Source organism: Streptomyces azureus, assembly GCF_001270025.1.
GTDB lineage: Bacteria > Actinomycetota > Actinomycetes > Streptomycetales > Streptomycetaceae > Streptomyces > Streptomyces azureus.
Map to the genome: position 1 here is coordinate 1 of NZ_DF968383.1, position 48,655 is coordinate 48,655.

General features: G+C 70.2%; 45 protein-coding genes and 8 pseudogenes. 37 read left to right on the forward strand and 16 right to left on the reverse strand.

All coding sequences use genetic code 11. The features are described from left to right. Window positions 1–110 precede the first annotated feature (110 nt). From AOQ53_RS48425 to AOQ53_RS31560, 5 genes and pseudogenes are all read left to right on the forward strand, one after another. A complete protein-coding gene (locus tag AOQ53_RS48425) occupies window positions 111–569 on the forward strand; it encodes a hypothetical protein (protein WP_423587682.1) in 459 nt (152 codons plus the stop codon). Further along, window positions 476–682, forward strand: a pseudogene (locus tag AOQ53_RS47815) (NADAR family protein); the annotation flags it as partial. The gene AOQ53_RS48425 and the pseudogene AOQ53_RS47815, both read left to right, overlap by 94 nt. 73 nt (window positions 683–755) lie before the next feature. Beyond that, window positions 756–983, forward strand: coding sequence for a HEAT repeat domain-containing protein (locus AOQ53_RS31550; RefSeq protein ID WP_059422458.1), 228 nt, complete (start codon window positions 756–758; stop codon window positions 981–983). A gap of 149 nt (window positions 984–1,132) precedes the next feature. Next, window positions 1,133–2,338: a glycoside hydrolase family 64 protein gene (locus AOQ53_RS31555; protein ID WP_059422460.1), complete on the forward strand. Its 1,206-nt coding sequence runs from the start codon at window positions 1,133–1,135 to the stop codon at window positions 2,336–2,338. Window positions 2,339–2,580: 242 nt separating this feature from the next. Continuing rightward, a complete protein-coding gene (locus AOQ53_RS31560) occupies window positions 2,581–3,246 on the forward strand; it encodes a hypothetical protein (protein ID WP_236711877.1) in 666 nt (221 codons plus the stop codon). Window positions 3,247–3,454: 208 nt separating this feature from the next. Here the strand turns inward: AOQ53_RS31560 and AOQ53_RS31565 are convergent, their stop codons facing one another. Further along, the gene (locus AOQ53_RS31565; protein WP_059422462.1) at window positions 3,455–4,132 is read right to left on the reverse strand and encodes a hypothetical protein; all 678 of its coding nucleotides are present in this window, start codon (window positions 4,130–4,132) and stop codon (window positions 3,455–3,457) included. Between the two features lie 367 nt (window positions 4,133–4,499). Between AOQ53_RS31565 and AOQ53_RS31570 the strand changes: the two genes are divergently transcribed. From AOQ53_RS31570 to AOQ53_RS31585, 5 genes and pseudogenes are all read left to right on the forward strand, one after another. After that, entirely contained in the window at window positions 4,500–5,375 is an 876-nt protein-coding gene (locus AOQ53_RS31570; protein WP_063889021.1) for an endonuclease/exonuclease/phosphatase family protein, read from the forward strand. A 208-nt stretch (window positions 5,376–5,583) separates the two neighbouring features. After that, entirely contained in the window at window positions 5,584–6,513 is a 930-nt protein-coding gene (bdeA, locus tag AOQ53_RS31575) for a bis(hydroxyethyl) terephthalate hydrolase (RefSeq protein WP_059422463.1), read from the forward strand. Window positions 6,514–6,875: 362 nt separating this feature from the next. After that, complete coding sequence (locus AOQ53_RS31580; RefSeq protein WP_059422464.1) at window positions 6,876–8,438, forward strand: helix-turn-helix domain-containing protein; 1,563 nt, start codon at window positions 6,876–6,878, stop codon at window positions 8,436–8,438. Window positions 8,439–9,147: 709 nt separating this feature from the next. Beyond that, window positions 9,148–9,322, forward strand: a pseudogene (locus AOQ53_RS46770) (snapalysin family zinc-dependent metalloprotease); the annotation flags it as partial. Window positions 9,323–9,444: 122 nt separating this feature from the next. Then, window positions 9,445–10,368: a hypothetical protein gene (locus AOQ53_RS31585; RefSeq protein WP_059422510.1), complete on the forward strand. Its 924-nt coding sequence runs from the start codon at window positions 9,445–9,447 to the stop codon at window positions 10,366–10,368. Between the two features lie 25 nt (window positions 10,369–10,393). On the opposite strand, the gene AOQ53_RS31590 is transcribed toward AOQ53_RS31585, so the two are convergent. Beyond that, window positions 10,394–11,875 carry an extracellular catalytic domain type 1 short-chain-length polyhydroxyalkanoate depolymerase gene (locus AOQ53_RS31590; RefSeq protein WP_059422466.1) on the reverse strand — a complete coding sequence of 494 codons (1,482 nt, stop codon included), beginning with the start codon at window positions 11,873–11,875 and terminating at the stop codon, window positions 10,394–10,396. A 342-nt stretch (window positions 11,876–12,217) separates the two neighbouring features. Here AOQ53_RS31590 and AOQ53_RS31595 point away from each other — a divergent pair, with 342 nt between their 5' ends. Further along, window positions 12,218–13,630 carry a tannase/feruloyl esterase family alpha/beta hydrolase gene (locus AOQ53_RS31595; RefSeq protein WP_059422467.1) on the forward strand — a complete coding sequence of 471 codons (1,413 nt, stop codon included), beginning with the start codon at window positions 12,218–12,220 and terminating at the stop codon, window positions 13,628–13,630. A 25-nt stretch (window positions 13,631–13,655) separates the two neighbouring features. Here AOQ53_RS31595 and AOQ53_RS31600 read toward each other — a convergent pair. The 3 genes and pseudogenes from AOQ53_RS31600 to AOQ53_RS31610 all read right to left on the reverse strand — a co-directional run. Next, a pseudogene (locus AOQ53_RS31600) lies at window positions 13,656–13,915 on the reverse strand (oxygenase MpaB family protein); the annotation flags it as partial. Between the two features lie 124 nt (window positions 13,916–14,039). Continuing rightward, a complete protein-coding gene (locus AOQ53_RS31605) occupies window positions 14,040–14,558 on the reverse strand; it encodes a GNAT family N-acetyltransferase (protein WP_059422470.1) in 519 nt (172 codons plus the stop codon). Window positions 14,559–14,584: 26 nt separating this feature from the next. Further along, window positions 14,585–14,815, reverse strand: a pseudogene (locus AOQ53_RS31610) (IS256 family transposase); the annotation flags it as partial. Window positions 14,816–15,329: 514 nt separating this feature from the next. On the opposite strand from AOQ53_RS31610, the gene AOQ53_RS46775 reads away from it, so the two are divergent. The 10 genes from AOQ53_RS46775 (at window position 15,330) to AOQ53_RS31645 (ending at window position 23,591) form a co-directional block, all read left to right on the forward strand. Continuing rightward, window positions 15,330–15,629 carry a hypothetical protein gene (locus tag AOQ53_RS46775; RefSeq protein WP_236711878.1) on the forward strand — a complete coding sequence of 100 codons (300 nt, stop codon included), beginning with the start codon at window positions 15,330–15,332 and terminating at the stop codon, window positions 15,627–15,629. Beyond that, window positions 15,611–15,838, forward strand: coding sequence for a hypothetical protein (locus AOQ53_RS46780; protein WP_236711879.1), 228 nt, complete (start codon window positions 15,611–15,613; stop codon window positions 15,836–15,838). The genes AOQ53_RS46775 and AOQ53_RS46780 overlap by 19 nt, the downstream gene beginning before the upstream one ends. 235 nt (window positions 15,839–16,073) lie before the next feature. Then, a complete protein-coding gene (locus AOQ53_RS31620; protein ID WP_059422473.1) occupies window positions 16,074–16,916 on the forward strand; it encodes a phosphotransferase enzyme family protein in 843 nt (280 codons plus the stop codon). A gap of 530 nt (window positions 16,917–17,446) precedes the next feature. Then, window positions 17,447–17,578, forward strand: a complete 132-nt coding sequence (locus tag AOQ53_RS47505) for a hypothetical protein (protein WP_269085485.1) — start codon at window positions 17,447–17,449, stop codon at window positions 17,576–17,578. Window positions 17,579–17,607: 29 nt separating this feature from the next. Beyond that, window positions 17,608–17,775: a hypothetical protein gene (locus tag AOQ53_RS44965; protein WP_167745785.1), complete on the forward strand. Its 168-nt coding sequence runs from the start codon at window positions 17,608–17,610 to the stop codon at window positions 17,773–17,775. Next, complete coding sequence (locus AOQ53_RS31625; RefSeq protein ID WP_059422474.1) at window positions 17,766–18,605, forward strand: UbiA family prenyltransferase; 840 nt, start codon at window positions 17,766–17,768, stop codon at window positions 18,603–18,605. Before AOQ53_RS44965 ends, AOQ53_RS31625 begins: the two co-directional genes overlap by 10 nt. Window positions 18,606–18,765: 160 nt before the next feature. After that, a complete protein-coding gene (locus AOQ53_RS31630) occupies window positions 18,766–19,854 on the forward strand; it encodes a type III polyketide synthase (protein ID WP_059422476.1) in 1,089 nt (362 codons plus the stop codon). Beyond that, window positions 19,851–20,369, forward strand: a complete 519-nt coding sequence (locus AOQ53_RS31635; RefSeq protein WP_059422478.1) for an isoprenylcysteine carboxyl methyltransferase family protein — start codon at window positions 19,851–19,853, stop codon at window positions 20,367–20,369. Before AOQ53_RS31630 ends, AOQ53_RS31635 begins: the two co-directional genes overlap by 4 nt. 10 nt (window positions 20,370–20,379) lie before the next feature. After that, entirely contained in the window at window positions 20,380–21,435 is a 1,056-nt protein-coding gene (locus AOQ53_RS31640; protein WP_059422479.1) for an NAD(P)/FAD-dependent oxidoreductase, read from the forward strand. Between the two features lie 200 nt (window positions 21,436–21,635). Then, the gene (locus AOQ53_RS31645) at window positions 21,636–23,591 is read left to right on the forward strand and encodes a spermidine synthase (RefSeq protein WP_236711880.1); all 1,956 of its coding nucleotides are present in this window, start codon (window positions 21,636–21,638) and stop codon (window positions 23,589–23,591) included. Between the two features lie 28 nt (window positions 23,592–23,619). On the opposite strand, the gene AOQ53_RS31650 is transcribed toward AOQ53_RS31645, so the two are convergent. Beyond that, entirely contained in the window at window positions 23,620–24,525 is a 906-nt protein-coding gene (locus AOQ53_RS31650; protein WP_059422482.1) for an NAD-dependent protein deacetylase, read from the reverse strand. A gap of 379 nt (window positions 24,526–24,904) precedes the next feature. Between AOQ53_RS31650 and AOQ53_RS31655 the strand changes: the two genes are divergently transcribed. From AOQ53_RS31655 to AOQ53_RS31665, 3 genes are all read left to right on the forward strand, one after another. After that, entirely contained in the window at window positions 24,905–25,951 is a 1,047-nt protein-coding gene (locus AOQ53_RS31655; protein WP_059422483.1) for a glucose 1-dehydrogenase, read from the forward strand. Window positions 25,952–26,011: 60 nt separating this feature from the next. Next, the gene (locus AOQ53_RS31660; protein ID WP_236711881.1) at window positions 26,012–26,488 is read left to right on the forward strand and encodes a gluconokinase; all 477 of its coding nucleotides are present in this window, start codon (window positions 26,012–26,014) and stop codon (window positions 26,486–26,488) included. Window positions 26,489–27,360: 872 nt separating this feature from the next. After that, on the forward strand, window positions 27,361–28,677 hold the full coding sequence (locus AOQ53_RS31665; protein ID WP_059422486.1) for a phytase: 1,317 nt from the start codon (window positions 27,361–27,363) through the stop codon (window positions 28,675–28,677). A 143-nt stretch (window positions 28,678–28,820) separates the two neighbouring features. Here the strand turns inward: AOQ53_RS31665 and AOQ53_RS31670 are convergent, their stop codons facing one another. After that, window positions 28,821–29,684 carry an NAD(P)-dependent oxidoreductase gene (locus tag AOQ53_RS31670; protein ID WP_059422487.1) on the reverse strand — a complete coding sequence of 288 codons (864 nt, stop codon included), beginning with the start codon at window positions 29,682–29,684 and terminating at the stop codon, window positions 28,821–28,823. Window positions 29,685–29,757: 73 nt separating this feature from the next. On the opposite strand from AOQ53_RS31670, the gene AOQ53_RS31675 reads away from it, so the two are divergent. Both AOQ53_RS31675 and AOQ53_RS31680 read left to right on the forward strand, forming a co-directional pair. After that, window positions 29,758–30,120 carry a MerR family transcriptional regulator gene (locus tag AOQ53_RS31675; RefSeq protein WP_059422511.1) on the forward strand — a complete coding sequence of 121 codons (363 nt, stop codon included), beginning with the start codon at window positions 29,758–29,760 and terminating at the stop codon, window positions 30,118–30,120. A 248-nt stretch (window positions 30,121–30,368) separates the two neighbouring features. Then, a complete protein-coding gene (locus tag AOQ53_RS31680; RefSeq protein ID WP_059422488.1) occupies window positions 30,369–32,015 on the forward strand; it encodes an alpha/beta hydrolase in 1,647 nt (548 codons plus the stop codon). Between the two features lie 276 nt (window positions 32,016–32,291). On the opposite strand, the pseudogene AOQ53_RS43830 reads toward AOQ53_RS31680, so the two are convergent. From AOQ53_RS43830 to AOQ53_RS45310, 3 genes and pseudogenes are all read right to left on the reverse strand, one after another. Next, window positions 32,292–32,451, reverse strand: a pseudogene (locus AOQ53_RS43830) (transposase); the annotation flags it as partial. 333 nt (window positions 32,452–32,784) lie between these two features. After that, complete coding sequence (locus AOQ53_RS31685; protein WP_059422490.1) at window positions 32,785–33,147, reverse strand: DUF1330 domain-containing protein; 363 nt, start codon at window positions 33,145–33,147, stop codon at window positions 32,785–32,787. Window positions 33,148–33,466: 319 nt separating this feature from the next. Further along, window positions 33,467–33,741: pseudogene (locus tag AOQ53_RS45310) on the reverse strand (transposase); the annotation flags it as partial. A 168-nt stretch (window positions 33,742–33,909) separates the two neighbouring features. On the opposite strand from AOQ53_RS45310, the gene AOQ53_RS31690 reads away from it, so the two are divergent. Further along, on the forward strand, window positions 33,910–35,103 hold the full coding sequence (locus tag AOQ53_RS31690; protein WP_059422491.1) for a serine hydrolase domain-containing protein: 1,194 nt from the start codon (window positions 33,910–33,912) through the stop codon (window positions 35,101–35,103). 20 nt (window positions 35,104–35,123) lie between these two features. Here AOQ53_RS31690 and AOQ53_RS48430 read toward each other — a convergent pair. From AOQ53_RS48430 to AOQ53_RS31700, 3 genes and pseudogenes are all read right to left on the reverse strand, one after another. After that, window positions 35,124–35,548 (reverse strand): annotated as a pseudogene (locus tag AOQ53_RS48430) (transposase); the annotation flags it as partial. Next, a complete protein-coding gene (locus tag AOQ53_RS31695) occupies window positions 35,472–35,834 on the reverse strand; it encodes a family 1 glycosylhydrolase (RefSeq protein ID WP_059422492.1) in 363 nt (120 codons plus the stop codon). The pseudogene AOQ53_RS48430 and the gene AOQ53_RS31695, both read right to left, overlap by 77 nt. A 57-nt stretch (window positions 35,835–35,891) precedes the next feature. Next, a complete protein-coding gene (locus AOQ53_RS31700; RefSeq protein WP_059422493.1) occupies window positions 35,892–37,241 on the reverse strand; it encodes a glycoside hydrolase family protein in 1,350 nt (449 codons plus the stop codon). 180 nt (window positions 37,242–37,421) lie between these two features. Between AOQ53_RS31700 and AOQ53_RS31705 the strand changes: the two genes are divergently transcribed. The 6 genes from AOQ53_RS31705 to AOQ53_RS31730 all read left to right on the forward strand — a co-directional run bounded on the left by AOQ53_RS31705 (window position 37,422) and on the right by AOQ53_RS31730 (window position 42,913). Then, a complete protein-coding gene (locus tag AOQ53_RS31705) occupies window positions 37,422–38,444 on the forward strand; it encodes a LacI family DNA-binding transcriptional regulator (RefSeq protein WP_059422495.1) in 1,023 nt (340 codons plus the stop codon). A gap of 77 nt (window positions 38,445–38,521) precedes the next feature. After that, on the forward strand, window positions 38,522–39,862 hold the full coding sequence (locus tag AOQ53_RS31710) for an ABC transporter substrate-binding protein (protein ID WP_059422496.1): 1,341 nt from the start codon (window positions 38,522–38,524) through the stop codon (window positions 39,860–39,862). Between the two features lie 63 nt (window positions 39,863–39,925). After that, entirely contained in the window at window positions 39,926–40,933 is a 1,008-nt protein-coding gene (locus AOQ53_RS31715; RefSeq protein WP_059422497.1) for a carbohydrate ABC transporter permease, read from the forward strand. A gap of 3 nt (window positions 40,934–40,936) precedes the next feature. Beyond that, a complete protein-coding gene (locus AOQ53_RS31720; RefSeq protein WP_059422498.1) occupies window positions 40,937–41,779 on the forward strand; it encodes a carbohydrate ABC transporter permease in 843 nt (280 codons plus the stop codon). A 206-nt stretch (window positions 41,780–41,985) separates the two neighbouring features. Next, window positions 41,986–42,273 (forward strand): hypothetical protein, encoded by a 288-nt coding sequence (locus AOQ53_RS46795; protein WP_408055207.1) that lies wholly within the window; start codon window positions 41,986–41,988, stop codon window positions 42,271–42,273. 295 nt (window positions 42,274–42,568) lie between these two features. Beyond that, window positions 42,569–42,913, forward strand: a complete 345-nt coding sequence (locus AOQ53_RS31730) for a hypothetical protein (RefSeq protein ID WP_059422501.1) — start codon at window positions 42,569–42,571, stop codon at window positions 42,911–42,913. Here AOQ53_RS31730 and AOQ53_RS41915 read toward each other — a convergent pair. Beyond that, window positions 42,814–43,578, reverse strand: coding sequence for an ATP-dependent DNA ligase (locus AOQ53_RS41915; protein ID WP_330219376.1), 765 nt, complete (start codon window positions 43,576–43,578; stop codon window positions 42,814–42,816). The genes AOQ53_RS31730 and AOQ53_RS41915 overlap by 100 nt on opposite strands. A 262-nt stretch (window positions 43,579–43,840) precedes the next feature. Between AOQ53_RS41915 and AOQ53_RS31740 the strand changes: the two genes are divergently transcribed. Next, the gene (locus AOQ53_RS31740) at window positions 43,841–45,217 is read left to right on the forward strand and encodes a S41 family peptidase (RefSeq protein ID WP_059422503.1); all 1,377 of its coding nucleotides are present in this window, start codon (window positions 43,841–43,843) and stop codon (window positions 45,215–45,217) included. Window positions 45,218–45,339: 122 nt separating this feature from the next. Here AOQ53_RS31740 and AOQ53_RS31745 read toward each other — a convergent pair whose 3' ends face one another. Together AOQ53_RS31745 and AOQ53_RS31750 are read right to left on the reverse strand one after the other, a co-directional pair. Beyond that, window positions 45,340–45,741 (reverse strand): MarR family transcriptional regulator, encoded by a 402-nt coding sequence (locus AOQ53_RS31745; RefSeq protein WP_236711883.1) that lies wholly within the window; start codon window positions 45,739–45,741, stop codon window positions 45,340–45,342. A 143-nt stretch (window positions 45,742–45,884) separates the two neighbouring features. Continuing rightward, window positions 45,885–46,490 carry a maleylpyruvate isomerase family mycothiol-dependent enzyme gene (locus AOQ53_RS31750; RefSeq protein ID WP_059422512.1) on the reverse strand — a complete coding sequence of 202 codons (606 nt, stop codon included), beginning with the start codon at window positions 46,488–46,490 and terminating at the stop codon, window positions 45,885–45,887. 71 nt (window positions 46,491–46,561) lie between these two features. Here AOQ53_RS31750 and AOQ53_RS31755 point away from each other — a divergent pair, with 71 nt between their 5' ends. The 3 genes and pseudogenes from AOQ53_RS31755 to AOQ53_RS41920 all read left to right on the forward strand — a co-directional run. Further along, window positions 46,562–47,479, forward strand: a complete 918-nt coding sequence (locus tag AOQ53_RS31755) for a LysR family transcriptional regulator (protein ID WP_059422505.1) — start codon at window positions 46,562–46,564, stop codon at window positions 47,477–47,479. 433 nt (window positions 47,480–47,912) lie between these two features. Then, window positions 47,913–48,299 carry a MerR family transcriptional regulator gene (locus tag AOQ53_RS31760; RefSeq protein ID WP_059422506.1) on the forward strand — a complete coding sequence of 129 codons (387 nt, stop codon included), beginning with the start codon at window positions 47,913–47,915 and terminating at the stop codon, window positions 48,297–48,299. A gap of 24 nt (window positions 48,300–48,323) precedes the next feature. Next, window positions 48,324–48,655, forward strand: a pseudogene (locus tag AOQ53_RS41920) (IS5/IS1182 family transposase); the annotation flags it as partial.

Here is a 48,655-nt window from a genome sequence, read left to right on the forward strand (position 1 = left end):
GTCAGATCCCCACGTCCCACAGCACGTCATCATCAACGAACAAGATCCACTTTCGCAACAGACCCTAGCTCGCCATCCCCGAGATCCAACGCCACTGCACGCTCGGCGACATGGACCGCGAGGACTGGCCGCTCCAGGTCCTGGTGACCGGACCCGGCGAGCACCTGGACGGCGCCGGGTCGGCGAACCGGTCACGCAGGAGGAGTACGACGACGCGATCGCCTCCTTCGAGGAGCGGGCGAAGCGGATCGCGGAACGGCCCGCACGAGTTCCGGCACATGGGCCCGCGACACCGATCGCCCCCCCCCGCGATCCACCTGCACGAGAGCCATTCCCGGGAGCCCTCGGACGACCCGGGCACGAAGGCCCTCCGCGACGACTTCCCCGCCCCCGTCCCGGCCGCCGGCGTCACCTACCCCTCCGTCGCCCACGCGTACTGGGCCCTGTCCACCACGGACCCCGACGCCCGGCCGCCATCAGGGACGCGAACACCGTTTACGCCGCCCGGGACACGGCAGCCGGTGCTCCCCGTCGCGACGGGTGGGAACGGGCCCGGACCGCCGTCATGACCGCACTGTTGAGGGCCAAGTACACCCGGCACCCGGCCCTCGCCCGGATCCTCCTGGACACACACCACGCGACACTCGTCTACGACGACTGCGACTCCCGCTTCCGGGGCGGCAACGGCGGCCGCGGCCGGAACTGGACGGGCCGCCTCCTGGAACTCGTCCGTTGCGAACTTCCTGGCGGCGGCCATGGGGGCGGACCATCAGATCGCTTTCCTCCTGCGCGAGTCGGAGGCGCCGGCCCTGGAGCGGCGCGCGGCGGCGGTGAAGGGGCTCGGGAGGACGGGCGGGGCCAGGTACGTCCGCGTCCGCACCGAGGCGGCCGGCGATCCCGCGCCCACCGTGCGCGCGGCCGCCGCCCTGGCCCTCGGCCGGCTCGGGGACCCCGAGGCGGGCGGCGAGTGCTGCTCCCGCTGATGGTGGACGCGGACCCTCGCGTACGGCACCCCGGGACCGCACAACTCGGCATCCGTCCCGGCACATTGACAGGTCCGGACCAACGCGGCACGCTCTGAGAGCGCTCTCACCCCTTCCCGGATCGGCCACTTGTCGAACGGAGACAGAGCATGTTACGCACTCTCAGACGCAGCCTCACAGCTGTCGGGCTGTCCCTCGCGACGGCCCTGACCAGTTCACTTCTCGCGGCCGGAGCGAGTACGCCGGCCCACGCCGCCGTCCCGGCGACGATCCCCCTGAAGATCACCAACAACTCGGCCCGCGGCGAGCAGGTGTACATCTACAACCTCGGCACCGAACTGTCGACCGGACGGCAGGGCTGGGCCGACGCGAACGGCACGTTCCACCCCTGGCCGACGGGTGGCAACCCGCCGGCTCCCGCCCCCGACGCATCGATCCCGGGCCCGGCCGCAGGCCAGTCGACAACGATCCGCATGCCGAAGTTCTCCGGCCGCGTGTACTTCTCCTACGGCCAGAAACTGGTGTTCAAACTCACCACCGGCGGCTTGGTCCAGCCCGCCGTGCAGAACCCGGCCGACCCAAACCGGAACATCCTGTTCAACTGGTCGGAGTACACCCTCAACGACGCGGGTCTGTGGATCAACAGCACACAGGTCGACATGTTCTCCGCACCGTACGCGGTAGGAGTGCAGCGAGCCGACGGAACCACGGCATCCACCGGCCGCCTCAAGCCCGGCGGCTACCACGGCTTCTTCAACGCCCTCAGAGGACAGCCCGGAGGCTGGGCCAACCTGATCCAGACCCGCCCCGACGGCACCGTACTGCGCGCCCTGTCCCCCCTGTACGGCCTGGAGACCGGCGCACTGCCGGCCACCGTCATGGACGACTACATCAACCGCGTCTGGCAGAAGTACTCCAGCTCGACCCTGACGGTCAGCCCGTTCGCCGACCGGCCGGGCACCAGGTACTACGGCCGGGTCTCCGGCAACGTCATGCGCTTCACCGACAGTGCCGGCACCACCGTCACCACCTTCGAAAAGCCGGACGCCTCCTCGGTCTTCGGCTGCCACAGAAAGCTCGACGCGCCGAACGACCAGGTCCGCGGCCCGGTCTCACGCACCCTGTGCGCCGGCTTCAACCGCTCCACGCTGCTGACCAACCCCAACCAGCCCGACTCCAGCGCCGACGCCTTCTACAAGGACAACGTGACCAACCACTACGCCCGCAAGATCCACGCCCAGATGGCCGACGGCAAGGCGTACGCCTTCGCCTTCGACGACGTGGGTCACCACGAGTCCCTCGTGCACGACGGCAACCCGCGCCAGGCCTACCTCACCCTCGACCCCTTCAACTGACAACGCTCCTCCCGCAGCCGCCGGCACCGCCGTCCACTCGCGGTGCCGGCGACTGCGCCCGGACCGCATCGCTGACTGCTCATCATTTCTGGAAACCAATTACAACTTGGCTGTTCCTTGGTGTAGATGGGCTGCGGTTTACGTGAGCCTCAGGGGCACCAGGCGATGACTGCACACCCTCCAGCAACAGGGGGTGTGGTCACTGTCCCCCCATGCAATGGTGAGAGGCACCAACGATGACGATGAACCGCACACTGCGGTACGGCAGCCGCACGCTGGCACTGACTGCGACCGCGCTCGGGGTGATCGCGACCACCGTGCCCGCCGCGGCCGAGGAACAGCCCACCGCGGAGCAGATCATGGCCGACTGCGCGTCCGGGGAAGCCAAGTGCACCTTCAACTCCCCACGCCTCAGCCGGGCTTACCTCGGGGAGCCCCGCCAGGTCTCCGGACTGCTCTACAACTGCACCGACTCGCCCGCCTCCCAGTCGATGTCCTGGGCCGACACCGTGGGCTCCTCCCACTCGGTGGGCGGCTCGGTCACGGTGGGCGGAGGCATCGAAGGCATCATCACGGCCAGCGTGACCGCGACGTACGACTACACGTGGCAGAGCACGCACACGGAGACGAGTTCCTTCACCGTGAACGTGCGGCCCGGAGAAGTCGGCTGGATCTCCCGCGCCCAGGTGATGCAGCGGATAACCGGCACGTGGCAGACCCACTACGACGATCCCAAGTGGGGCCACTACTACTGGTTCGTCCCCGACGTGGTCACCGGCCCGGCCCCGAACGGCACGGACGGCAAGCACAGCGCGGTCGTGGTCAAGTCCCGCAAGATGACGACCGAGGAAAAGAAGCTGTGCACCACCGGCTCCACCCAGGACAAGCTCTTCACCCGCAGCAGCTGATCCCGGCGCCTCCGCGAGGGGCGACGAGCCCGGCAGCGAGCGAGAGCGAGTTGTGCAACGCCGTCGGCACCCATGGGCGCCGACGGCCGTCCACCCGTCCTGCGTCGGCAAGCAGGCCACGTCGGCCTGACTTGACCGCCGGCCTGCACTGCCTCCCCGGCATCGCCGCGATGTCATCCAGCGTGCCGTCCACGCTGATGACGCGCCGTCAGTTGTGGGCGTTTTTCGGCTGTGCCTCGGCGTCGGGCGCAGCCGTCGGCTCCGACGCGGGGGCGGTGTAGAAGACGGACCGACCCTGCTTGGTGCGTTCGGCCTGGCTCTTGGCGACCAGTGCCTCGAGCGTGACGCGCACGACCTTGGTCGCGATGTCGCGATCGGGGTGAGCCTGGTTGAGGGCTGCGGAGACCTCCGCAGCGGAGCGCGGTTCCTTCTGCTCGGCGAGGTGGTGGCGAATGAGCTCGACCAGGGTGGGCTGGGCCGCCTTCGTGGCAGCCGCGGCCTTGGCTTCGGGCTTTCCGGCTGCCTTCGTGGCAGCCGCGGCCTTGGCTTCGGGCTTTCCGGCTGCCTTCTTCCGCGGGCGGGTGGTGGACTTGCGTGCCTTCTGCTTCCCGTCGGGCGTGGCGCCGGCCTTCCTCCGCCGTGGCGAGGGCACCGTGGCGCTCTGATTCTCGGCAGCAGGCTCGGCCGGGGCCGCTTCGATGCCGAGTGCCTCCCGCATGTTCACCAGCACGCTGTGGTCACGCTGCAGGGCGGCGAGCTGCTCCTGCAGTGAGGCGATTTCCGCACCGATCCTTTCCTGCTCCTTGAGGTTCGCCTCCAGGTCGCCGGTCACCTGGGCGATGTACTGCGATGCCAGTTCGGTGGCGGGAGTTGTTGTCTCGGGCATGGTGCTGACCTTTCCTCGGCGTGTGGCCGTCCTGCGGGCGAAGCTTCTCTGAGGGCGAGGTCTCGGCCGGCCTGGCAGGACATCGCGCGTGCCGCAGGGTGCCTTCGTGTAGAGATAGTACGGACAGGCGGAGCCGGTTGCTCGCACGGAGTTGTGTCAGGCGCCCGCCGTGGGCCTCGAGGTGGTGGTGGCAGGGTGCCAACGCGGCAGTAAGCGGACATGAGTTCGTGCCTGCGGCCTGAGGCAGTTTCCGGTAGCCGCGCAGGCCGGCAGGGCCGGGATGCGGCGCTGTCGTCTTCCGGCATCGTGCTGGAGGGGGCGAAGCATGTACTGCTGTCGCTCCCGTCCCATAACCTCTTGCCCGGGGATGGCAGATGCCATGTGCAGGGACACTGGGGAGGCGATGGTGTTCGGAAGGGCCACGCGGTTGTTCGCGGGCGCCATGACCGTGGTCTGCATGGTGCTCGTCGGCCCCAGCGCACCTGGCGGTGCCGTCTTCGGCAGGTCACTGCCCATCGCGGCCGTCAGGGATGCCGTGCCGAACCGGGTCATGACGTGGAACATCTGTAATCCCTGCGAGGTGAGCAACGTCGACCGGGCGGCGGAGATCGCCGCGTACGCGCCGCAGGTCATCGGTCTTCAGGAAGCGTGCGTGCGTGACGTCGAGAGGATCCGGGACTATCTGGAGAGCCTTCACGGGCTGGTTTACCACGTCGAGTACGGGATGGTTCTTCAGGACTGGGGCCGCTGCGGGGGACTGCCGTGGAGTCCGGGGGCCTTCGGCCAGGCGGTTCTCTCGGCGGCACCGATGACGGACCGCGTCCACGTGGAATACCCTGACGGCGGATCCGAGGACCGTGGGTACATGGCAGTCACGACCACGGTGGGCGGCCAGCAGGTCCGCGTCTTCAACACACACCTCGCCCAACGACGTCAGGAAGAAGTCCGGGCAGACCAGACGGCGGTACTGGCAACAGAAGTCGCCCGGCACGACCGCGCAATCGTTCTCGGCGATTTCAACGCCGTGCCGGATGCTCCCGAACTCGCCCGGATGTGGGTACTGGCCACGGATACAGACCCTCAGTGCCGTCCCTCGCCCGTCGGCACCTGTGAGGTGACCACCGACTGGCACAGCAAGTTCGACTACGTCTTCCTGCGAGGCATCGCCCCACTCAGGCACCGCGTGCAACCCAGCGCGTACTCAGACCACCATCTGCTCCACACCGACGTGGCCTTGGGTTAGAGCGTTTCCGGATCCCCTCGCGATCACGCGGGGCGACTTCCCGCAGTTCGAGGTGACCGGTGACATTGCCGGTCCGCGCGCGGGTGCCGGTCCCCGACAGTGGCACGGCCAGCCCGATGGCGGTGCCCTCCGCGGGCACGCGGCGGACTCCCCAGGTCCAGCGTGCCCGTCGCATGAGTCGCCGCCATGACAGAGAGGACGACTCGTCGTGCGACTCCACCCCCACACCGACTCACCCACCCGTGCCTCCGGCTCCCTCCGGCGCCGGACCGGGCGACTGGCCGGCACCGCCGCGGCGCTCGCCGTCCTCGTGGGCCTCGGGCCCCTGGCCGGCCCGGGGGCCCACGCTGCCGACAACCCCTACGAGCGCGGCCCGGCCCCCACCACATCCAGCATCGAGGCGCCGCGCGGCACGTACGCCGTGTCGCAGACGTCCGTCTCCTCGCTGTCCGTCACGGGATTCGGCGGCGGCACCATCTACTACCCGACGAGCACCAGCGACGGCACCTTCGGCGCGGTGGCCATCTCGCCCGGCTACACCGCCTACGAGTCCTCCATCGCCTGGCTGGGACCGCGCCTGGCCTCGCAGGGCTTCGTGGTGTTCACCATCGACACGCTCACCACGGTCGACCAGCCCGACTCCCGCGGACGTCAGCTCCTGGCCGCTCTGGACCACCTCACCGAGCGCAGCTCGGTGCGCGGCCGCGTCGACGCCTCCCGCCTCGGCGTGATGGGTCACTCGATGGGCGGCGGCGGCAGCCTGGAGGCCGCCAAGACGCGTCCCGGCCTCCAGGCGGCGATACCGCTGACCCCGTGGAACCTCGACAAGACCTGGCCCGAGGTCACCACACCGACCCTGATCATCGGAGCCGACGGAGACACCATCGCCCCCGTCGCGTCCCACGCCGAGCCCTTCTACTCGAGCCTCTCCTCCTCGCTCGACCGGGGCTACCTGGAGCTGAACTCGGCGACGCACTTCACGCCCAACTCGTCGAACACGACGATCGCGAAGTACAGCATTTCCTGGCTCAAGCGGTTCATCGACAACGACACCCGCTACGAGCAGTTCCTGTGCCCGCTGCCCCGGCCGAGCCTGACCATCGAGGAGTACCGGGGCAACTGCCCGCACGGTTCCTGACACCCCGCGCCCCTGATTGCGCAACCGCCGCAGCCAGGGGGGACGGCGGCGGACGCGTGCGACGCGTCCGCCGCCGGTGTCGTGCCGGGGCACGGCCGAGACGACCGGCCGTTGGGCGCCGGCACAATCCGTCCACCGGCCGTGCCCGGCCAACGGGCAGGTGAAGCCGCAGATGTGCGCGCGAGGATGCGCGGACGTCAGCCTTCCGGTCTTCACTACGCGCAAGTAACCTCACGGGAATGGACGGAGACGGAAGCCGTGCGCGGACGGCTCTCCCCGTAGGGGGCCGGAACGGACGAGCCAGCGCCGAGCCGGCCGCCGCGGACCGCGGTCGTGCCGCACTCGCGCGCGGGAGGCGGCAGTTGTTCGACGGGCCGGTGGGTGACGCCCGCGCGTCCCTGCTGCTGGCCGCTTCCCTGCTGGCCGCCGACGCCCCGGACAGTGCCGAGGCCGCCCGCCTCTGCGCCGCGGACGCCGCCTGGGCGACGGGCGACGTCACGCTCTGTCTGAGCACCCTCGACGGCACGGACACCTCGGGGCGGGCAGGGGGCGGGTACGCCGGACAGGGCACCGTCACCGCCCAAGCCTCCGCGGACCAGGACGGCGCCTCGACGACCGGACGAGACACCGACCGCCCGCCACCGCTCGACACCACGGACGTCGCTGTTCCTCCGGCTGAGAGCGGCCCGCCCGAGCCGTCCGGCGGGCCGGGGCCGGGGTGGGCCCGCGACGCGTTCGTGCGGGACTACCGCGACGGCATGCGAGCCCTGCTCGCCCGGACCCCTGACCGCGCCGCCGGACCACTGCGGCGTGTACTGGACCAGGCGCGCACCGAAGGCCGGCCGGACCGCCTGCTGCGCGGCGCGGCAGCGGCCCTGCTGCTCGGGGACGTCCGAGCGGCCCGCGCCGCCGGGGCCCGCGCCCTCGCGGCCGCCCGAGACGCGGACTGCCCCGCGGCCGAGGCCCGGGCCCTCGAGTACCTGGCCTACGGCGAACTGCGCGCCGGCTGCCACGCGCTGGCACGCACCCATGCCGAGGAGGGCGTCCGGGCCGCGCTGGCGGCCGGGTACCGCAACACGGCCGCCGGCCATCACGCGATGCTCGCCCTGGCGGCCTCGATCGAGGGGGACACCGCCACGGTCGCGCGCCACGCCTCGGTGGCCCTGACCACCGCCCGCCGTCACGGCCTGGCCCAGACGGCGACCCTCGCGGAGTGGGCCACCGCCCGCGCCGACCTGGCCCGCGGCCGTCCCCTGGACGCCTACGACCGGCTCGGCCCGCTCGTCGGGCCCGGCCCCCGGCGCGGCCACTTCGCCGTGTGGATGCTGGCCCTTCCCTGCTACGTGGAGGCCGCGGTGCTGACCGGCCACCCCCAGGACGCGAGTACGGTCCTCGCCGACCTCGCCCAGTGGGCGGCCTTCGGCGTCGACCCGCACGCGCCGGCCCAGCTCGCCCGCTGCCGTGCCCTGCTCGCCCCCGGTGACCGCCCCGACGGCCTCTACATGCGGGCGCTGGCCCTGCACGACGAGAGGGGAGGCGACTTCGAACGTGCCCGCACCGAGCTCCTCTACGGCCGGTGGCTGCGGCGGCGCCGCCGCTTGCGCGAGGCCCGGAGCCGGCTCGGAGCCGCCCTGGTGGGCTTCGAGCGCTGCGGCGCCGGCGCCTGGGCCGGCCAGACGCGTGGCGAGCTGCGCGCCAACGGAGCCGCGTCCGTGAAGGAAGCGGCGGGAGGGTTGTCGCGGCTGACGCCCCAGCAACTGCGGATCGCACGGTACGTGGCCGAGGGCGCCACCAACCGGGAGGTGGCCCAGCGGCTGGCCGTCAGCACCCGTACGGTCGACTACCACCTGCGCAATGTCTTCGCCGCGCTCGGCGTGCGCTCCCGCATCGAACTGGCCCGCATGGTCGACCAGGACAGCCGCTGAGCCCTCACCGGGGAGGGAGGCCCAGCGGCCCCCACTGAGGAGGTCCGGGCGGCCCGCCCGGGGGAGGGAATCCCGGTGGTCCGCCCAGCGGAAATCTTGGCGGACCACCGGGGCACACTCCAGGCAGACCGCCGGCCACCGGGCGGACCACCGAGGTCCCCTCCGGGCAAGGACGCCAAGGCGGTCGGCGCCGCGGTGAACGTGGAGGACGCGCACACCGCGCCGGGCGTCAAGGAGTACCTCGCCTCTCGGACCTCGTGACCTCGGGGTCCGGGGGGCCGCGCCGACCGGGGCGTGCCCGGGGCTGATGGAGTGTGCGTATCGGGGTACCTGCGTCGGCATGGCACCGGAAAACGATCACGCTGAGTCCGTACGAGCCCTGCGGCAACTGCGCAGGATGCGCAGGTTTTACGCCGGGGGGTCGGTCTTGTGGGGCGTTGCGACCGCATCGGCGGGATGGGATGAACCTGGAAGCCGGCCGATGTGGGTATCGGTCGTCTTCCTGGTGGTCTTCGTCGCTCTGCTGTCCATGACATCCCTGTGGCTGTGGCGTCAGCAGGCTGCCCGTTCGGGTGAGCCTGTGCGCCACGCCGCTCCGCGCAGGGCCGCCTGGCGTCACCACGCCAGCGCTTGACCGGACACCGGGCGCCGCGGCTGCCGCCCCACAAACGGCCGCCGCCCCCCCCCGGCCGCCCGTGTCCTCACCTACGGTCTGCCCGATCGCAAGCCCGGACCGTGCTCGAGCCTGATGTCCGATTCCAGCGGGGCACCGCGTGCACGGACCCGTATCCGAACGCGGCGGAAAAGGCGGAGGCCTAGGGAACTTCGGCGACGTACTGGTCGGGCGGGCCCCGGCGGCGCGTGCCGAGGTGATCGTGGACTGACGCGTGCGGCACCACCTGGGTGCCCTTGGGATCGTCCTGCGGCGAGCGGTCGGGGCCGCTCGGTCCGGTGCTGAGTACGAGTACTCATGTTCGCCGGGGCCCTGGCTGACAAGATCCCCGGCATGACGAGTGGCAGACGGGCGCTGACGGCCCTGCACCTCCTCCTGGTCTGGGCGACGATGGCGGCCGCCGTGCCGGTGCTCGGCTTCGGGCTGGTGATGGCGGCCTGGGGCGGTGGGAGAGGGGCGACGGCGCCGGTGCTCCTGCTGGGCGTGCCGCTGACGGTGGGTCTGCTGGCCACGACGGCCGCACCGGCACGGACCGTGGTGCCGCTGTGCGGCTCCGTGCCGCAGCGGCTCGGCTGGGCGGTGTCGGTCTTCGTCCTCGGCACGCTGGGCGTCCTGGCGGGTCTGGCCGCCTACTACGGAGGCGTCGACCTGGGCGGCGCCAGAACCCGGATCGCGCTGGCAGGGGCGCCGTACGCCGTGGCCGCGGCGTTCTTCGTGCCGAACCGCCGGGTGCGGCTGGGGGCGGTGACCGTGCTGGCGGCCGGGGTGGTCTACGGGGGTTTCGTCGGGCCGGCGCAGGCGGAGCAGCGTCGGCAGGAGGCGGAGGCCGCGCGGTACCGGGAGCATGCGGAACTGCTGTACCTGGGCGCTGCGCCGCCCGGGATGCAACTGTCTCGTGCCGAGGCCGGCCCCGCCTCCTTCAGCGTCGACTACCGCGGTGTCCGGGAGGACGTGTTCTCCTACGTGGCGCTCACGGTGCGCTCGCCGCTCACACCGACGCCCCGGTGCCCCGACCTCCGGGAGAAGGGCGTGACCTGCACGGTGGACGCGCACGGTGAGATGCGCATGGTCCGCGACCTCCCCAGTGGCGAGCACGCCGTCACCCTCGTCCGCCGTTACCGGAAGGCGGAGGTCGAGGTGACCAGCCAGACCCTCGGCGAACCCGGGCTGCGTCGTCTCCTGAACACGCTTCACCCGCTCTCGGACGAGGAGCTGGAGAAACTGATGCGGGAAAAGAAGATCAACCGCAGTTTCTGACCCGACGAGTCCGAGGCAGGCAAGCTCAGGCCGGGCAACTGGAGTCGGCGATCACGTAGTGGGCGGGCGCGGCCTGCTTGAGGGTGCGGGTGGTGAATGTGTTCCACAGCCCCATCGCCTGACCGGAGCCCTTGGCGTAGGCGTGACCGCCGCTCTGGTAGGCGCGTCCGGCGACCGCGTGGTCGTAGGTGCTGTCCGTATGGCACGTGGGCGTGAACCCGGTGGTGGTCGCGGTCGCAGGTGAGGAGACGACGCCTGCCGCGCCCGCTGTGTCCGAGGCCGCCGCGGTGCAGGTGTACGTCGTGCCCGTCGCCAGGCCGGTGTCGGTGTACGAGGTCGACGTCGTCGTGCCCACCTTCGTACCGCCGCGGTTGACGACGTACGAGGCCGCGCCGTCGACCGCCTTCCTGCTGAGAGAGACGGTGGTGTCGGTGGTCCCGGTGACCGTCAGCCCCGGTGCGGGCAGGGAGCCGGTGCTCCCGTCGTCGTCGAGCCCCCAGAAGCGGGCGGTGTGGTAGCTGGAGCAGACGGTGTCGAGGTAGTAGGCGCCCGTACTGCCGCACTGTTCGGGGCCGTTGCCCGGGTCGACCGCCAGCCCGTGCCCCATCCCGGAGACGGAGTAGACCTCGACGGAGGGGCGGCCGGAGGCGTCGTCGTAGACGCTCCGTGTGGTGCCCCCGCCGAGGCTCTCGGTCCGGGAGGGCGTCTGGCCGAGGCCGAGGACGTTCGTCCACTGGTCGCGCAACTCGGTGGCGTTGGCGGGCTTGACGGTGGTGTCGGCGGTGCCCTGCCAGATCGCGACGCGCGGCCAGGAGGTCGTACCGGCCGGAGCGGCGGAGCGCACCAGGTCCCCCCATTGGGCGGGGCTCCTGTCCGGCGGGCTGTACATACAGGTGTACGCTGCGGCCACGCTGTTCGCGCAACGCGCGGGCGGTCCGGAGGCGATGGCGCCGCCCGCGAAGACGTCCGGGTAGGCGGCGAGCATGTTCGCGGTCATGGCGCCGCCGGCGGACAGGCCGGTGATGTGGACCCGCCGGTTGTCGCTGCCGTACAGGGAGACGGCTTTGTCGACCATCTGCTTGATCGACAGCGACTCGCCCTGACCGCGAACGCTGTCGCCCGGTTCGAACCAGTTGAAGCAGGAGTTGGCGTTGTTGGCGCTGTTCGTCTGGGGGAGGACCAGGGCGAAACCGTAGGTGTCGGCGAACTTCGGCCAGCCGGAGCGCGCGTAGTAGTCACTCGCGCTCTGCGCGCAGCCGTGCAGGGCGACCACGAGCGGGGCGTCGGCCGGCAGCGCGTCGGGCGCGTAGGTGAACATGGACAGGTTGCCGGGGTTGGTGCCGAAGCCGGTGACCTGGGTCAGACCCGCGGCGGATGCCTGGGGGCTCGCGGCGATCAGGCCACCGGTGAGGGCCAGAGCCCCCGCGGCGGCGGTGACCCAGCGGCGGATGCCTCCGCGGAGGCGGCGGCTCCTCGTGCAGCGGAACGGCGGGCGCGACTGTCCCATGACGACTGCCTCCTGATGTGGGGGAGGAATGCTTCGTGTCGCCGATGCCGGACGAGGGATCCGGTGACCGGCGTGGCGAGCATCATGGGGTGCGCTCGCCGACGACGGCATGGGTGGGGCGGCCACGCTTGGCGACGAGCTGTGTGACGGCGCTCCATGGCCCCGTTCGTGATGGGTCGGGTAAGGCCGGAGCTCACCGGACGGGGCCTCTCCAGCCCAGCCGACCGGGTGGTGTCGGCAGCCACCGCCAGGCGGCGGATGGTGGTCCCCGGGCCCATATGTCGCGGTGAACCGACGTCATAGCCTCCGACGCGTCCTTGTACGCCGTCGCGGAGGCACACCATGCGTCCCACCTTCCGTTCCCCGCCGCGCTCCTGGCGGCGAAGCGTGCCAGCGGCCCTCGCCCTGGCCGCCCTCACGCTCACCCAAGCGCCCGTCACGGCGGCACCGGCGAACCCGGGCGGCCACTGCGAACGCCTGGCCAAGGTGCGCGTACCGGGGGCCCAGCACCAGCAGGCCGCCTGCCTGGACGAGTTGACCACGGCCGGCACGATCGCCTCGGGGCACACCGACCCGGCCGACTGGGCAGGGCTGACGCCGAAGAACCTGGCCGTCCCCAGCGGGGTCCCCGGCATCCAGATCGACGGCTACTTCCCCGACACGTCCACCACCAACACCAGCCACGGCTGGGGACACGACGCCCAGTTCGTCATCCGCCTGCCCGACAGGTGGAACGGCGGTCTGGTGGTCGCGGGCACCCCCGGCAACCGCGAGCAGTACGCCAACGACCGGGCCGTCGCCGACTGGGTGCTGTCCCGCGGTTACGCCTACGCCGCCACCGACAAGGGCAACACCGGCCTCGCCTTCTACCGGGACGGCAGGACGCCGGGAGACGCCGTCGCCGAGTGGAACGACCGGCTCACCCAGCTCACCCGAGCCGCCCGGGCGACGGTCGCCCGGCGCTACGACCGTCCTCCGTCACACACTCTGGTGACCGGCATGTCCAACGGCGGATACCTGGTGCGCTGGCAGATGGAGAACCACCCCGAGCTCTACGACGGGGGAGTCGACTGGGAGGGCACCCTGTGGCGCTCAGACGGCCCCACCCTGTTGGACTTCCTGCCCGAGGCGCTGCGCAACTACCCCGTGTACGCAGCCGGGGGCGAGGGAGCCGGCAAGGCGCGCGAGGCCCTGCACGCCTCCGGATTCCCGGCCGGGTCGGAGTTCCTCTGGCCGTACCACCACCAGGTCTACTGGGACCTGACCCAGCGCATCTACCGCGAGGAACTGGACCCCGGCTTCGACGGGCCGACCGAGGCGGGCACGCCCTTCTGCGCGGCGGGCACGCCGGCCTGCGACGCCGACTACGACTACGCGGCCCGCCCCGCCGAGGTCAGAAGGGCCGTGAAGAAGATCGGGCTGACCGGGCGGATCGGCAAGCCGCTGATCACCCTGCACGGCACCCTGGACGTCCTGCTGCCGATCAGCCAGGACTCCGACGTCTACGCCCGCATGGTGCGTCAGGCCGGCCGCGGCCACCTGCACCGCTACTACCGCATCGAGGGCGGCACCCACACCGACGCCCTGGCCGACACGTACCCGGACCGGCTCCGTCCGCTCACGCCGTGCCACCGTACGGCCTTCACAGCGTTGGAGGCCTGGCTCGTGTCGGGCCAACGGCCGCCCGCCTCCCGCACGGTCGCCCTGCCCGCCGGGACAAACCCCCTGACCCTCGCGAACAACTGCTCCCTGTAGGCGCGGGGCAGCGGCGGAGCGGCCATCAGGAGACCGTGGCGGCCGGTGGGGTCCATCGGTGGCCGCGGGGTGCTGTGCTGGAGATGCCGTAGTCCTTCCTGAGCTGTTCGGGGATGGCGTAGTGCATGACGCGTCCACGGGTGAGGGAGGACAGCTCCAGGACGGTGGTGAGGTGGCCGAGGCGGTCCAGGGCCCAGGCGCCGAACGGGGAGCGGTCTGCGATGGTTTCGAGAATGCCGAGGAGGTGGGTACGGCCTTGACGGCTGTGTCCCACGGGATCGCCGGCGTGGGCGCGCGTCATCCGGTGATTCGCCCATCGGACGGTGGCTGGGGCGTAGCGTCTCGAACTCCGTCTTCGGCGACTCGGCCATCTGGGGCAGCGATAGTCAAGACCTGTGGTGCGGTGGGGTTATCGCCCGATGCTCCGGTGCCATCGGATCTCGCCTTCGTGCCATTCGTCGGTGGGCGTGAGCCCGGTGGCGGTGGCGACGGCGGCGGAGGCCTGATGGTCGGGATGGATGTGGGCGACGACGGTCTGCACCGGCTGCTCGCTGAGCCAGTCGACGAGTCCTCGGGCGGCTTCGGTGGCGATGCCTCTTGCCTGCCACGCAGTTCCCGTCACCCAGGCGATCTCGGCGAGGGCGCCGTGGCCGGAGTATCTGATCGTCGCCTGGACCGTGCCCGTCAGGCATGCCTCATCACGGAGGCGGATCACCCAGTTCAGCCAGGAGACGGCCGGATCGGGAGAACCTGCGGTCATGCGCTGGTAGCGCGAGCGCAGAGCTTGCGGGGTGTCCGGGGCGCCGCCGATGAAGGCGTACAGCGCCGGATCGGACAGCACCCCAGCCATCTCCTCGGCGTGCTCGACGTGAAGCGGCAGCAGGTCCAGTCGCCGGGTGCTGATGGCCTGGGCCGCGATGGTGCTCACGCCGCAACCCCCTCAGGGCGTTCGGCGAGGCGGGGCGCATTCACAGCCCGCCACTGCTGCCGGGCGGATTCAACGAGCTTGAAGACCATGGCGAGCGCGGCGGCTGCGCGGCCGTCGCCCTCGGTGACAGTCGCCCTCAGCCGGATGGTGGTGGAGGCCGGCTCGATGCGGTTCGTGTTGCGCAATTGAATCCAATGCTCGGCGGGGAAGTCGTCGAACGCCGGCAGCTCGTCGGCGTCGTCGGTGATCTTATTGACGCCCGGGCGCAGCATGCCTGTCGCCCAATGGCCTGAACGCGCCTTACCGGTGCACCAGTGGATGGGCAGCATCGTTTCTCAAGCCCAACCAAACCACTCAGATCGCCGTCTGCTTCTACCCTTCCTCAGGCGGCTCCCAGTGCCAGCCTTCCTTCAAGACCGCACCGGCAGGCCAGTGGACCGCAGTCGCCACTGACGTGAGGGACGGCACTCGTTTCGTCTTCGACTTCGCGGGGACCGCAGCCAAGTCCGGTGTCTGGGCTGCTGCCTGACCCGCCTCAGGAGTCGTGCGATCAAGGACGTCCGAGATCCGCCCCCAGAACCCCGGTCCCCTCTCTGAGGGCCGGGGTTCTGCGGTGATGCGGGTGCGCAGGTGGGGAAGTAGGCAGTCCGGCCGGGCCTCCCGTAGCGGTCATCATCGACTCTGCACGAGCCCTGCTGGAACAGGCAGCTGAACAGCAGCTTCGATGAAACCCGGTCGACCGGGACGCACCGTGGAGGGAATCATGGGCGAGTGACGTCGACCGAAGCAGCAGCAATCGCTCTACAGGACCATGCCGCCCTCTGGAGCACGGGAGAAATCCGTGCGAGCGATGTCGTCAATGCCGCCTGCGATGCGCTCGTCGCCGGGCTCGACACCCCCGGCCTTCGGATCCTCGCCGCCTGCACACGCGCCGAGGCGGACTACGACGTCCCCGAGTTGCTTCCGAAGCACTCAACGAACTCGGCCTCACCTTCCACCCGGTCACCAGCGATGCCGGCCGAGAGGACGCCGCCCGAGCGCTCGCACGCCGCATGCTTGCTGGCGAGCTGACACCCAGGGGGCTCACCTCCCGCCTTCACCAGCGCTACGGACATGAACTGCCCCTGACGGAGCGGCTCGCCGAACTCGATGACGAGTACGACGTCCTCGACTATGACAACGGAAGTGCGGACCAGGTCGATGCCGAGGTCACGGCCGAAGCCCACCGCCTCGCAGCCCACCCCCACGTTCCAGCCGAACCCACGGACACGCCCAGCTGACGCACACGGACCGAGCCGCGAATTCCCGCCGAACAGGCTTCGGTTCCGCTGCCCCAAGGGGCTCGCTGGTCTTGGGGAACGGTTGTCGGCCGGGAAGCCGAATGGGGCAGATCGCCGATTCAGTCGCGCCTCCCCCTTCGCGCTACTGCGGCTCTCTGTCCCCGACTTGGTATGGTGCGCAGGCTCACCGCTTGGATAGCCATCACAGTGCTCAGGGGAGAGGGGCCAGGCGACGATGCAGGCGTCGGAGGTCACGCGTGCGGTGGCCGCGGCCATGTCGACCGCCTCATCACTTGGCCTGACAGTCGACGACGCGATCGTTCTTCATGACTCGAACAAGCTCACTCTGCGCCTGCTGCCTTGTGACGTCCTGGCCCGGGTGGCACCTGTAGCGGATCAGGTCGCGCAGTTCGAAGTCGACCTTGCTCAGCGGCTCGTCGAATCCGGGTGCCCTGTGGCTGCTCTCGAGCCACGAGTGGAGCCACGCGTCTATGAGCGTGATGGCTTCGTGGTCACGCTATGGACCTACTACGAATCCGTGACACCTCGAAAGGTCTCACCAGCCGACTACGCCCATGCGCTCGAGCGGCTGCACGCAGGCATGCGCAAGCTCGATGTCCCGACGCCGCACTTCACGGATCGAGTCGAGCAGGCTCAACGACTCGTGGCGAACCACGACCGCACTCCGGCGCTCGCCGACGCGGACCGGGAGCTGCTCGGCGACACGTTGCGGAGCCTGAGACGAGTGATCGGCGAGCGCGGCGGCGCCGAGCAGCTGCTGCACGGCGAGCCGCACCCGGGCAACGTGCTCGCCAACGAGAACGGGCTGCTGTTCATAGACCTTGAGACGTGTTGCCGTGGGCCCGTCGAATTCGACCTCGCCCATGCGCCCGAAGAAGTCAGCGAGCACTATCCGGGTGTCGATCAGGACTTGCTGCGCGAGTGCCGGATCCTCGTGCTGGCGATGATCACAACGTGGCGCTGGGATCGAGGCGACCAATTCCCGAACGGGCGCCGGCTGGGCGCAGAGTGGCTCAGCCGGATCCGAGCAGCACTCGATCGCGACGGCCTGGAGTGATCCTGGCCATGAAGATCGCCGAGGTAACGTTCACCAGCTCGTTCCTGGACGCAACCTCAAGGACACCTCGCGCAGCGAACGTGCACGAACCCTAGTCGCAGGGTGTTCGGGGCAATGCCGGCCGTCGTCGTGCTCGCCCTGGCGCCCTGTGCGGTCGCCGGAGGCGACGATCCGTCTGTCACGCCGTCGACACCGTCCCCTCTGCCGACCCAGGCGTACGCGGTCCACGGCCAGGACATCGCTCTCGCGCTCGGCCGGACGCGCGAGATGCCCCGGGCCGCCGCCCGCGACGCCGCCGACCGCTCATGGACCCATGCGCTTCCCGCCCCGCCCTTGGCCCCTGCCGAAGGCCCGGCTCGTCGCCACCGACATCGAGTTCACGCGCGGGGACGATCCGGAGGTGCGCGGCCCTGTCGCGGCCCTGCTCCTGCTGCTCACCGGCCGTCCGGAGGCGGCCCGCGAGTGGGCCGAGCGCACGGGGGGAGGCGTGGACTCGACGTCACGACTCCCGGGCAACACCTTTTGCCTCGATGACCGGCACCGGCCTGTACCCGCTGGCCGTGCTGTCCCGCCCGCAGGCGCCCCTGCCCCTCGGCGTCACTCCGCACCGGCTCCGCTTCCGGACATGCCCGTTCCACCGGATGCCGGACCACCCCGTGTGAGCGGGCGGGCAACGTGGGACCGATGCTGCATGCGCAACGTGATCACCGGTGACGACGGGCCGTGGTCCTGGGCGACCGGAACCGGAAACGGAGCGGAGGGGCGCGGCACAGGCACCGTGCTGCGCCCCCGCAAGGTGTCCCGCGCCCTCGGTGGCGCGATCTGCCAGACGCTGGACGTGGACGGGCGATGCCCGTAACCGCCGACACGGCCCCGGCGCGCCCGGGACCACCGCGTGCGCTCGCGCTGCTCGCCGCCGCCCACGGAGGGCCCGCTCTGGCCGTCACCGCCGTCACGGGCCTGCTGGCACTCCGTGGCGGCCTGCACCCGCTGGACGCCGCCGCCGTCACCGCGGCTGTGTTCACCGGCCAGCTCACGATCGGCTGGGGCAACGACCTGCTCGACCTCTCGCGCGATCGCGCCGTGGGCCGCACCGACAAGCCGTTGGCCGTCGGTTCCCTCCCGGCCGACTGGGTGGCACGCGCCCTCGTGCTGGCCGCTCTCGCCTCCCTCGCGCTGTCCGCGCTCGCCGGCTGGCGCAGCGCACTCGTCAACGTCGTCCTCGCCACCGGCGCGGGCCACGCCTACAACCTCGGGCTCAAGGCGACCCGCTGGTCATGGGCGCCGTACACGTGCGGCTTCGGGATGCTGCCCTCGGTCGTCACCCTCGCTGCCTCGCCCCCTCACTGGGCGCCCTGGTGGATGACGGCTGCCGGCGCCGCGCTCGGCGTGGGAGCGCATCTGCTCAACGTGCTGCCCGACCTCGCCGACGACGAAGCCACGGGCGTCCGCGGCCTGCCGCACCGGATCGGCGAACGCCGCTCGCGCGTCCTGGCCGCCCTGCTGCTCACCGCCGCCTCGGTGCTCGCCGTGACCGGTCCCGCCGGATCCCCTCCGGCGTGGGCATGGACGGTCCTGGCGCTGGTCACCGTCCTCGCGGTGCTCACCTGGTTCGGCCGCGGGCGCGCTCCCTTCCGGGCCGCGGTGACCATCGCCCTGCTCGACGTCGTGCTGCTGACGGTCGCCTGATGGCACCGGCAGACACTGCTCCGGCCGGCGCCGGCCCTTCGCGCGCCACAGCCGCCCCGGCAGTCCCGCCCCCACCCTTGCGCTCACCGTCACGGGTGAGCTCGCGCTCGGCCCCGGCCGGGTGCTCCTCGCGCCCCACCGCCCCCTCCCAGGAGCCAGCATGACCATGCGCGTCCTCAGCGTCCGCGGCACCCTGCCCGAGCACTGCCACCGGCAGGAGGAGATCACCGAGTCCTTCACCACCACGCTGGTCGGGAACACGGTCGATCGCGGCGTCGTCGAGCGGCTCCACCGCAACGTGTGCGTCGAGATTCGGCACACCGTGCTGCCGCTGGAGGAGTACGGCCGGATGGAGGACTTCGGCCAGTCGAACGACGTCTTCATCCGGGCGGGCGTCGAACTCGGCGGTCGCGCGGTCGTCGACGCGCTCAAGAGCGTCGGCCTCACACCGGCCGACGTCGACTACATCGTCTCCTGCACGGTGACCGGCCTGGCCGTGCCTTCCCTCGAGGCCCGGGTCGCGGCGGAGATCGGACTGCGCCCCGACGTGGTGCGCCTGCCCCTCGTCGGCCTCGGCTGCGTCGCCGGCGCGGCCGGCATCGCCCGCCTGAACGACCTGCTGCGCGGCCGCCCCGACGCCGTGGCGGTGCTGATGTCGGTCGAGTTGTGCTCGCTCACGCTCCAGCGCGACGACACCTCGGTCGCCAACGCCGTGGCGAGCGGCCTGTTCGGGGACGGTGCCGCTGCCGTGGTCGCCGTCGGCCGCGAGCACCCCCTCGCACAGACCGACGACCCCGCAGCTCCCGAGGTGCTCGCCTCGCGCAGCCGCCTCTACCCCGACTCCGAACGCATGATGGGCTGGGACGTCGGCTCCGGCGGGTTCAGAGTCGTCCTCGACTCCGCGGTCCCCGACCTGGTGCGCCGGTACGTCGGAGACGACGTCCGCGGCTTCCTCGCCGATCACGGACTGACCAGCCGTGACCTCGACTGGTACGTCGCTCACCCCGGCGGCCCCAAGGTCCTCGAGGCGTTGCAGGACGCCCTCGGCGTCGAGCGGGACGCGTTGAGCGTGACCTGGGACTCGCTGCGCCGGATCGGCAATCTGTCCTCCGCCTCGGTGCTGCATGTCCTGGCGGACACGCTCGCCGACCACCCGCCCCCGCCCGGCTCCTACGGCCTCATGCTCGCCATGGGCCCGGGATTCTGCTCCGAACTCGTACTCCTGCGCGCCCCGGGTGGTGGACAGTGAGCAGCGAGACCTGGTTCACCGTCCTGGTGCTGGCCGTGGGCCTGGAGCGGGTCGCCGAGCTGGCCGTCTCCCACCGCAACGCCGCCTGGAGCCTCGCGCGGGGCGGCGTGGAATCCGGGCGGGGCCACTATCCGTTCATGGTGGTGCTGCACACCGGCCTGCTCGTCGGCGCGCTCACGGAGGTGTGGGTGCGCCGGCCGGACGTCGTACCGGTCCTGGCCTGGTCGATGCTCGCCCTCGTCGCGCTCGCGCAGGGGCTGCGCTGGTGGTGCATCGCCACGCTGGGCCGGCAGTGGAACACCCGGGTGATCGTCGTACCCGGCGCCGCGCGAGTGACCGGCGGACCCTACCGCTGGATCCCGCACCCGAACTACGTCGCCGTCGTCGTCGAGGGGCTCGCGCTTCCACTCGTGCACTCGGCCTGGATCACGGCGGTCGCCTTCACCGCGCTCAACGGGCTCCTGCTCGCCACCCGCGTCCGCGCCGAGGACGCTGCCCTGACACGGCTGGCCTGAGGAGGCACGCATGGATCTGCTCGTCGTCGGCGGGGGGCCCGCGGGCCTGGCCACGGCCTGGCACGCGGCCCGCGCGGGGCTCGACGTCACCGTCTGGGAGCAGCGTGCCGGCATCGTCGACAAGGCGTGCGGCGAGGGCCTGATGCCGGGCGCCGTCGCCGCGTTGGCTGCGTTGGGAGTGCATCCGCCGGGGCACGACCTGCGGGGTATCCGCTACGTCGCCGGCCCCCGCCGCGTCGACGCCGACTTCAGAGCGGGCCCGGGGCGCGGGGTGCGGCGTACCACGCTGCACGCGCTGCTGCGCGAGGCGGTGCTGGCGGCAGGCGTACGCGTCGACCAGCGCACCGCGCGTCACGTCGGGCAGGACCAGGACGGGGTGGTGGTCGACGGCACCCGCGCCGCCCACCTCGTAGCGGCCGACGGCCTGCACTCGCCGATCCGCCGCGCCCTCGGGCTGAACCGACCGCGCCGGTCCCCTCTGCGGCACGGGCTGCGGCGCCACTACGCGCTCGCTCCCTGGAGCGACCACGTCGAGGTGCACTGGGCCCGAGAAGCGGAGGCCTACGTGACGCCGGTGGCCGAGGATCTCGTGGGCATCGCGGTGCTCACCACCGCGCGCCGGTCGTTCGACGACCACCTCGCCGCCTTCCCCGAGTTGCGGGAGCGGCTGGCCGGGGCCGGCCTCGCCGGACCGGTCCGGGGAGCAGGCCCGCTCCGCCAGATCGCGAGCGCGCGCACCGCCGGCCGGGTACTGCTCGTGGGCGACGCCGCCGGATACGTCGATGCCCTGACCGGCGAGGGCATCGCGCTGGCCCTCGCGCAGGCGCCCGCCGCGGTGCGGGCCATCACCAGCGGTGACCTGGCGGCCTACGAGCGGGAGTGGCGGCGGCTCACCCGGCGCTACCGCTGGCTGACGCACGCGCTTCTCGGCGCGACGCGGAAGCCCCCGGCCCGCGCAGCGCTGCTGCCCGTCGCACAACGGCTGCCGTGGCTGTTCTCCGCGACCGTCGCCATGCTGGCCCGCCCAGCGGACGAGCGAGCCAAGTCCGGCCGGCCGACCGGGTAGCCGTCGGCCCTTGTCGGCAGTTCCGGTGACCGAGCCAGGTCGATCGGGTGTGACGCTGCCCGCACGCAACGACGCCGCCCGCGAGTGACACGCACCAGCGCGGCACGGCACCTCGACTCACCGCAGCGAGGATGGCACCGTAAACCGCCATGAAGCGGACCGAATCAGGGCAATCGGTAGGATCGGTGCGCTGGAGGCTCGTGCTGGCCAGCACCACCATGCTCTTCGTCGAGCTGGCGCTGATCAGATGGGCGGGCGCCAACGTCGTCCACCTGAGCTACTTCTCGAACTTCATCCTGCTGGGATCGTTCCTCGGTATCGGCATCGGGTTCCTGATCCCCGCGGCACGCGGACAGTGGCTCAAGCGCTGGACACCCGTTCCGCTCGCGCTGCTGGTCGTTCTGGTGCGCGAGTACCCGGTGCAGGTGCGCCAGAGCAGCAGCGAGGTCCTCTACTTCACCGCCGTGAGGACCACCGGCCTTCCCGAGTGGGTGACGCTGCCCGCCATCTTCCTGCTGACCGCGGTGATCATGGCGGGGATCGGAAAGATCACCGCGGATCTCTTCCGCCTGCTTCCCTCGCTCGACGCCTACCGCTACGACCTGCTCGGCAGCATCACCGGCTCGCTGTCCTTCGCCGTGCTGTCCTGGCTGCGCGCTCCCTCGGTCGTGTGGGGCCTACTCGCCGCCGCGGCCCTGCTGGTCCTCGGCGGACGACGCAACACCCTGCGGTACGGCATTCCCGTCGCGGCGATGATCGCAGCCCTGTTCCTGGAGACGACGACGAGCGGCATCTCCTGGTCGCCCTACTACAAGATCGAACTCAAACCCTCACCGACCACCACCCGGACCTGGTACATCTCGGCCAACGGCGTCCCCCACCAGAGCACCGCCCCGCGAGCGGTGCTGATGCGTAAGGACTCGCCCTACCGCCAGGCGTACGACCAGACGCCGCGCAACCCGCACAAGCGCGTGCTGATCATCGGCGCCGGCAACGGCAACGACGTCGCGGTCGCGCTCGCGTACGGAGCGGAGCGCGTGGACGCGGTCGAGATCGATCCCCGGCTCCAGGAGATCGGCTCACAACTGCACCCCGCGAGGCCGTACGACGACCCGAGGGTGCACGCGCACATCGACGACGGGCGCGCCTTCCTGGAGCGGACGAAGACCAAGTACGACCTGATCGTCCTGGCCCTGCCGGACTCGCTGACGCTGGTCGCCGGTGCGAGCAACCTGCGCCTGGAGAGCTACCTGTTCACCCGGCAGGCCTTCGAGGCCGCGCGCGATCACCTGGCGCCGAACGGCGCGTTCGCCATGTACAACTACTACCGCGAGAGCTGGCTGGTCGACCGCTTCGCAGGGAGCCTCGACGACGTCTACGGTCACGCCCCCTGTATGACGACGTTCAAGAGGAACGCGGCCGTGCTGGTGGCCGGGATGACGCCCTCCGACCAGTCCTGCGCGAAGACCTGGCGGCCCAGCGGCGCGGTCCCGGCGGCCGCGAGCGACGACCACCCCTTCCCGTACCTGCTGCACCGGAGCATCCCCACGCTCTACCTGGGCGCCCTGGGCGCGATCCTGCTGGTGACGCTCCTGTCGGTGCGCCTGGCCGGGGTCCGCATCCGTGGCACGCTCCGCTACACCGACATGTTCCTGCTCGGTGCTGCCTTCATGCTGCTCGAAACGAAGAACGTGATCGGCTTCGCCCTCTACTTCGGCACGACCTGGCTGGTCAACGCCCTCGTCTTCTTCGGAGTCCTGGTCGCCGTCCTCGCGGCGGTGGAGGTCCGGCGCAGGCTGCCGAGGGTCAACCAACGGCTGCTGCAAGCGCTGCTCTTCGGCTCCCTCGCGGTGGTCTGGCTCGTCCCCGCCGGCGCGGTGCTGTCCCTGCCCTTCGCCGCCCGGCTCGCCGCCGCCATCGCCCTGGCCTTCACCCCCATCTTCTGCGCCAACCTCATCTTCTCGGACCGCCTCGCCCTCGCCCCGGACCCGACCTCCGCGTTCGGCGCGAACCTGCTGGGCGCGATGACCGGGGGCGCGATCGAGTACCTCGCCCTGGTGACGGGCTATCAGGCACTGCTCCTGGTCGTCGCCGCCCTGTACCTCGGGGCGTTCGTCGCCATGCGCTTCGCGGGGCGGGACCCGGCGGTGACCTGACCATGTGCCCGACGACGCCCCGCCACTGTCACCCCCGCAGCGCCGCCTGGCCGCCGACGGCAATGCCCAGCCGCTCCGCCACGGTGGTGAGTGCTGCTCCCAGCGGGAGCGAAACCCGGGTGAAGGCGTGCCGGTCGCCCCTGGTCGGCTCCCGGTTGACGATCAGCACCGGCTTCCCGGCCTGGGCCGCCAGGCGGACGAAGCGGAGCCCGGACATCACCGTCAGTGAGGAGCCGAGGACCAGCAGCGAGGTCGACTCACGGACCAGCTCACGGCAGTGCTCGACCCGTCGTGGCGGAACGGCTTCGCCGAAGAACACCACGTCCGGTTTGAGGATGCCACCGCAGATCGTGCAGGGCACCACGCGGAAGTCTCCGACCTGTGTGTCGGTGAGGTCGGCGTCACCGTCCGGGTTGATTCCGGCGGCCACGGGCTCGAAGCCCGGATTGGCCTCCTCCAGCCGCTGGGCGAGTTCACGGCGCGGGCTGAAGGCGCCGCAGGCAAGGCAGACGACCCGGGCCAGGCTTCCGTGGAGTTCCACCACGTCCTCGCTGCCGGCGGCCTGGTGCAGGCCGTCGACGTTCTGGGTGATGACCCCCGAGAGCATGTCGTGCTGCCCGAAGGCTGCCACGGCCCGGTGCCCGGCGTTGGGGCGGGCGCGGCCGAAGGTGCGCCAGCCGAGATGGCTGCGCGCCCAGTACCGGCGCCGGGCCTGGGCACTGGCGGTGAAGTCCTGGTAGGTCATCGGTGTGTGCCGGCTGAGGCTCCCGCCCTCGCCCCGGTAGTCGGGAATGCCCGACTCCGTGGAGATGCCCGCTCCGCTGAGCACCAGCACACCGCCGGTGCTCAGCGCATCGGCGACCGGCTCCAGATCCGTGGTACCCGGCGGCAGGTCCTCGGGAGGCGTCCAGCTCAAGGTGGGGCGCATGCGCATGCCGTCAGGGTACGGAACAGCTCCCTCTGACGCGGCCACACGACCGATCGGGCGGACTCCCGCCTGTGGCGACTCGAAGGGCCCACCGTGACGTAGGCAGGGCGGAGGGCGGAAAAGGGGATCGTGGCCACCGCCGACGGGCCACTTCATGATGAGACAGGAGCCCGAAGCGGCTTCCTGTAGGCGGCAGCCGACTCTGCCGTCGCCCCCCTTGGCCCGAATGCCGCGGACGACAGACCGGATCGGCCCTCGATCGAGCCGGCCCGGCCGTGTCCCTTCATGCCGGCCGGCCGGTGCTGAAAACCTCTGAGCGGGACACACGGTCAGGCAGCGGCGCGCAACTGTCGCGCGCCGCCTGACGAGAGGGATGAGGTGGGCGATGCGAGCGTTGACTGTGCGGCCTGGCGCCAAGGACTCCCTGGAGGTGAGGGATGTCCCTGATCCCGCCCCGGCTGCGGGCGAGCTGTTGGTGGAGGGCCTGGCGGTGGGGGTGTGCGGAACGGACAAGGAGATCGCCCGAGGTGAGTACGGCTGGGCCCCGCCGCACCGTGAGTGGCTGGTCCTGGGGCATGAGTCCCTCGGCCGGGTGCGGCAGGCGCCGCCCGCCAGCGGCTTCTCGGCCGGTGATCTGGTCGTGGGGGTGGTGCGCCGCCCGGACCCCGAGCCGTGCGGGGCCTGCGCCCGCGGGGAGTTCGACATGTGCCGCAACGGCCGCTACACCGAACGCGGCATCAAGGAGATCGACGGTTATGGCGCGCAGACGTGGTGCGTGGAGGCAGACTACGCGGTGAAGCTGGAGCCGCATCTGGACCGCGCCGGTGTGCTCATGGAGCCGACCACCGTGGTGGCGAAGGCATGGGAACAGGTGGAGCGTGTCGGTGCCCGTTCGTGGTTCGAGCCACAGCGCGTCCTGGTGACCGGCGCGGGGCCCATCGGTCTGCTGGCCGCCCTCCTGGGCACACAGCGCGGACTGGACGTGCATGTGCTCGACCGGGTGACCGAGGGGCCCAAGCCCGCCCTGGTGCGGGATCTGGGCGCCACCTACCACGCGAAGGACATCGAGCAGGTCCTCTCCGCCGTATGCCCGGACGTCGTCATCGAAGCGACCGGCGCGAACGAGCCCGTGCTCGCCTCGCTGACCGGCACCGCGCCTTACGGAGTGGTGTGCCTTACCGGTGTGTCGCCCGTCGGCCGCAGGATGACCGTGGACGCGGGTGCCATCAACAGGGAGATCGTGCTGCAGAACGACGCGGTAGTGGGCTCGGTCAACGCCAACCTGCGTCACTACCGTCAGGCTGCCGACGCGCTGGCCGCGGCCGACCTGTCGTGGCTGGCGCGCGTGATCACCCGGCGGGTGCCGCTGGAGCGCGCGACGGAGGCGTTCACGCCGCGACCGGACGACGTCAAGGTAGTCGTCGAGCTCTAGTGACAGGACGCGAAGGGAAGGTTCTGGATGTCTCACCACACTGCTCCCTTGGTAGTGGTCATGGGCGTGTCCGGCTCGGGGAAAACCACGGTGGGCCGATTGCTGGCACAGCGTCTCGGTGTTCCGTACGCCGAGGGGGACGACTTCCACCCCGCATCCAACGTGGCGAAGATGCGGGCCGGCCGGCCTCTGGATGACGAAGACCGCCGCCCCTGGCTGGACGAGATCGCACAATGGCTGACCGGACATGCGGACAGCGGAGGCGTGGTGACGTGCTCGGCGCTGAAGCGGCGCTACCGTGACCGGCTGGCCTCCGCCGCGCCGCGCGTCTTCTTCCTTCACCTCGATGGCTCGCCCGAGCTGATCGCCGCACGCATCACTGCCAGGCGGGGTCACTTCATGCCGCCCGACCTGCTCCGCACCCAGTTCGCCGACCTCGAACCGATGGGCGAGGACGAAGCGGGCGCGGCCATCCCGATCGACGGCACGCCGGAGCAGACCGCTGCCCTCGCGCATGCCGCCGTCGCCTCCCCCTGAGCCGTCCACCTCGCACAGCGGCGGCAGCACGCACGCCGGCACCGCCGTCAGGGGCACGGCACAAACGGGCTGTCCGACGGCAGGAACCCGGCAAATCCGGCAGCTCAGCGAAGCGGTGGCCGACCCGCCGGTGACCGGTACGGCCATACGGTGCCTTCAGGCTGTCGGCGACGCGCAGGTTGCGGCCGGTCGGAGCGAGACAAGGCCGTTGAGCTGCCCGATCCCCGGCGGCCCAGCACGGTGGCGGCCGCGCGCCGAAGGGCGGGCCGGCTTGTGGTCGGGCCCGCCCCTCGAACGATGGGGGTCATACCCCGGTGGTCTGCCGGATCCAGTCGGTTACGTCGGCGCCGCCCAGGGAGACGAAGCGGCTCTGGAAGCTGAAGTGCCAGCGGCTGGAGCCGTTATCGGGCAGGGCGCCACGGAGTGGGGAAAGGCCGGGTGGCGCCGGTCGTGACAACGGCGTCGGTACCGGTCGACCAGCAAGTGACGTACTGGCAGGAGGCGATGACCCGGACCTGCGTGCCGATGCGCATCAGCCCCGCCGGGACGGGCCGTTCCGGGCCAGGAGCAGCCGGGCTTTCCGTGCGGCATACGGCATGTCCCCGCGTGAATGGCGCGCCGCCGTAGCCGGGAGCGCGTGATCCGGACAGGCGGACTGACGAGCCAGGCTGCTCAAGGAGCCGGTTGACCTCGTCGAGGAGCTTCTGCTGGACCGGTGGACGTCACTCGAGGTGTCCGTACCGTTGTTCCCTGAACGGCAGTTGGCAGGCAATCGTCTCTTCTGTGATCACGTGTACAGATCACGGTCTCCTGCGCGCAAAGTTCTCCCCGCACGATCGGCATGTCCTCGACCTCGACCCAAGGAAGTGCTTGTGAGAACACACCGCATTCCGTCCAGACCCGCCGTCCTCGTCCTGGGCGCCGCCGTGCTCGCCTTCCTGACCCCCGCCCAGGCCGGGGCCGACGACGGGGGCCTGCCGACGGTCACGCCCGTCAGCGAGACCCCCGCCCTCTACGACGACGAGGCGGGCGGCAACTCCGACGCGGACGATCCGGCGATCTGGCGCAATGCGGCCGACCCCGACCGCAGCCTCGTCATCGCGACCGCCAAGGAGGGCGGCCTGCGGGTGTACGACCTGGACGCCCGCTTGGTGCAGTCGCTGCCCGCGCCCCGCCCGCCCGCCGAGGACGACGCCCCGGGCCGGTACAACAACGTCGACCTCGTCACTGGTCTGCGCACCTCCACCGGCCGGACCGACGTGGCCGTGGTCAGCGACCGCGGCAACGACCGGTTGCGGATCTACCGCATCGACCCGTCGAAGCCCGGCGGCCCGCTGACCGACATCACCGACCCGGCAACCGCCCCGGTCTTCTCCACCGACCAGGCCGAGATCAACGACCAGCGCACCGCTTACGGCCTTGCCACCTGGCAGGACAAGTCCACCGGGCGTACCTACGCCCTGGTCAGCCAGCGGGAGCGGACCCGCCTCGCGCTGATCGAGCTCAAGCCGACCACGAGCGGGACCGTCACCTACCAGAAGGTCCGCACACTCGACCTGCCCGCCTCCTTCCGCATCCCTAACGGCACCACCTGGTCCCCGTGCACGGAGCCCGGTGAACTCCCGCAAGTCGAGGGCATGGTGGTGGACCCTGCCACCGGCACGCTCTACGCCGGCCAGGAGGACATCGGCATCTGGCGGATCCGCGCCGACCTCACCGGCAAGCCGGTCCTGATGGACAAGGTCCGCGAGTTCGGCGTCCCCGGCGTCTACGACGAGGCGACCGAGGAGTGCGCGGCGGGCGCCGACCCCGGCTACGGCGGTGATCGGCTGTCCGCCGATGTCGAGGGTCTGACCCTGTTCCAGGAGTCCGACGGGGACGGCTACCTGCTCGCCTCCAGCCAGGGCGACGACACCTTCGCCCTGTACGACCGCGAGGTGAGCGAGGACAACGAGTACGAAGGCGGATTCCGCGTCGGCGCGGCCTCGACGACCCTCGACGGGGCGGAGGAGTGCGACGGCGCCGCAGTCCTGAACGCCCCGCTCGGCAGCCGCTACCCGAACGGCCTGCTGGTCGTCCAGGACGGTCACGAGACCCCCGAGGTCCCCGACGGCGAGGGCGGCAAGCGCACCGCGACCGGCTTCAAGTTCGTCGATCTGGGCGACGTGGTGGACGCCGCCGACCTGTGAGCCCCTGCGGTGCGAGGAACCCACTGCTGCCGGGTGCCGCACGCACCCGGCAACAGGAATCCGATCAGGGAAGGAGCGGGATGCCCCGCCGGGGCGCCGTGGATCACCTTCGGCAGGCTCGCTCAGCAAGGTCCCCGACAGCGTCAGGCCCGACGGCGGAACTGCTCCACCAGCGCCGCATATCCGCTGGCGCCGTGACCGGCGGCCGCCGCTCGCTCGGCCAACGCCTTGACGAGCCTCGGCAGCTCGGCGTTGACGCCGAGCGACTCGCTCTCCTCGACCACGTGCGCCATCGCCGCCAGGTGGGTGTCGATCGTGCCGTCGTCGGCCGGGTAGGTGCCGTGGTCGGCCTGCCGCGCGTAGCCCGGCAGCCAGCCGGCCACCGTGTCGATCGCCCTCTGCGCGAGGGGGAGATACGCCGTGGCGGACACACCGGCCGTGCCGAGGATCGCGGCGCCGTTGAGGAAACCGTCGAGCATGCCCCACATGAGGACGAGCGTGGCCATCTCGTGCGTCGCCGAGAGTCCGGGGTCGTCGCCGAGGTGGAGGCCCGTGCCGAGACTGGCCAGCGCGGACTCGTGGGCGTCGTACAGCGGTCGCGGCCCGCTGTAGGCGAGCACGGCGTCGGACGTGCCGACGGTCTCCGGGACGGCCATGATCCCGCCGTCGAGGTAGCCGCCGCCGCGGCGCGCCACCTCCTCGGCGAGCGCTCGGGCGCGCGAGGGCGTGCCCGAGGTCAGGTTCACCACGACCCTGCCGTCGAGCGGTCCGTCGAGGACGTCCGCCACGGCGTCGTAGTCCGATACGCAGACCACCACGAGCGGGGCGGCCGCAAGCGCGGCCGACGGAGACTCAGCGAGCGTCGCGCCCCGAGCCACGAGGTCGTCGGCCTTGGCCGTCGTGCGGTTCCATACGGTCGTCGGGTGCCCCCCGCGCAAGAACGCCCCGGCGAGGGCGCCGCCCATCAGCCCGAGGCCCAGAACCGTGACGGGTGTGCTGGTCCGCATCATGTGCTCCTTCTCTGATCGGTGGCACAATCGTCAACATTCACACCGGTATGAAGGTCAAGGGGGAATGCGCGTGCTGATCGGGGAGCTGAGCCGGCGGACCGGGGTGAACCCGCATCAACTGCGGTACTACGAGGCGCAGGGCCTGCTGGTACCCGACCGCGGTGACAACGGCTACCGCGAGTACGGCGACGACGCCGTGCTGACCGTGGCCCAGATCAGGAAACTGCTCGACGCCGGGCTGTCGACCCAGGAGATCGGGTACCTCCAACCGTGCGTCACCGGCGCGGCCCCCGATCTGACGCCCTGCCCGGAGACCCTGGACCTGCTACGGGCGCGCATCGCCGGACTGGACGAGCAGATCGACACGCTCGTCAATTCCCGCCGGACACTGCGGGAGTACCTGGCGGCCACGGAGCAGCGGATGGCCGGCTAGACACGGACCGCGAGCCACTCACGAGCCGGGCCAGGAGCACGCGCCCCGAGCTCCGGCGAGAACAGCAGCTGGTCGGCCCGGCGCACGCGGCTACCGGATCAGCCGTTTACTACAACTCTGGTACCACCCACACCTGTTGTGTCATTCCCAGGGTGGAGGGTTAGTCCAGCCCGGCGAGGGATCCGCATGGGTGACCGGTTCCTGAAAGATCTTTCCTGTCCGAACACGCGACCGGAAGGATCGATATCGTGCGCAGACGACGTCTCGCGCCTCTGTTAGCCGTGAGTGTCACGGCAACGCTGGCTCCCGCGCTCGCCACCTCGACGGCCACCGCCGCCCCGGCCGCCACCCCGTCGACCGCATCCTCGTCCGCCGCCAAGGACGCGCTGGAACGGTATGTGAAGCAGAAGCCGCGGTGGAAGCGGTGTGAGGCCGACTCTCCGGCAGAGTTCGAGTGTGCCACGATCAAGGTCCCGCTGGACTACCGGGTTCCCGGTGGCAAGCGGATCGACTTGGCCATATCCCGGATCAAGAGCACAGCGCCCGGCAAGCGGCACGGTGTCCTGCTCTCCAACCCCGGCGGCCCCGGGGGGCAGGGTCTCCACATGCCGCTCGGAATGCGGGAGAGTCTCCCCGAGTCCGCACAGCAGAAGTACGACCTCATCGGTTTCGACCCGCGCGGTGTGGGACGGAGCAGCCCGGTCTCCTGCGACCTGGAGCCGGAGGAGGAGAACTGGCTGCGGCCCTACAAGGAGGCGACGTTCGACAAAGACGTCGCCTGGGCACGCGACGTCGCGAACAAGTGCAGGGAGAAGGCGGGCAACACGCTCGCGCACATCACCACGCGCAACACCGCGCGCGACATGGACCTGCTCCGGGCGATCCTCGGTGAGAAGAAGATCTCGTACCTGGGTTACTCGTACGGCACCTATCTGGGCGCCGTCTACACCCAGCTCTTCCCGGGCCGGGCCGACCGGTTCGTGCTGGACAGCGCGGTCGATCCGGCGCGCGCCTGGCGAGGGATGATCCAGTGGTGGGCGGAGGGCGCCGAGCCCGCGTTCGACCGGTGGACCGAGTGGGCCGCCAAGCGTTCGGAGAAATACGGCCTCGGCGACACCCCGAAGGAGGTCGACCGGACCTTCTGGGACCTGGTCGCGCAGGCCGACGAGAAGCCCATTGAGGTAGAGGGACAGCCAGTCACCGGCGATGACATCCGCAGCGGCATGCGCCGGGCTGTCTTCAGCCCGCAGTACGCCACCGAGGCGTTCGTGGAGCTGAAGAAGGCCGCGGCGGACGAGCCCGCCTCCGCGAAGAAGGCAGCGGCGTTCACCGGATCCGAGGGGACCGGAACGGAAGACGCCGCCGCCGATGCCGCCGAGGTGCCGGCCGACAACATGACGGCGAGCTTCTGGGCCGTGGTGTGCGGCGACAACTCGGCCGCCTGGTCCCGTGATCCTGAGAGCTACCGGCAGGACGCCATCGAGGACAAGGGCCGTTACCCGCTCTACGGTGACTTCGCGTCCAGCATCAAGCCCTGCGCGTTCTGGACCAAGTCCCTGGAACCGGCGACCAAGGTGAACAACAAGGTCGGCTCCCTGGTCGTCCAGAACGAGTGGGACTCGCAGACCCCGCTGCCCAGCGCTCAGGCCCTGCACGCCGACCTGAAGGGCTCGAAAATGGTCACCGTCCTCGGCGGCGAGGGCCATGGTGTCTACCCGACCGGAAACGCGTGCACGGACGGCACAGTGACCGACTACCTGCTCACCGGCAAGCTCCCGGCCAAGGACGTGACCTGCGAGGCGACGGCCGACTCGAACGCGGAGGCACGGAAGAACCAGAAGCGGGACGTACTCCCCGGCTCTCCGCTCCCGGAGCGTGCCCCGGACCGTTTCTGATCCCGGCCACACGGCCCGTTTCCGCATGACCCATTGAAGACGGGGCGGGACCTCCTGGTGGGGTCCCGCCCTATCGTGTGTCGCCGGCGCCGGCGCCGGCGCCGGAGTCGGAAGAAATCGGTTCGTCAGGCCATGTGGCCGTGTGTCCCACGGTCGGCCGGTGAATACCTGACGCGCCCGGCCCGTGAACAGTTCGACGACCCGCTCGCCGACATCACCGGGATGTGCGCGGCGAACGGGATCGCCGTACGTTTCGTCGGCCTCTTGTATTGCGGCACGTTCACGTTCGTGGACCGTCTTCCACGGCCGGTAGCACTCGCGCAGGTCCCGCCAAGCCCGCCCCGGTGGACAGCTTCCACAGGATCCCGTCGTCCAACTGGCGGTGGTCGCGCACCGGGCGGCCCATCCGCGGCGGAGCCGGCAACGGCTCGGTCACCGCTGACGAGTCATCGGGTCGGTTGCGGCACGAGGACCACGGAGTTGATCGGCGTCATGTCGTACGGCGCGTCCTCACCGGTCGCACAGGACACGATGGAGCAGTTCTTGCCGTTGTACCCGTAGCAGACCTGGGGGCGGCGGGCAACGACTTGAGATCGGTGACGGTGACGTCGGTCTGTTGCTGCTTGGCGAGCGCGGTGACCATGCTCGTCAGGGAGGCCGTGGACCGTCACCGCCCAGGGTGAGGACCGCCGCAGCGATTGACGACACGCGATTCGGGCTGCACCAGGCTTTGCGGAAGACCCGCCAGGACTTCAGGCGGGCTGCAGGACTATGTGGTCGACCGGCTCGCTCGGCCGGCTTCTGTTCGTAACGTGTGAGCTCGCTCGGCCGGGTCGTAGTTCGGTCCGACGCCCTCGATCAGCAGCACGTCGCCGTCGATGTGATCGGTACGCAGACTGAGGATGGCCCGGTAAGCGGGGGAGTCGTACCAGGCACGGGCGCCGGCAAGGCCGGGGAACTCGATCAGCACCATGCTGCCGGGCCACGTCCCCTCTACGACTTCCGCCGGCGAACCGTGGATGACGAAGCGGCCTGCGAAGGGCTCGAGGGTCGCCTGGATGCGCTCAAGGTACTCGATGACGTCTGAGTGATTCCGGCGGCTCCGGAGATGAGCAAAGCCGTATGCGGGCACTACGAGGTTCCTTCCTTCCGGGGGGGGGGCGGGTGACCAGAAGGTAGTTGAGTGTGGTTGGGCGGTGCGATTACCCCAGGGGTAATCGCACCGCCACATCGAGGGGCACGTGCCATGGCCGGCGCGTGACGAAGTGTCATACATGGGAGAAAATGCGACGCAGGCGAGTCCTGATACCGGTGGCTGCGCTTGCCCTGATCACAAGCGGTACGGTCCCAGCCACAACTACGACCGGGGAAGGCGCATCCGCCGGGGTAGCGCATTGACCAGTGACGTCTTTCCGGATCGTCAGCTGTATCAGTTCGGCTGCGGCGCCGCCGGTGGAGCCGACCGACACCGTCCACTCCACCGCATCCGTCTCTGACCTGGACGTGTTTCGACAACTTGGCCCAGGTCCGTCCGACTCCCGGTGTGCGAAGCGTTCACAGACGGTTTGCCAGGGCCCACAGCGTCCGGGCAGGTCGCGTCAGGGTGCCGGTCCGCAGCCTCCACGGCGCCCGTCGATCACCTGACGGTGATCCCGCCAGGGCCGCCGCCCCCGGCTATCAACACCCGGCAACAGCGGCGCTTCCGCTGCCATGACGCATCCGTCAACTCACTCGACCCACCACGAGATCAACTACCAGACGTGGCCTGGGCGTGTATCGAATGTGCCGGTGCCAGGAAGGCCATCCGTGTGCGGGACGGGTCAGGGTGTGATCGGGGATCGCTGCGGGATGAACCCCGATGCTCGGGTGCGCGACCGCTGACAGTGTGAGGGCCATGACCTCGACGCGCATGTCACGGAGAGCCTTTGCGGGCGCCACCCTGTTGGGGACGGCCGCGCTGGCCGTCACCGCAGCGCTGCCCGCGCGCCGCGCTAACGCCTCGTCCGCACTGCTCCCGCCACTGGATCCCATTGCCCTGCGGGCGGCGATCGACGACCTGGAGCACCCGCCGTCGACCGCGGCCCAGCTGCGAGTCGGCGGCACGACCGGCCACTGGTGCGGCACCTCGGGCGTGGCCGACATCAAAACGCAGCGGCCGGTGACGGCACGTGACAAGGTCCGGATCGGCAGCATCACCAAGGTCTTCGTCGCCACCGTGGTGCTACAGCTGGTAGCGGAGAGCCGGGTCGACCTGGACGCGCCTGTGCGGCGCGTCCTGCCGGGACTGCTGCCAGCCCGCTTCGCGGCTGTCACCGTGGCACACCTGCTGAACCACACCAGCGGACTGCCCGACCACGTCGGCATCCCAGAGCCGGACAGCGCGGAGGAGGTGTTCCGCCACCGCTTCGACCACTGGACGCCGCAGGAGTGGGTGGCGACGGCGGCGCACGGGCCACTGAAGTTCGCCCCGGGCACCCGGCAGGAATACCGCGGCATCAACTACGTACTGGCCGCACTGATCATCGACAAGGTGACCGGCCGCCCGTACGGGGAGGCCGTCACGGCCCGCATCCTGCGTCCGCTGAGCCTGGCGGGCACCGTTGTGGCCGGCAACGACCCGCGCATCCACGGTCGGCACGTGCACGGCTACCTGCGGATGGCCGACGGCAGCCTCCGGGACATCACCACCTACGACCAGTCGTCCTGCCGCGGCGAGGGCGACATGATCTCCACCACGAATGACCTCGACCGGACGCTCGCCGCGCTGTTCTCCGGCGAGTTACTCCCGCCTGAGCTGCTACAGCTGATGTTCACCCTCCCACCGCACGACGTGCGCATGCTGGACGGCTCCCCGGCCCGCTACAGCACCGGCCTGCAACAGGCCACCGTCAACGGCGTCACCCTCTGGGGCAAGACCGGCGAGACGTACGGCTACAAGAACGCCGCATTCTCCACTCGTGACCAGCGGCGCCGCTTTGTGCTCGCGTACCACCCGACGACCGCCCGCAACGGCGAGGAGAGCCAGATGATCGCTCGGGTCGCCGACCTGCTCACCCGCAGCCCGAGCGCCGAAGTCTCGGCGCCCTAGGGATATACCGAACGTGCTGGTCACAGCCAAACGTTGATGGCTGCTACAAGGACGGTTGCCTCGTGGCGGACTGCCGACCTGTCGTACCGCGTGGCCTCGGCCCGGTGCCTCTTCAGACGGTTGATGCCGCATTCCACCGCGTGCCGCCCACGGCAACCGACCGGGTCGAGCTTCGGCGGCCGACCGCCCTGAGATCCGCGCCTTTTGCGGTTGCTGGCCTGATCCGCCTTGTCCGGGACGGTGCAGCGGATGCCACGCCGCCGCAGGTGGGTGCGGTTCCTGGGGGAGGCGTACGCCCGGTCCGCCCGGACCCGCCGGGTCCGGGCACGCGGCCTGCCCGGCCCAGGACGGCCTCGAACCGCGAGGAGTCACCCCGCTGCCCCGCCGTGATGACGATCGACATGGGCTTCTGCCGCTGCTCCACCGCAAGGTGCAGCTTTGTGGTGGGCGATCTCGGCCCGGGAGAAGTGGCCGGGTGCGGGTTCGATGCGGGCCCGTTCGATGCTGAAGCGGTAGTCGGCGAAGCCGAGTTCGGTGAGCAGGTCCATGTCCTCGCGCCAACCGGTGGTAGCTGTCGGCCGCGTCGCCGCTGGGCTCGGCGATGGAGCCGCCGCTGTGTCCATGTGCCACCAGTCGCTGTTGACGTTGTCGCCCTCGATCTGGTGGGCGGCGGTGGAGGCACCCCACAGGAAGCCGTCGGGGAAGCCGAGACCGTCGGCGGTGACGTTCATGGCTGGGCCTTTCCTGACTCGTGCCGGGTGTCGGTCAGCGGATGCGGCTCTCGCCCGTCAGGGAGTTGAGGGGCCGGGCCAGATGGCCGAGGCGTCGTCACGGTGGGGGTCGGGCAGCCGGATCGGGCGGACGGGAATGGTGCGTACGCGTCCTTCGGCGACGGCCCTCCACGGAGCGGGGTGACCGGAGTAGCACAAGGTGGTCAGAGCGAACACACCGTTGGCGTAGACCTCGACGTATTCGCCGATGGTGAGGATGCGCAGGGAGGTGGCGGGTTCGGTCAGTATGGTCTCGCCGAGCCGGGTCCCGTCGGGGCCGGTGGCCCAGAGGTTTTTGCCGTCGCAGCCCACCGCGAGGACGGGACCGTCGCTGTCCGGACCGGCGGTCCGCAGGGTGACCTCGACGGGCCCCGTTATGCTGATGTCGCCGACCGCATGCAGGGCGGGCCCGTCCGTCTCCTCGCCGAGCCAGGAGTCCAGGCCGGGCCACCATTCCAGGCGGGGCGCCGCCTCCTCGGCTGTGACCAGGAGTTTCGGCTGGGTGAGCATGCCGCGGCAGCGGTCACCGGTGTCGCTGAGGCCGACGCGACGGGGCGTGGTGTGCAGCACGACGCGGGAGCCGTCGGGCGCTGCGATGACGCGCGGAGCGTAGGCGCCGGTCGGGCCAAGAGGGCCGCGCCGGGTCCAGGGCCCGCGCAGGCGGGGCGCGGTCCATGCCTCGAAGCCGCGGGTGGAGCCGATGGACCCGAGCAGCAGCCAGCTGCCGTCGTCGAGGCGTTCCAGGACCGGGCACTCCAGTTCGTCGACGTCGCCGGGGGAGATGAGCGGTGGGTGGACGGTCCAGTGCTCCAGGTCGTCGGAGGTGGCCCAGGCGACGCAGCCGCTGACCTCGACCGGGAGGGAGGCGTCGCTGGCGCAGACGGCCATGACCCAGCCGTCCGACTCGTCGTCGCGTACGACGAACGGGTCGCGCCAGCCCATGCGTTCACCGGTGCGGTACCACCGCGGGTCCGCCTCGGCGACCGGCCCGGTCCCGTGGCGCCGCCAGGCCGTGCCGTCGGTGCGGTCGGAGTACGCCAGCCCGACCGACTGGACCGGCCAGCCGCCCGGCGTGAGCCCGGAGACGCCCGTGTAGAACATCGCCATTCCGTCGCCGTGCCGGAGGGGGTGCATGGTCCACACCGCCTGCTGGTCGAACCGGCCGGGCAGCCCGTTGCCGAAGGCGGTGCCCTGCGGCTCCCAGCGGACCAGGTCGGCGGAGGTCGCCCGGCCGTAGGAGGTCTCCATCCGCAGATGGTCGAACTCCGGTGTCCAGGGCCCCTGCAGATGCAGCACCGCATACGTGCCGTCCCCGTCCCGCAGCAGGGCGAAGTCGTTCACGCAGAGGCCGGGCGGGGCGTATCGCATGCACAGTTCCTGTCGCTCCGCAGCGCTCAAACGCGTGCGCTGACGCTTGATAACAAAAGGGTCTCTTGAGGATCGGCCCAAGTAAATATGAACGCAAACGCTTGTGCAACAGGGAGGCCGGGTTTACGGTCACGTCACCCACAGACCACACCGACGTGAAATCAACGGGAGGAACACGCCGTGACGGCCAGCATCACCGATGTCGCCCGCGCCGCCGGAGTCTCGGCATCCACCGTGTCCCGCGCGCTGCGCGGTCGGCCGGGGGTGTCGGAGGAGGTGCGGGCGCAGATCACGGCCGTTGCCGCGCAACTCGGCTACACGGCCTCACGTTCCGCGGCGAGCCTGGCCAGCGGGCGCACCTTCACCATCGGGGTCGTGGTCCCGTACGTCGGCCGCTGGTTCTTCGGCACCGTGCTGGACTCCGCCGAGCAGGTGTTCAGCGCCGCCGGGTACGACGTGCTGCTGTACAACCTTGGTTCGCCGGAGACACGCAAGCGTTTCTTCACCAGGCTCCCGGTCCGCAAGCGGGTGGACGCCGTGCTGTCGCTGCTCATCCCTGACGAGGAGGAGTCGGCCGCACTGCGCTCGCTGGGGGTGCCGCTGGCCACCACGGTCGGCGGCACCCGGCCCGGCTTCACCGTCGTCGGCATCGACGACCGGGCCGGCACCGAGAGCGCCGTACGGCATCTGGTCAACCTCGGCCACCGCCGGATCGGCATGATCAGCGGGTCCAGCGGTCCGCTGCACTGGACCACCCCCATCGATCGGCGCAACGCCTACCTGAACGTGCTGACCGACGCCGGTATCGAACACGACGCGGCCCTGGAGGCGGACGGCGACTACACGGTCGAGGGCGGCGAACGGGCCATGACCGAACTGCTGGCCGTCTCCCGGCCTCCGACGGCTGTGTTCGCGCAGTCCGACGAGATGGCGATGGGCGCCCTGCGTGCCCTGCGCCGCCACCGGCTGAAGGTACCGGACGACGTGTCCGTCGTCGGTTTCGACGACCACGAACTGGCCGACGTGGTCGGTCTGACCACCGTCGCCCAGCCGGTCGCCGCGCAGGGCGCGGAGGCCGCCCGGCTGCTGCTGCGGCAGCTGGACGAACCGGACGCCGAACCCCCCGCCGAGCAGGTTCGGATGCCCATCCGCCTCGTCCTGCGCGAGACCACCGCCCCGCCGCGGCCCCGCGGACCGCAATAACTCTCTGAGCCCCACACCCCCACGCCTGCACAGCACGTCAGCCCGTCGAACCCTCGCCACAGCACGGAGGCACAGCCATGAGCTCGACCAGCAGAAAGTACCGCCGCACCGCCTGTACGGGCCTGGCCCTGGCCCCCCTGGTGGCGCTGGCCGCCTGCGGCGGGGGCAGTGGTACCGATGCCTCCGCCGAGGCCGGGAGCGGCAAAGGCACCATCAGCGTCTGGGCCCACCAGGGTCAGAAGAACGAGGCCAGTGCGCTGCAGAACGCGGTGAAGTCCTTCAACTCCTCTCAGAACAAGATCAAGGTCGACCTGAAACTGATACCCGAGGCCGACTACACCAAGACCATCACCGCCACCGACGCCGCCGAGCTGCCGGACGTGCTGGAGTTCGACGGACCGACCATGGCGAACTTCGTCTACAACAAGAAGCTCGCCCCGATCGACACCTACGTCTCCGCCAAGACCATGGACAACGCCACCGACGCGAGCAAGGCGCAGGGCGAGGTCGACGGCAAGCACTACGGCCTGGGCATGTTCGACTCCGGGCTCGGTATCTACGGCAACAAGAAGCTGCTGGACGCAGCCGGGGTGAAGTATCCGACCAGCCAGTCCGACAGCTGGACCGCCGAGGAGTTCACCGCCGCGCTCAAGGCGCTGAAGGCCAAGGACTCCGACGGCAAGACCCTCGACCTCCAGGAGAGCGGCGGCTACGCCAACGAGTGGGGCACCTACGGCTTCGCCCCGATCGTCTGGTCCGCCGGAGGCTCCCTCCTCAAGGACGGCAAGGCGGAAGGCGCCCTCGACACCCCGGCCGTGGCCTCGGCCCTGAAGACCTTCCAGTCCTGGAAGACCTACGTCGACCCCAACACCGACGGCAATGCCTTCGCCAAGGGCCGCGTCGCCCTCAGCTGGGTCGGCCACTGGATGTACCCCGCCTACAGCCAGGCCCTCGGCGACGACCTCGTCGTCCTGCCGCTGCCCGACTTCGGCAACGGCCCCAAGACCGGCCAGGGCTCCTGGGCGTGGGGCATCGGCGCCGACACCAAGAACGCCAAGGCCGCCGGCACGTTCCTGGACACCCTCCTGAACGACACCAACGTCACCGCCATGACGACGGCCAACGGCGCGGTGCCCGCCACCAAGACCGCGCTCGCCAAGAGCAGCCTCTACAAGCAGGGCGGCCCCCTCCAGCTCTTCGCCGACCAGCTCGCCAAGCCCTGCGGCGACAGCGACATCACCAAGTCCTGCGTCGCCGTCACCCGCCCGGTGACCGCCGGGTACCCCACCGTCACCGCGAAGTTCAGCGAGGCACTGAACTCCGTCTACGGCGGCGCCGACCCCAAGAGCGCCCTGGAAAAGGCCGCCCGCGCCATCGACCAGGACTTTTCCGACAACGCCGGCTACAAGATCCCGTAGGACCCGTCGGCCGGGGCGGGCCCGCACATCGCGCGCCCGCCCCGCCGGGAACAGGACCCTCCCGTGACATCCGTGGAACCCGCGCCCGCCGTGCCATCCGGCCCGGAGCAGGCCCCCTCCGTGACATCCCTGAAGCCCGCGCGGCCGACGCGATCGGCGCGGCCGGGCCGCAAGAACCGCGACTGGCTGCACGGGCTGCTCATGTCCGCCCCGGCCGTCGTCGGACTCATCGTCTTCGTCGGTGTGCCGTTCGGCTACGCCGTGGTGCTGTCCTTCTACAACGTGCGCCTCGGCTCCCCGCTGGAGCCCACCTTCTTCGGCCTGGAGCAGTACCGGCGGCTGTTCACCGACCCGGACCTGTCCGGCCCGTTCCTGCGGGCCCTGCTGAACAACCTGACCTTCGCCGTGGTCGTCGTACCGGTACAGACGGCCCTGGCACTCGGGCTGGCGATCCTGCTCAACCGCAAGCTCAAGGCGATCGGCCTGTTCCGGTCCCTGTTCTTCATGCCGGTTGTCTTCCCGATGGCGCTGGTCGCCGTGATCTGGCGCCTCATCCTGGCCCGCAGTGACCAGGGCATGCTCAATTCGGCACTGGACGCGGTGAGTTTCGGCAACTGGGGTGCCTTCGACTGGCTCGGCGACGGCGCCACCGCGATGGCCTCGATCATCGTGCTGTCGATCTGGCAGGGTGTCGGCTTCCAGATGGTCATCCTCTTGGCCGGCCTCCAGCAGATCCCCGGTGAGCTCTACGAGGCCGCCGAACTCGACCGCGCCGGCCGCTGGCAGCAGTTCCGCCACGTCACCCTGCCCGGCATCCGCGGCACCCTCGTCTTCGTCGCGATGCTCACCTCGGTGCTCTCCTTCCGCGTCTTCGACCAGGTCTACGTCCTCGTCCGCGGCGGCGGCCTGGACGAGGACGCCGCCCGCACCGTGATGTACCAGGCCGTCACCACCGCCTTCGACCAGAACAACATCGGCCAGGCGTCCGCGATCACGGTCGTCTTCTTCCTGATCGTCGTCGTCCTGACGCTCATCCAGCGCCGCGTCGTCCGGCCCGGAAACGAGGACTGACCCATGGGCACCACCCCTACGCCCCTGCGCCGCTTCATGGACTACGCCGTACTCGGCGTGCTGGCCTTCATCTTCGTGCTGCCCGTGATCTACCTGTTCCTGGGCAGCCTCAAGCCGTCCGACGAGGTCCTGAACGGCCTGTCCGGCTTCCTCCCCACTCACCTGTCCTTCGACAACTACTCCAGCGTCCTCGACAGCCTCAACTCCGAGAGCACCGGCTACTTCTGGCGCTTCATGGGCGTCTCACTGCTGCTGGCGTTCGTCGTCGTCACCGGCGGCCTGTTCGTCAACTCCATGGCCGCCTACGGGCTGTCCCGGCTGAAGTGGCGGGGGCGGAACGCCGTCTTCACGCTCATCCTGCTGCTGATGCTGGTCCCGTTCGAGTCGGTGGCCGTGCCGCTCTTCTACATGTTCAACGACCAGCGCAACACCCTCCCCATCCTGGCGCTCCCGTTCATCGCCAACGCCTTCTCGGTCTACCAGTTCCATACGTTCTTCCGCTCGATCCCGCCGAGCATCGAAGAAGCCGCCCGCATCGACGGCGCGGGCCCCTGGCGCACTTTCTTCGCGATCATCGTCCCCATGTCGAAGCCGGCCTTCGCCTCCGTGGCGATCCTGACCTTCCTCATCCAGTGGGGCTCGTTCCTGTGGCCGGTGCTGATGGTCTCCGACCCGTCGGTACGCCCGCTGCCGCTGGAGATGAGCGTCTTCCAGGGCCAGCAGCCCCCGGACTGGGGCCAGATCCTCGCCTTCGGCGTCCTCCTGGTCCTGCCCGTCCTGGTGGTCTTCGCCTTCTTCCAGCGGTGGTTCGTCCAAGGTGTCGCCAGCTCCGCCGTCAAGGGCTGAGCGAGAGCCGCCGACTTGCACGCCTCGGCCCACGCTGCCGGCGTGGTGGCGTGAGGCTGAGGACCGGGGTCGAGGAGCGAGCCATCGGGTTGCCGCTGAGGTCGGTCAGCAGGCCGTGCGCGACGAGCCGGCGGACCACGAACGCGGTGACGTTGGCCTGCCCGGCCGTACGCGGGTTCGGGACTGGCCCTCGGTGCCCGTTGTGCATGCCGGAGGTCGACGAGCGTCTCGATGGGGCACTGCGTCTGAATGGACTTGGCGCCCTGACGCCGGATCAGCGGCTGCTGCGCGTGCTCCTGGAGGATGACCCGTCGGCCTTCGAGCAGGCTTCGTCGCGTCGTCTTGTCCAGCACCGGGAGAGCGCCCAGGCCCGGGAGCTCATTGCCCGGTGCTGGGCGGCCCTGCCCGAACGCGACCACGGCGAAGCCCGGCCGGCCCTCTTCCGCCTCTACGCCGACATCACGCGAGAAGCGGCAGACCGCGCCACGCGCTGAAGACACAACAGACGTCGCAGGTTATGCCCTGTTGGGCGAAGACACCGAGAGAGCACCCGCTCTTGGGGCAGCTGGGCATCAGATCAACGTTGTGCACTTTGTTACGTACCAACCGGTGCACGCCTTCACCGTCTGCGCCGGCACATCGCCCTGACCGCGCTGCCGAAGGCCCGGTGAACACCGCGGGCCCGGCCTCCGCCAAGGCCGGGCCCATCGCCCGGGCCTCCGTTGCCGGTGGCGGCCGGAACGCTGTTCGGATGAGCTGAGATGAGCAAAGAGGAGGAGAGGAGCGTCCATGGTGGATCGGACACCGGCCGAGCAAGCGCTCGCCCGTTCATACACGACGGGTGACGGCAGCGTGAGCTTCGGCATCACCGATCTGGCGGTGGAGCACCGTCCGGGCGGCGCCGCTGTGCTGGCATACCGACTCACGGTGGAACGCGCCGGGCGACGGGACGAACGCTGGGCGGTCGCGCTGCCCTGGGAGGACAGCTCCTTCGCCGACGTCCTCGCCTCGCCCGCCCCGGAGCCCGACCGGCTTCAGCAGCTCGTGCACCTGGTGCATGCGCTGCTGGAGGAGTGGTGGGACACGAAGGGCCACAACCGACAGTCGGCGAAGATGGGCCACCGTATCCTCTGAGGATGTCCCTGCGAGCCTTGGCTCGTCCGGGAACGGCATACCAGGCCGCCGCCTTCCCGAGCGGTGCTCGCGCCGCTCGGCATCCTCCGGAGCCGGGTCGACTGACACAGTGCCCACGGTGCCGACAGCCGCCGCACGGCGTACAACGACTTCAGGGCGGCCCGGTGCCACCGGTACGGCCAGAGCGTCATGTTCGTGCCGGACAGCCGGAGTAGATCGAAGGCGACGAAGTGGACCGGCCACTCGGCAACCGCCAGGGCCGCCGCAGCACCACGCCGCTGCAACCGGTCCTGCAACCGCTCGAAAGCGGGCCGCCCTTCCCTCCGCACGACCAGCTCGCCGTCCAGCGCGCCCGCGTCCGGCAGCTGCGCTGCGCCGGCCACAACCTCCGGGAACGCTCGCCCCAGCTCAGTGCCGCGTTTTGAGCGCAGCGGAACCCGCCCGCCCGCGTACACGGCGAGCTGGGCACGGCAGCCGTCCGTCTCCAGAATTCGACGTATCTCATGAGACAGGGCGGCAGTTGGCTTCGACAACGAGACGTGGCTCCCCTGACAGTGAGATTCGGCCCCACTTGGCGATCTTTCGGGCATGGTTTGCGGCTGTAGGCCGCCCGAAGCACCACGACAAGACCGCCGCCCGGATCCGCAGCGAGATCGGCGGGCCATGGAGCCGATACGCCTCCGGGCACCAGTCACGGTCACCAGCGGGCTGGGTTCCTCGGGGAACTGGCGACAGGTGAATACGAAAGACCACCAGTAGGGCGGCGCTGGTCGATCCCTCAACGCGATCGCCCCGGGTACTGCCGGTAGTGGGGGGGGCGGGGGCTGACCCCACCACGATCAACCGGACAGCCGGATGGCCGGGAGAACGCCGTGTCGGCGATGGTTGGGCTGTCCCGAGCAAATCGCCCACAGAGAAGGCAAGATCGTGCGCATGGTCACGACCACCGCCGTCGCGCTGGCCCTCGCCGGCCAAGCCACGCCGGCCGCCACCGCCCAACAGTCGACCATCGACGGAATCTGGCGCATGGACGGCTACGGCACAGTGCTCTCCATCCGGAACGGAACTTTCCAGGAGTACCAGACCACCGCCGTGAGCTGCCTCAAAGGCGACTCCGCGCAGTGGACCGGCCCCGGCACCTACACCACGCCCGACGGCGTGGTCCTGACCGTGCGCGCCCGAGAAGACCGCGACCACGCGTTCCTGCGCGCGGACGCCTCCGTCGGCAGCCGGAACCTCCGGCGCATCCCTGCGCTGCCCAACGCCTGCGCGCGCCCGACGGCCGAGGACCCCCGCACGACCTTCGACGTCTTCTGGCAGACCTTCGAGGAGAACTACCCCTTCTTCGCATCCAAGGGCATCGACTGGCACAAAGTCCGCGATCAGTACCGCCCCCAGTTGCACACCGGGACGACGAGGGATGAGCTCTACGCCGTCTTCAGCGAGATGGTCGAGCCGCTCCGCGACGCCCACGTCGTCGTCCAGGATGGCAACCGCGTCTTCTCCCAGGTCCGCCCCGGCACCGTCGTGCCCACCGGGGAACTGGACACCAAGGTCAAGAAGTTCATCGTGGAGCGCGACCTCAAGGACGCCCGGAACCTCCAGGACTTCGCCCACGGGCGGATCACCTACGCCGACCTCCCCGGCGGGCAGGGCTATCTGCGGATCTCCGGCTTCGGCGGGTACGCGGGTGACGAGACTTCCTACGCCGCCCAGCTGGCCGAGCTCGACAGGGCGCTGGACACGGTCCTCGGCCAGGAGCGCACCCAGCGCCTGAGGAGCCTGATCATCGACCTGCGCATCAATGGCGGCGGCTCCGACGCCCTTGGCATCCACATCGCCGAGCGCCTCACCGACACCCCCTACCTCGCCTACTCCAAGCGGGCTCGCAACGACCCCGCCGACCCCACCCGGCACACTCGTCCCCAGCCCGTGTACGTCACGCCCGCCCAGGGCCCCCGCCACACCGGGCCGGTCGCCGTGCTGACCGGCGGCTCGACCTTCAGCGCGGGGGAGACCTTCACCCAGGCCCTCATGGACCGGCCCGGCAAGACGGTCCGGATCGGGCAGCCCACACAGGGCGTCTTCTCGGACGTCATGCCGCGCAAGCTTCCCAACGGCATGTCGGCCTGGCTGCCGAACGAGGAGTTCCTGACCCGGTCAGGCAGGACCTTCGACGGCACAGGCATTCCGCCGCACCTCACCGAGCCGGTCTTCACCAAAGAGCAGTTCGACAAGAAGAGGGACTCGGCCTTCGACAGGGCTGTGAACGTCCTGCGGAACTACGGTGGCAGCACGAGCTGACACAGGAGCAGCGGGACTGGGGGCAACCCGCCCGGACCTGCTCGTTCCGGCAGGTGGCGTAGTCGATCATCAGCTCGGAGACACATCTCCACCTGCGTTGCGCATCATGCGTTGCAGTACCTTCAGGGTGATGAGGTATTCCTCGTCCGGGACACCTGTATGCACATGCGTCCGGCTGGCGCGCTGAGTCTCGGCGGCGCGCTGGTGCAGTGCCCTGCCTTCGTCGGTGATCTGGAGTCGGCCGGTCCCGTCCAGGACGAGCAGCTACGCTCCACCAGCAGGTCGATGTCGGGGGCTAAGCCGGCGCCAACGTCCAGGTTGGCCTGCTGGGCACGAATCACCTCGTCCCGGGTGGCACCTGTCTCGCTGTGCAGCACCTGGTGCAGCACCCACCACTGGGGCTGTGTGATTCCGATGGCCGCGAGCCGCCCCCTGACATACGCCGTGAGCGTCTTGTTCGCGGCCCACGTCCAGTACCCGATCGGCTGGTTCACCAGCTCCCCGTCGTCGTGCGAGTACTCCATCACGCCACCTTCTCTCAGCCGGTTCGCCCGCGCGCCGTCCGAGCGGCCATGCCATGCGCAATCGCCGGACGCCCCTGTTCACTACGGTCATGGGCAACTGTCAAATCTCCACTGCGGTCATCCCGAGTGGGATGGCGCCGGCATCAGTCCTCCACGTGCGCCGCTGGGAGCTTGCGCCCGTACGCAAGCAGCAGAAGCTCCTGAGCGGGGCGCACCACCGCAGTGCCCGCACCGTACGACCACTCCAGGTCGGTGGCCCGCAGCTCGACATCCTCGAGGTTCGCCTTGAAGAAGCGGAGCGTGCTCGGTTTGACGGTTCCCAGCACGATCCGCAGGCGATCCTTGGGGACTTGTCGCCCGAGCCCGAGCGCGACGGTGATGTCCAAGCCGTGGATGACGTCGTGCCCGAGTGCCGCTGCCAGGCCGCCCACCGGCGGCCTCCAGGGATGATGGGCGTTGTCCCGCAGTTCTGTGGCGAGTTCATGTGGGCTGAGGGCAGCGGCGTCGCGGCGCGCGATACGGTCGGTCATCCGGTGCAGGTTGCCTCCCGCCCGGGCGAGCTCCAGCGCCGTCCTGCCAACCGAGTATCTGAATCCCGTGCTCATGTGTGCGGCGACCTCTCGCACCCGCCACCCGCTGCACAAGGTCGGCGAATCCCACTGGTGATCGGTCAGCCCATCCAGCATGTCCGCCAATTCGCGCCGCTCGGCCGCGATCGCGGCACGGACATCCACCGCTGCAGTCTCCATGGTCACCAGCGTCTCGGAGCCTCCGCCAGAAGTCCAAGAGACAGCAATTCTCGCAACTAGCATCTCTGCTTATGGAACTCCGCCAGCTGCAGTACTTCCTCACCGTGGTCGAAGAAGCCAACTTCACCCGCGCCGCCGCTCGCCTGCATGTCGCGCAATCGGGAGTGAGTGCTCAAGTCCGGCAGTTGGAGCGGGAGCTCGGGCAGCCGCTGCTGGACCGGTCCGGCCGAAGGGTGACCACCACCGAAGCGGGCGAGACTGTCCTTCCCTATGCGCGGGCAGCACTTGCGGCCATCGAGGGGATGCGGCAGACGGTGGACGAGTTCACCGGCCTGGTCCGAGGACATGTCACCATCGGCGTCGTCTCAGGCGCGGCCACCGACGAGTACGACCTGGCCACCTTGCTTGCCGACTTCCACAACGAGCACCCACAGGTGGAGATCTCCCTCACCGAGGACACTTCAACACGCATGCTCACCGCGCTGCGTCGCGGCGAACTCGACCTCGCCATCGTCGGCATCACCGACGACGATCCCCCGCCGGGCACCAGCCTCCAAGTCGTGATCGACACTCCACTGGTCGCCGCCATGACCCCGGAGGACCCCCTGCTCCTCCCCACCGGCCGCACAGCGCTCCCACTGGCCGCGCTCGCCGACCGCCGACTCATCAGCCTGCCACGCGGCACCGGCATACGCGGCGCACTCGAACGCGCCTGCCGACAGGCCGGTTTCCAGCCACGCATCGCCTTCGAGGCCGCCGCGCCGGGCCTGCTGACACGCTTCGCCGCCTGTGGCCTCGGGGTTGCCATCCTCCCGGAGGTTCCGTCCGAAGCCGCAGCCGCTCTGGGCCTTCGCACCCTTCCCCTGGCCTCCCCCCGCCTCCGCGGCCGGATCGCTCTCGCTTGGCCGACGGACGGCCCCACCACTCCGGCGGCAAAGGCCCTCCTCATCCGCATGCAAAAGGCCTTCCCACCGGCCAAACCCTCGTAGGGGGAGGAACATGGCCAGACCACCCCTGCATTCAGTAAGTCGGCGGCGCTGCATGCGCGGGGTGGCGACGTGTGGTCGTCCGCCGTCACCGAGCGCGAGGCCGGCATTTCCGAGGTACGACGGTTCCCGGCGACGCTGTCGGGCGGGAGCTACCGGGCCCGTACGAGCGTCCGGTCGGGTGGTGGAGTCGACGCTCGTGGGCTTTCGGGGCAGGCGGTGACGATCTCGCCGACGGCGGGGCCCGGTCAGTGGTTGCGTGACGACGGTGAAGTGCTCGGGGCCGGGCAGCCCTTTCCGGGCGATGGCGAGCCGGACCTCGCGGGTGGCGGAGGGCAGGGCAGAGCATGAGGTTGTTGACGCCTGAGCAGGTCTTCACTTCGCCATAGCGATGAGTGCTGGAAGATCGCGGTGCGCCTGGACGTTGCCTCCAGGTATGAAGATCAGTGAGGCTTCCAGAGTCAGCGGCGTGAGTGCGCGATCGTTGCGGCACTACGAGGATGAGGGCTTGATCGTCCCTGGTCGTTGCAGCAACGGGTTCCGCGACTACTGTCAGTCCACCATCGACCGGGTGCTCGTCATCCGCTCGCTGCTGGAGTCCGGGCTGCCCGTGCGGTTGATCAGGGAATTTCTGCCCAGCCTCACTGACGAGCCTGGTGTCGGCACGGATGTGGTGTGCGCGGAGTTCCTGCACGAGGTGCAGAGATATCGCGATCGGCTCGCTGCGCGTATAGCCGTTCTCAGCGCTCAACAGGCGGCACTCGACGCCTACCTGGAGAAGCCCGCCGTACTGATCTCTGACCGCCGCTTGACCTTGACGTAAGTGTGAGACTCCTACGTTCCGTACATGGAGATCAACAAGCAGCACGATGTTGAGCAGACGGTACGAGCACTGGTCCAGCGGTCACATGGGGGGCCGAAGGCCCTGACCCTGCCGCAGGAGTTGGGGTTCGGTTCTGGTCCCACGTGCTGGCGGCGGCTGGCCGAGTGGCAGGAGGCCGGGGTGTGGGAGGAGCTCCAGCGGGTGCTGCTGGGCCGGTTGCGGGCGGCGGACCGCCTGGACTTCTCCCGCGTCACCGTCGATGCCTCGCATGTGCCGGCGAAGCGGGGGCGTAGCAGCCCAAAAGTCGGTCCGAGTCCGGTTGACCGTGCGCGGCCGGGCTCGAAGCATCACGTGCT

Coding starts and splice junctions, on each gene's coding strand:
- AOQ53_RS48425 (WP_423587682.1), top strand. CDS start 111: ATGGACCGCGAGGACTGGCCGCTCCAGGTCCTGGTGACCGGACCCGGC.
- AOQ53_RS31550 (WP_059422458.1), top strand. CDS start 756: ATGGGGGCGGACCATCAGATCGCTTTCCTCCTGCGCGAGTCGGAGGCG.
- AOQ53_RS31555 (WP_059422460.1), top strand. CDS start 1,133: ATGTTACGCACTCTCAGACGCAGCCTCACAGCTGTCGGGCTGTCCCTC.
- AOQ53_RS31560 (WP_236711877.1), top strand. CDS start 2,581: ATGAACCGCACACTGCGGTACGGCAGCCGCACGCTGGCACTGACTGCG.
- AOQ53_RS31565 (WP_059422462.1), bottom strand. CDS start 4,132: ATGCCCGAGACAACAACTCCCGCCACCGAACTGGCATCGCAGTACATC.
- AOQ53_RS31570 (WP_063889021.1), top strand. CDS start 4,500: ATGGCAGATGCCATGTGCAGGGACACTGGGGAGGCGATGGTGTTCGGA.
- AOQ53_RS31585 (WP_059422510.1), top strand. CDS start 9,445: ATGACGAGTGGCAGACGGGCGCTGACGGCCCTGCACCTCCTCCTGGTC.
- AOQ53_RS31590 (WP_059422466.1), bottom strand. CDS start 11,875: ATGGGACAGTCGCGCCCGCCGTTCCGCTGCACGAGGAGCCGCCGCCTC.
- AOQ53_RS31595 (WP_059422467.1), top strand. CDS start 12,218: ATGCGTCCCACCTTCCGTTCCCCGCCGCGCTCCTGGCGGCGAAGCGTG.
- AOQ53_RS46780 (WP_236711879.1), top strand. CDS start 15,611: ATGCTTGCTGGCGAGCTGACACCCAGGGGGCTCACCTCCCGCCTTCAC.
- AOQ53_RS31620 (WP_059422473.1), top strand. CDS start 16,074: ATGCAGGCGTCGGAGGTCACGCGTGCGGTGGCCGCGGCCATGTCGACC.
- AOQ53_RS47505 (WP_269085485.1), top strand. CDS start 17,447: ATGACCGGCACCGGCCTGTACCCGCTGGCCGTGCTGTCCCGCCCGCAG.
- AOQ53_RS44965 (WP_167745785.1), top strand. CDS start 17,608: ATGCGCAACGTGATCACCGGTGACGACGGGCCGTGGTCCTGGGCGACC.
- AOQ53_RS31625 (WP_059422474.1), top strand. CDS start 17,766: ATGCCCGTAACCGCCGACACGGCCCCGGCGCGCCCGGGACCACCGCGT.
- AOQ53_RS31630 (WP_059422476.1), top strand. CDS start 18,766: ATGACCATGCGCGTCCTCAGCGTCCGCGGCACCCTGCCCGAGCACTGC.
- AOQ53_RS31640 (WP_059422479.1), top strand. CDS start 20,380: ATGGATCTGCTCGTCGTCGGCGGGGGGCCCGCGGGCCTGGCCACGGCC.
- AOQ53_RS31650 (WP_059422482.1), bottom strand. CDS start 24,525: ATGCGCATGCGCCCCACCTTGAGCTGGACGCCTCCCGAGGACCTGCCG.
- AOQ53_RS31655 (WP_059422483.1), top strand. CDS start 24,905: ATGCGAGCGTTGACTGTGCGGCCTGGCGCCAAGGACTCCCTGGAGGTG.
- AOQ53_RS31660 (WP_236711881.1), top strand. CDS start 26,012: ATGGGCGTGTCCGGCTCGGGGAAAACCACGGTGGGCCGATTGCTGGCA.
- AOQ53_RS31670 (WP_059422487.1), bottom strand. CDS start 29,684: ATGCGGACCAGCACACCCGTCACGGTTCTGGGCCTCGGGCTGATGGGC.
- AOQ53_RS31690 (WP_059422491.1), top strand. CDS start 33,910: ATGACCTCGACGCGCATGTCACGGAGAGCCTTTGCGGGCGCCACCCTG.
- AOQ53_RS31695 (WP_059422492.1), bottom strand. CDS start 35,834: ATGAACGTCACCGCCGACGGTCTCGGCTTCCCCGACGGCTTCCTGTGG.
- AOQ53_RS31700 (WP_059422493.1), bottom strand. CDS start 37,241: ATGCGATACGCCCCGCCCGGCCTCTGCGTGAACGACTTCGCCCTGCTG.
- AOQ53_RS31710 (WP_059422496.1), top strand. CDS start 38,522: ATGAGCTCGACCAGCAGAAAGTACCGCCGCACCGCCTGTACGGGCCTG.
- AOQ53_RS31720 (WP_059422498.1), top strand. CDS start 40,937: ATGGGCACCACCCCTACGCCCCTGCGCCGCTTCATGGACTACGCCGTA.
- AOQ53_RS46795 (WP_408055207.1), top strand. CDS start 41,986: ATGCCGGAGGTCGACGAGCGTCTCGATGGGGCACTGCGTCTGAATGGA.
- AOQ53_RS31730 (WP_059422501.1), top strand. CDS start 42,569: ATGGTGGATCGGACACCGGCCGAGCAAGCGCTCGCCCGTTCATACACG.
- AOQ53_RS41915 (WP_330219376.1), bottom strand. CDS start 43,578: ATGGCCCGCCGATCTCGCTGCGGATCCGGGCGGCGGTCTTGTCGTGGT.
- AOQ53_RS31745 (WP_236711883.1), bottom strand. CDS start 45,741: ATGGAGTACTCGCACGACGACGGGGAGCTGGTGAACCAGCCGATCGGG.
- AOQ53_RS31750 (WP_059422512.1), bottom strand. CDS start 46,490: ATGGAGACTGCAGCGGTGGATGTCCGTGCCGCGATCGCGGCCGAGCGG.
- AOQ53_RS31755 (WP_059422505.1), top strand. CDS start 46,562: ATGGAACTCCGCCAGCTGCAGTACTTCCTCACCGTGGTCGAAGAAGCC.
- AOQ53_RS31760 (WP_059422506.1), top strand. CDS start 47,913: ATGAAGATCAGTGAGGCTTCCAGAGTCAGCGGCGTGAGTGCGCGATCG.